54 protein-coding genes and 1 tRNA gene (2 of these 55 cut by a window edge) are annotated in these 54,195 nt (G+C 70.5%); 32 read left to right on the forward strand and 23 right to left on the reverse strand.

Annotation, left to right across the window (positions count from 1 at the left end; all coding sequences use genetic code 11):
• Positions 1-421 carry the end of a molybdopterin oxidoreductase family protein gene (locus B4V06_RS14545; protein ID WP_498170371.1) on the forward strand. It extends 1,754 nt beyond the left edge of the window, so the window shows 421 of its 2,175 coding nt (coding positions 1,755-2,175); its start codon lies off the left edge, out of view; it ends in the stop codon at positions 419-421.
• On the forward strand, positions 418-585 hold the full coding sequence (locus tag B4V06_RS14550) for a hypothetical protein (protein ID WP_176329408.1): 168 nt from the start codon (positions 418-420) through the stop codon (positions 583-585). Before B4V06_RS14545 ends, B4V06_RS14550 begins: the two co-directional genes overlap by 4 nt.
• A 23-nt stretch (positions 586-608) precedes the next feature.
• On the opposite strand, the gene B4V06_RS14555 is transcribed toward B4V06_RS14550, so the two are convergent.
• The 3 genes from B4V06_RS14555 to B4V06_RS14565 are packed head-to-tail and all read right to left on the reverse strand — an operon-like array spanning position 609 to position 3,228.
• Positions 609-1,412, reverse strand: coding sequence for an ABC transporter ATP-binding protein (locus tag B4V06_RS14555; RefSeq protein ID WP_123112708.1), 804 nt, complete (start codon positions 1,410-1,412; stop codon positions 609-611).
• Positions 1,400-2,203 (reverse strand): ABC transporter permease, encoded by an 804-nt coding sequence (locus B4V06_RS14560; RefSeq protein ID WP_498170372.1) that lies wholly within the window; start codon positions 2,201-2,203, stop codon positions 1,400-1,402. The genes B4V06_RS14555 and B4V06_RS14560 overlap by 13 nt, the downstream gene beginning before the upstream one ends.
• Positions 2,203-3,228: an ABC transporter substrate-binding protein gene (locus tag B4V06_RS14565; RefSeq protein WP_498170374.1), complete on the reverse strand. Its 1,026-nt coding sequence runs from the start codon at positions 3,226-3,228 to the stop codon at positions 2,203-2,205. Before B4V06_RS14565 ends, B4V06_RS14560 begins: the two co-directional genes overlap by 1 nt.
• 246 nt (positions 3,229-3,474) lie before the next feature.
• Here B4V06_RS14565 and B4V06_RS14570 point away from each other — a divergent pair, with 246 nt between their 5' ends.
• From B4V06_RS14570 to B4V06_RS14580, 3 genes are all read left to right on the forward strand, one after another.
• A complete protein-coding gene (locus B4V06_RS14570; protein ID WP_123112711.1) occupies positions 3,475-4,386 on the forward strand; it encodes a 1,4-dihydroxy-2-naphthoyl-CoA synthase in 912 nt (303 codons plus the stop codon).
• Between the two features lie 73 nt (positions 4,387-4,459).
• Positions 4,460-4,828 carry a cupin domain-containing protein gene (locus B4V06_RS14575; RefSeq protein WP_498170375.1) on the forward strand — a complete coding sequence of 123 codons (369 nt, stop codon included), beginning with the start codon at positions 4,460-4,462 and terminating at the stop codon, positions 4,826-4,828.
• Between the two features lie 318 nt (positions 4,829-5,146).
• Complete coding sequence (locus tag B4V06_RS14580; RefSeq protein WP_498170376.1) at positions 5,147-5,467, forward strand: DUF7344 domain-containing protein; 321 nt, start codon at positions 5,147-5,149, stop codon at positions 5,465-5,467.
• A 49-nt stretch (positions 5,468-5,516) separates the two neighbouring features.
• Here B4V06_RS14580 and B4V06_RS14585 read toward each other — a convergent pair whose 3' ends face one another.
• Together B4V06_RS14585 and B4V06_RS14590 are read right to left on the reverse strand one after the other, a co-directional pair.
• The gene (locus B4V06_RS14585) at positions 5,517-6,068 is read right to left on the reverse strand and encodes a hypothetical protein (protein WP_123112714.1); all 552 of its coding nucleotides are present in this window, start codon (positions 6,066-6,068) and stop codon (positions 5,517-5,519) included.
• Between the two features lie 55 nt (positions 6,069-6,123).
• Complete coding sequence (locus B4V06_RS14590; protein ID WP_123112715.1) at positions 6,124-6,468, reverse strand: hypothetical protein; 345 nt, start codon at positions 6,466-6,468, stop codon at positions 6,124-6,126.
• A gap of 94 nt (positions 6,469-6,562) precedes the next feature.
• Between B4V06_RS14590 and B4V06_RS14595 the strand changes: the two genes are divergently transcribed.
• Entirely contained in the window at positions 6,563-9,295 is a 2,733-nt protein-coding gene (locus B4V06_RS14595) for an AAA domain-containing protein (RefSeq protein WP_498170377.1), read from the forward strand.
• Positions 9,296-9,326: 31 nt separating this feature from the next.
• Here the strand turns inward: B4V06_RS14595 and B4V06_RS14600 are convergent, their stop codons facing one another.
• Together B4V06_RS14600 and B4V06_RS14605 are read right to left on the reverse strand one after the other, a co-directional pair.
• On the reverse strand, positions 9,327-10,043 hold the full coding sequence (locus tag B4V06_RS14600) for a DUF47 domain-containing protein (protein ID WP_123112716.1): 717 nt from the start codon (positions 10,041-10,043) through the stop codon (positions 9,327-9,329).
• A 168-nt stretch (positions 10,044-10,211) separates the two neighbouring features.
• Entirely contained in the window at positions 10,212-11,291 is a 1,080-nt protein-coding gene (locus tag B4V06_RS14605; protein ID WP_498170378.1) for a phosphoribosylaminoimidazolesuccinocarboxamide synthase, read from the reverse strand.
• Positions 11,292-11,450: 159 nt separating this feature from the next.
• Between B4V06_RS14605 and B4V06_RS14610 the strand changes: the two genes are divergently transcribed.
• The gene (locus B4V06_RS14610) at positions 11,451-12,038 is read left to right on the forward strand and encodes a tRNA (cytidine(56)-2'-O)-methyltransferase (RefSeq protein ID WP_498170379.1); all 588 of its coding nucleotides are present in this window, start codon (positions 11,451-11,453) and stop codon (positions 12,036-12,038) included.
• 43 nt (positions 12,039-12,081) lie between these two features.
• On the opposite strand, the gene B4V06_RS14615 is transcribed toward B4V06_RS14610, so the two are convergent.
• Positions 12,082-13,566 carry an ATPase domain-containing protein gene (locus tag B4V06_RS14615; RefSeq protein WP_498170380.1) on the reverse strand — a complete coding sequence of 495 codons (1,485 nt, stop codon included), beginning with the start codon at positions 13,564-13,566 and terminating at the stop codon, positions 12,082-12,084.
• A 72-nt stretch (positions 13,567-13,638) separates the two neighbouring features.
• Here B4V06_RS14615 and B4V06_RS14620 point away from each other — a divergent pair, with 72 nt between their 5' ends.
• Positions 13,639-15,210 (forward strand): PAS domain-containing protein, encoded by a 1,572-nt coding sequence (locus tag B4V06_RS14620; protein ID WP_498170381.1) that lies wholly within the window; start codon positions 13,639-13,641, stop codon positions 15,208-15,210.
• 51 nt (positions 15,211-15,261) lie between these two features.
• Here the strand turns inward: B4V06_RS14620 and B4V06_RS14625 are convergent, their stop codons facing one another.
• Positions 15,262-16,308, reverse strand: coding sequence for a hypothetical protein (locus B4V06_RS14625; protein ID WP_498170382.1), 1,047 nt, complete (start codon positions 16,306-16,308; stop codon positions 15,262-15,264).
• A 172-nt stretch (positions 16,309-16,480) separates the two neighbouring features.
• Between B4V06_RS14625 and B4V06_RS14630 the strand changes: the two genes are divergently transcribed.
• The 5 genes from B4V06_RS14630 to B4V06_RS14650 all read left to right on the forward strand — a co-directional run bounded on the left by B4V06_RS14630 (position 16,481) and on the right by B4V06_RS14650 (position 20,667).
• The gene (locus B4V06_RS14630; protein ID WP_498170384.1) at positions 16,481-17,005 is read left to right on the forward strand and encodes a transcription factor; all 525 of its coding nucleotides are present in this window, start codon (positions 16,481-16,483) and stop codon (positions 17,003-17,005) included.
• Positions 17,005-17,700, forward strand: coding sequence for a DUF2110 family protein (locus B4V06_RS14635; RefSeq protein WP_123112721.1), 696 nt, complete (start codon positions 17,005-17,007; stop codon positions 17,698-17,700). Before B4V06_RS14630 ends, B4V06_RS14635 begins: the two co-directional genes overlap by 1 nt.
• Before the next feature lie 3 nt (positions 17,701-17,703).
• Positions 17,704-18,468 carry a DUF5803 family protein gene (locus B4V06_RS14640; RefSeq protein WP_498170386.1) on the forward strand — a complete coding sequence of 255 codons (765 nt, stop codon included), beginning with the start codon at positions 17,704-17,706 and terminating at the stop codon, positions 18,466-18,468.
• A 97-nt stretch (positions 18,469-18,565) separates the two neighbouring features.
• The gene (locus B4V06_RS14645; protein ID WP_498170388.1) at positions 18,566-19,258 is read left to right on the forward strand and encodes a competence/damage-inducible protein A; all 693 of its coding nucleotides are present in this window, start codon (positions 18,566-18,568) and stop codon (positions 19,256-19,258) included.
• 278 nt (positions 19,259-19,536) lie between these two features.
• Positions 19,537-20,667, forward strand: coding sequence for an ATP-NAD kinase family protein (locus B4V06_RS14650; RefSeq protein WP_498170389.1), 1,131 nt, complete (start codon positions 19,537-19,539; stop codon positions 20,665-20,667).
• Between the two features lie 430 nt (positions 20,668-21,097).
• Here the strand turns inward: B4V06_RS14650 and B4V06_RS14655 are convergent, their stop codons facing one another.
• Positions 21,098-23,386 (reverse strand): nitric-oxide reductase large subunit, encoded by a 2,289-nt coding sequence (locus B4V06_RS14655; protein WP_498170390.1) that lies wholly within the window; start codon positions 23,384-23,386, stop codon positions 21,098-21,100.
• A 232-nt stretch (positions 23,387-23,618) separates the two neighbouring features.
• Between B4V06_RS14655 and B4V06_RS14660 the strand changes: the two genes are divergently transcribed.
• Positions 23,619-24,077 (forward strand): MoaD/ThiS family protein, encoded by a 459-nt coding sequence (locus tag B4V06_RS14660; protein ID WP_498170392.1) that lies wholly within the window; start codon positions 23,619-23,621, stop codon positions 24,075-24,077.
• 280 nt (positions 24,078-24,357) lie between these two features.
• Here the strand turns inward: B4V06_RS14660 and B4V06_RS14665 are convergent.
• From B4V06_RS14665 to B4V06_RS14680, 4 genes are all read right to left on the reverse strand, one after another.
• A tRNA-Leu gene (locus tag B4V06_RS14665) sits at positions 24,358-24,442 on the reverse strand.
• A 79-nt stretch (positions 24,443-24,521) separates the two neighbouring features.
• Entirely contained in the window at positions 24,522-24,872 is a 351-nt protein-coding gene (locus B4V06_RS14670) for a ferredoxin (protein ID WP_498170394.1), read from the reverse strand.
• Between the two features lie 102 nt (positions 24,873-24,974).
• Positions 24,975-25,214, reverse strand: a complete 240-nt coding sequence (locus tag B4V06_RS14675; RefSeq protein WP_498170396.1) for a DUF7508 domain-containing protein — start codon at positions 25,212-25,214, stop codon at positions 24,975-24,977.
• Positions 25,215-25,251: 37 nt separating this feature from the next.
• A complete protein-coding gene (locus tag B4V06_RS14680) occupies positions 25,252-25,710 on the reverse strand; it encodes a DUF5796 family protein (RefSeq protein WP_123112729.1) in 459 nt (152 codons plus the stop codon).
• 138 nt (positions 25,711-25,848) lie between these two features.
• Between B4V06_RS14680 and B4V06_RS14685 the strand changes: the two genes are divergently transcribed.
• The 5 genes from B4V06_RS14685 (at position 25,849) to B4V06_RS14705 (ending at position 29,693) form a co-directional block, all read left to right on the forward strand.
• Positions 25,849-27,183, forward strand: a complete 1,335-nt coding sequence (locus tag B4V06_RS14685) for a hypothetical protein (RefSeq protein ID WP_123112730.1) — start codon at positions 25,849-25,851, stop codon at positions 27,181-27,183.
• Positions 27,183-27,644 (forward strand): hypothetical protein, encoded by a 462-nt coding sequence (locus tag B4V06_RS14690; protein ID WP_123112731.1) that lies wholly within the window; start codon positions 27,183-27,185, stop codon positions 27,642-27,644. The genes B4V06_RS14685 and B4V06_RS14690 overlap by 1 nt, the downstream gene beginning before the upstream one ends.
• 52 nt (positions 27,645-27,696) lie before the next feature.
• On the forward strand, positions 27,697-28,320 hold the full coding sequence (locus tag B4V06_RS14695) for a hypothetical protein (RefSeq protein ID WP_498170397.1): 624 nt from the start codon (positions 27,697-27,699) through the stop codon (positions 28,318-28,320).
• Between the two features lie 143 nt (positions 28,321-28,463).
• Positions 28,464-29,384, forward strand: coding sequence for a shikimate kinase (locus B4V06_RS14700; protein WP_498170398.1), 921 nt, complete (start codon positions 28,464-28,466; stop codon positions 29,382-29,384).
• A gap of 15 nt (positions 29,385-29,399) precedes the next feature.
• The gene (locus B4V06_RS14705; protein ID WP_123112734.1) at positions 29,400-29,693 is read left to right on the forward strand and encodes a chorismate mutase; all 294 of its coding nucleotides are present in this window, start codon (positions 29,400-29,402) and stop codon (positions 29,691-29,693) included.
• An 11-nt stretch (positions 29,694-29,704) separates the two neighbouring features.
• Here the strand turns inward: B4V06_RS14705 and B4V06_RS14710 are convergent, their stop codons facing one another.
• The 3 genes from B4V06_RS14710 to B4V06_RS14720 all read right to left on the reverse strand — a co-directional run bounded on the left by B4V06_RS14710 (position 29,705) and on the right by B4V06_RS14720 (position 31,879).
• Positions 29,705-29,941 (reverse strand): hypothetical protein, encoded by a 237-nt coding sequence (locus B4V06_RS14710; protein WP_148041744.1) that lies wholly within the window; start codon positions 29,939-29,941, stop codon positions 29,705-29,707.
• Between the two features lie 184 nt (positions 29,942-30,125).
• Positions 30,126-30,422, reverse strand: a complete 297-nt coding sequence (locus B4V06_RS14715; protein ID WP_123112736.1) for a DUF3006 family protein — start codon at positions 30,420-30,422, stop codon at positions 30,126-30,128.
• Complete coding sequence (locus B4V06_RS14720) at positions 30,419-31,879, reverse strand: lamin tail domain-containing protein (RefSeq protein ID WP_498170400.1); 1,461 nt, start codon at positions 31,877-31,879, stop codon at positions 30,419-30,421. Before B4V06_RS14720 ends, B4V06_RS14715 begins: the two co-directional genes overlap by 4 nt.
• A 188-nt stretch (positions 31,880-32,067) precedes the next feature.
• On the opposite strand from B4V06_RS14720, the gene B4V06_RS14725 reads away from it, so the two are divergent.
• Entirely contained in the window at positions 32,068-33,030 is a 963-nt protein-coding gene (locus B4V06_RS14725) for an acetamidase/formamidase family protein (protein WP_498170402.1), read from the forward strand.
• A gap of 4 nt (positions 33,031-33,034) precedes the next feature.
• On the opposite strand, the gene B4V06_RS14730 is transcribed toward B4V06_RS14725, so the two are convergent.
• Entirely contained in the window at positions 33,035-34,990 is a 1,956-nt protein-coding gene (locus B4V06_RS14730) for an ATP-binding protein (protein ID WP_498170404.1), read from the reverse strand.
• Positions 34,991-35,135: 145 nt separating this feature from the next.
• Here B4V06_RS14730 and B4V06_RS14735 point away from each other — a divergent pair, with 145 nt between their 5' ends.
• Positions 35,136-35,498 (forward strand): DUF5518 domain-containing protein, encoded by a 363-nt coding sequence (locus B4V06_RS14735; RefSeq protein WP_123112740.1) that lies wholly within the window; start codon positions 35,136-35,138, stop codon positions 35,496-35,498.
• A gap of 543 nt (positions 35,499-36,041) precedes the next feature.
• Here B4V06_RS14735 and B4V06_RS14740 read toward each other — a convergent pair.
• Together B4V06_RS14740 and B4V06_RS14745 are read right to left on the reverse strand one after the other, a co-directional pair.
• Positions 36,042-37,742: a tryptophan--tRNA ligase gene (locus B4V06_RS14740; protein WP_498170407.1), complete on the reverse strand. Its 1,701-nt coding sequence runs from the start codon at positions 37,740-37,742 to the stop codon at positions 36,042-36,044.
• A 459-nt stretch (positions 37,743-38,201) separates the two neighbouring features.
• The gene (locus tag B4V06_RS14745; protein ID WP_123112742.1) at positions 38,202-38,588 is read right to left on the reverse strand and encodes a DUF5830 family protein; all 387 of its coding nucleotides are present in this window, start codon (positions 38,586-38,588) and stop codon (positions 38,202-38,204) included.
• Between the two features lie 138 nt (positions 38,589-38,726).
• Between B4V06_RS14745 and B4V06_RS14750 the strand changes: the two genes are divergently transcribed.
• The 3 genes from B4V06_RS14750 to B4V06_RS14760 all read left to right on the forward strand — a co-directional run bounded on the left by B4V06_RS14750 (position 38,727) and on the right by B4V06_RS14760 (position 41,262).
• A complete protein-coding gene (locus B4V06_RS14750) occupies positions 38,727-40,010 on the forward strand; it encodes a tRNA pseudouridine(54/55) synthase Pus10 (RefSeq protein ID WP_123112743.1) in 1,284 nt (427 codons plus the stop codon).
• A gap of 77 nt (positions 40,011-40,087) precedes the next feature.
• Positions 40,088-40,714: a universal stress protein gene (locus tag B4V06_RS14755; protein ID WP_123112744.1), complete on the forward strand. Its 627-nt coding sequence runs from the start codon at positions 40,088-40,090 to the stop codon at positions 40,712-40,714.
• A 74-nt stretch (positions 40,715-40,788) separates the two neighbouring features.
• The gene (locus B4V06_RS14760; RefSeq protein ID WP_123112745.1) at positions 40,789-41,262 is read left to right on the forward strand and encodes an Lrp/AsnC family transcriptional regulator; all 474 of its coding nucleotides are present in this window, start codon (positions 40,789-40,791) and stop codon (positions 41,260-41,262) included.
• Positions 41,263-41,286: 24 nt separating this feature from the next.
• Here B4V06_RS14760 and B4V06_RS14765 read toward each other — a convergent pair whose 3' ends face one another.
• Entirely contained in the window at positions 41,287-42,303 is a 1,017-nt protein-coding gene (locus tag B4V06_RS14765; protein ID WP_498170411.1) for an amidohydrolase family protein, read from the reverse strand.
• A 333-nt stretch (positions 42,304-42,636) separates the two neighbouring features.
• On the opposite strand from B4V06_RS14765, the gene B4V06_RS14770 reads away from it, so the two are divergent.
• The 8 genes from B4V06_RS14770 to trpG all read left to right on the forward strand — a co-directional run bounded on the left by B4V06_RS14770 (position 42,637) and on the right by trpG (position 52,984).
• The gene (locus tag B4V06_RS14770; RefSeq protein WP_123112747.1) at positions 42,637-44,136 is read left to right on the forward strand and encodes a proton-conducting transporter transmembrane domain-containing protein; all 1,500 of its coding nucleotides are present in this window, start codon (positions 42,637-42,639) and stop codon (positions 44,134-44,136) included.
• Positions 44,136-46,667 carry a DUF2309 domain-containing protein gene (locus B4V06_RS14775; protein ID WP_123112748.1) on the forward strand — a complete coding sequence of 844 codons (2,532 nt, stop codon included), beginning with the start codon at positions 44,136-44,138 and terminating at the stop codon, positions 46,665-46,667. Before B4V06_RS14770 ends, B4V06_RS14775 begins: the two co-directional genes overlap by 1 nt.
• Before the next feature lie 48 nt (positions 46,668-46,715).
• A complete protein-coding gene (locus B4V06_RS14780) occupies positions 46,716-46,976 on the forward strand; it encodes a hypothetical protein (protein ID WP_123112749.1) in 261 nt (86 codons plus the stop codon).
• 191 nt (positions 46,977-47,167) lie between these two features.
• Positions 47,168-48,880, forward strand: a complete 1,713-nt coding sequence (locus B4V06_RS14785) for an L-lactate permease (RefSeq protein WP_498170414.1) — start codon at positions 47,168-47,170, stop codon at positions 48,878-48,880.
• Between the two features lie 117 nt (positions 48,881-48,997).
• Positions 48,998-50,047 carry an anthranilate phosphoribosyltransferase gene (gene trpD, locus B4V06_RS14790; protein WP_123112751.1) on the forward strand — a complete coding sequence of 350 codons (1,050 nt, stop codon included), beginning with the start codon at positions 48,998-49,000 and terminating at the stop codon, positions 50,045-50,047.
• The gene (locus B4V06_RS14795; protein WP_123112752.1) at positions 50,047-50,691 is read left to right on the forward strand and encodes a phosphoribosylanthranilate isomerase; all 645 of its coding nucleotides are present in this window, start codon (positions 50,047-50,049) and stop codon (positions 50,689-50,691) included. The genes trpD and B4V06_RS14795 overlap by 1 nt, the downstream gene beginning before the upstream one ends.
• On the forward strand, positions 50,688-52,340 hold the full coding sequence (gene trpE, locus B4V06_RS14800) for an anthranilate synthase component I (RefSeq protein ID WP_498170416.1): 1,653 nt from the start codon (positions 50,688-50,690) through the stop codon (positions 52,338-52,340). The genes B4V06_RS14795 and trpE overlap by 4 nt, the downstream gene beginning before the upstream one ends.
• Positions 52,337-52,984: an anthranilate synthase component II gene (trpG, locus tag B4V06_RS14805; protein ID WP_123112754.1), complete on the forward strand. Its 648-nt coding sequence runs from the start codon at positions 52,337-52,339 to the stop codon at positions 52,982-52,984. The genes trpE and trpG overlap by 4 nt, the downstream gene beginning before the upstream one ends.
• 34 nt (positions 52,985-53,018) lie before the next feature.
• Here the strand turns inward: trpG and B4V06_RS14810 are convergent, their stop codons facing one another.
• Together B4V06_RS14810 and B4V06_RS14815 are read right to left on the reverse strand one after the other, a co-directional pair.
• A complete protein-coding gene (locus B4V06_RS14810) occupies positions 53,019-53,723 on the reverse strand; it encodes a MogA/MoaB family molybdenum cofactor biosynthesis protein (protein WP_123112755.1) in 705 nt (234 codons plus the stop codon).
• A gap of 77 nt (positions 53,724-53,800) precedes the next feature.
• Positions 53,801-54,195 carry the 3' portion of a DUF7124 domain-containing protein gene (locus B4V06_RS14815; protein ID WP_498170419.1) on the reverse strand. It continues 25 nt past the right edge of the window, so only the last 395 of its 420 coding nucleotides appear in the window; the start codon falls outside the window, past its right edge; the stop codon is at positions 53,801-53,803.

Raw genomic sequence — 54,195 nt, forward strand, 5'->3', positions numbered from 1 at the left:
GTATCCGCTCGTGCTCACCACCGTGCGTGAGCGGAACGCGTACAACACCGGCGTTCGGGGGTGGGGGAGTGCGAACGACTCGGGGGCGACAGACGGTCCAGAGACGCCGGACGGCTCCGGGACACCCGCCGACGGGCGGCTTCCCCTCGGGGTGAGCCCCGCCACGCGCCGGGCGTGGCGCTCAGTGACGAGCGGTGACGAGGTGACCGTCGCCTCCCGCCGCGGGCGCGTGGCGGGGCGGCTGGTCGAAGACGACCGCGTCCCGGACGGGGTCGTTCGCGCGCCGATCCACCACCCGTCGGTGAACCGGCTGACGCTCGACATCGTCGACCCCGAGTCGGACGAACCGGCGTACAAGGCGTGCGCGGTCCGCATCGAGTCCGGGGGTATAACCGACCGGAAGCCGAACGCGGAGCCATGACAGACGACGCGACAGCGGCGGCCGTCGAGCGGTTCCTCGAGGAGACCGAGTCCGCGCTGGACGACTACGACCAGGGGTACGCCGACGCCGACGCGACGCTCTCGGTGGTGCGAACCCGCATCGACGAGCTGGCCGCGGCGGTCGACGAGACGGCGGAAGAGTAAGCGACGGCGCGCGACGCGTCGCGCTACGGATGCGCGCCGATAAGCTCCCGCACGCGGGCGACGTGTTCCCCGAACGCCGGGTCGCCGCGCTCGCGGGGGCGGTCGACGTCGACGTCGACCACCTCGGCGACGCGGCCCGGCTCGGCGGCCATCACGACGATCCGGTCGGCGAGCGTCACCGCCTCCGCGACGTCGTGCGTGACGAACAGGACCGTCTTTCCCGTCGATCCCCACACGTCGAGCAGCTCCCGCTGGAGCATCTCCCGGGTCTGAGCGTCGACCGCGCCGAACGGCTCGTCCATCAGGAGGAGCTCGGGGTCCACGGCGAGCGCCCGGGCGATGGCGACGCGCTGTTTCATGCCGCCGGAGAGCGACTTCGGGTACGAGTCGCGGAACTCGGTCAGCCCGACGAGCTCCAGCATCTCGTCGACCCGCTGCTCGCGCTCGGCCTCGGAACGGTCGCTCCGTTCGAGCCCGAACCCGACGTTCTCCTCGACCGTGAGCCACGGGAACAGGTGGTACTCCTGGAAGACGACGCCCATGTTCGTCGTCGGCCCGGTGACCGGGGCGCCGGCGAGCCGGACCTCCCCGTCGGTGGCGTCGGTGAGCCCGGCGATGATCCGGAACAGCGTCGTCTTCCCGCAGCCGGACGGGCCGACGAGGCAGACGAACTCGCCGCCGTCGATCCCGAAGGAGACGTCGTCGAGCGCGCGGACCGGCTTCCCGTCGCCGTCGTACGTCTTCCCGACGCGGTCGACGGCGACGCCGGACTCGCCCCCGCTCCCGAATTCGTCCCGCGTCATCGGGTCGTCGTTCACGCCCGCCACACTAACACCCTCCGTTGGACCGCCCGGAACGCCACGTCGACGAGGAGGTACATCAGGCTCAACACGAGGATGTACGCGATCACCGTGTCGACGAGGAGGTTGTTGCTCGCGCGCAGGATCTCGCGCCCGACGCCCGGCACGCCGAAGATCTCCGAGGCGACCACGAGCATCCAGCAGCGCCCGAGGCCGGTCCGGACGCCCGTCAGGATCCCCGGCAGCGACGCCGGGAGGACGATCGACCGGACCATGTCGAACTCGCCGCGCACGCCGAGCGTGCGCCCCACGTCGAGTAAGTCCTCGGAGACGCCCTCGACGGCGCCGTACGACGCGTAGTAGTTGATCCAGAAGGCGCCGACGGCGATGATGAAGGCCGCACCGGCGTCGTTGATCCCGAACCACGCGATCGCGAACCCGATCAGCGCGAGCGGCGGGACCGGCCGGAGCGTCCGGACGAGGGGGGCGGTCACGTCGTCGAGGAGCCCGCTCCACGAGAACGCGACGCCGGCGGCGACGCCGAGCGTCGTCCCGGCGATCGTCCCGGGTATCCAGTGGCGGACGCTCGACCACAGGGCGGTCGTCATCGTCCCCGAGGCGAGCTCCTCGGCGAACGCGTCCGCGACCGCCACCGGCGGGGGCAGGACGTACGCCGGCTGCGTGAGCGAGACCAGGTGCCAGGCGACAACGAACCCGACGACCCCGGCGGCGCCGCGGAGGAGGCGCCGCGGGTCGTCCAACCCGAGCCCGGTCCGCAGTTCCGACCCGTCGAACCGGCCGCCGGTGTCCGTCGCCATCAGAGGGAGTCGTACGCCTCGAAGTCGAAGATCGCCTCGTTCGAGAGCCGTTCCTCGATCTGCCCGTTGTCAGCCGCGAACTCCGAGAACACCGGGGTCGCCTCGGCGATCTCGCGGGGGTCGGTGACGAAGTTCGACAGCGGCGAGTCGAGCGCCCGCCGGGCGCGGTCCGCGGGCATCCCGATCCCCGACTCGACGTGCCCGGCGGTCGCGTCCGGGTTCTCGCCGATGAACTCCGTGGCGCGAACGTGTTGCTCGACGAACTGCGCGGCGAGCGGGGAGTCGCGGACCGCGTCGCTCATCAGGGTGACCGCCGCCGGCTGGCCGGGGAGGATCTCCGCGGCCGTCCGCAGCATCGTGACCGGCGAGCCCTCCGCCCGCGCGATCGTCGGCACCGGCTCCATGATCGAGGTCCCGTCGATCTCGCCGTTGGCGATCGCCTGCCAGACCGCGCTGGCACCGTTGATCTCGATTATCTCGACGGCGTCGTTCGATTCGGGGTCGACGCCGACCTCCCCGAGCCAGTAGCGGAGCAGCACGTCGGGGACGCTCCCCTGCGGGAAGGTGCCGAAGCGGAACGGCCCGCCGTTCTCCTCGGCCCACGTCGCGAACGCGTCGCCGCCCTCCGCCTCGAACGTCTCGTGGAACGACTCCTCGGCCATGATCCCCATCGGTTCGCGGATGTTCGCCGCCGTCACCTGTGCGGGGATCTCGCGGTCGATAACGATCATCGCCGGCACGATGCCGAACATGGCGACGTCGATGTCGCCGCCGCCGAACGCCTGCACGATCGCCGGGCCGTCGGTGAACTCCTTCCCGTCGATCTCGGCGTCGATCTCGGCGAAGTACCCCTCGCCCTCCATCACGTACCACTGGAGGTCGGGGTAGATCGGCATGTGCGCAACCGTCAGCTCGTCGAGCCCGCCGCCGCCGCCACCGAGACAGCCGGCGAGCCCGAGCGTCGCGGAGCCGCCGGCGGCAGCGAGGAAGGACCGACGGGAGGTCGGCGCGTCTGCGTCGTACATATCCGATGAACGGCCTTCGAGGGCAACACCCTCGCGCCACCAGCAACGAGAGCGCGTTCCGATGACGACAGAGACACGCGGTATCGGTCGTCTCCATGCCGTTCGCCGTATAATCCGCGCTCTCGACGGTATCTAGCTAGTCACAGGTCGACGCAATATTTGCGGCCGCCGCGCGATCACGCGGTCGACGCGATCGCAGGCGACCGACCCGCCGTCGTTTATGAGGGCGCCCGCCAACACGCGCGTATGGTCTCGGAGATCTTCGACCCCGACGCGTGGGAGCAGGTCACGGACGAGTTCGACGACATCACCTATCACCGCGGCGCCGACGTCCCCGTCGTCCGGATCGCGTTCGACCGCCCCGAGGTCCGGAACGCGTTCCGGCCGGGCACCGTCGACGAGCTGTACGCCGCGCTCGACCACGCGCGCAAGCAGGCGGACGTCGGCTGCGTGCTCCTCACCGGCAACGGGCCATCGGAGGAGGACGGCGGCTGGGCGTTCTGCTCCGGCGGCGATCAGTCGGTGCGGGGCGGCTCCGGCTACGAGTACCGCGACGAGGACGAGGCCGGCGACGAGGACGATCCACTCGTCAAGGAGGCGCGCGCCGGACGACTCCACATCCTGGAGGTCCAGCGGCTGATCCGATTTATGCCCAAGCCGGTCGTCGCGGTCGTCCCCGGCTGGGCGGTCGGCGGCGGCCACTCGCTGCACGTCGTCTGCGACATGACGCTCGCCAGCGACGAGCACGCGAAGTTCCTCCAGACCGACCCCGACGTCGCCTCCTTCGACGGCGGGTTCGGCTCCGCGTATCTCGCGAAGCAGATCGGGCAGAAGAAGGCCCGCGAGGTGTTCTTCCGCGGGAAGACCTACTCGGCCGAGGAGGCCGCGGACATGGGGATGGTCAACGAGGCGGTCCCGCACGAGGAGCTGGAGGCGGTCGCGCTGGAGTGGGCCGACGAGATGACGAAGAAGTCGCCGACCGCGATGCGCATGCTGAAGTACGCGTTCAACATGACCGACGACGGCATGGTCGGCCAGCAGGTGTTCGCGGGCGAGGCGACCCGCCTGGCGTACATGACCGACGAGGCCCAGGAGGGCCGCGACGCCTTCTTAGAGAAGCGCGAGCCGGAGTTCCGAGAGTACCCGTGGCACTACTGAGGCCCCCGAGACACCGCGACCCACCGCCGCGATCCCGCGGCCGTTTATAAGCGTGAAGCGCCCACGGAGGCGCATGGAGAAGGTACGCCTCACGGACGCGTTCGCGTCGATCGACGAGCGCTGGGATCCGCACCTCGCCGGGGAGCTGAACGGGCAGGCCGTGAAGCTCGCGAAGGCGGAGGGCGGCTTCGTCTGGCACAGCCACGCCGACGCCGACGAGCTATTCTTAGTCACGGAGGGGCGGCTCCGGATCGAGTTCCGCGACCGCGACGACGTGACTCTCGAGGCGGGCGAACTGCTCGTCGTCCCCCGGGGGACCGAGCACCGCCCGGTCGCCGAGCCGGAGGCCCACATGCTGCTGTTCGAGCCGGCCGGTACGCGGAACACGGGCGACGTGGAGAACGAACTGACCAGAGAGGAGTTGGAGCACGTCGACGGTTGATCGAGTGCGGCTGGTCCTGTGAAGAGCCCCGATAGACCGTACAATCTGTTCGGCTCCGAACGATTCCGGGGGATGCGTCCCGAAAGATCCACTATATCACCCAGTAGCCGTCACGAACGTCGCGCGGGATACGGCGTTCGGAGTCGTCACGAGCGTGCTCCACGATTAGACGAAGAGGGAGTCCCCTCCCAATCGTTCAGACGCGAATCGCCGGCCGCCTCTAATGTCAATAAATTCTACTATTCTCTGAAAGTGAAACTTACAAAACATATTTATATAGACATGGTGGGTGGTTGTTCATAAGGGAGTGACACGGGGATGTACACCAACGAGGAGATCGATCGGAGATTGGAACTGTTAGCTCAGTCTGAGCGGCGAGCCATTATTCGTTTTCTGCAGAAGACCGAGGCGGATGACGTGCCGATCCACAGTATTCGGAACCACCTCAGGGAGTCGGATACGAGGCGAGACCGGTGTGACGACGTTACCATAGCGTTACACCACAACCATCTTCCCAGCCTCGCCACAACGGACGTGCTCGATTTCGATTCGTCTTCCGAGACGGTTCGGTACCGCGGTGACGAACTCGTCGAAACGCTCCTCGACTCCATCCCCGAGACGCGCACCACGAACGGGTAGCGGGAGCCGGCGTCCCTCGCGACGAGTCAGCGGTCCGGAAGCCAGCTCGTTACTGGAATCCGCGGTCGACGTCGTCCTCGTCGATCAGGTCCTCCAGCTCCGACGAGAGGAGCTCCTCGGCCTCGTCGAACGCCTCGGAGAGCTCGTCGAGCTCGTCGGGCCGCCCGTCGAACCGGTAGTCCATCGGACCGAACGCCGGCGAGTCGATCGCCTCCATCACGTCCTCGAACAGGTGGTCCGGGCTCGTCGGCGCCTCGGCGTGGACCTTCAGCGTCTCGCGCAGCCGCGTCGCGACGTCTTTCGCCTCGTCCTCGTCCTCGGGCGGCGACTGGACCGCGAACCGGCCGGCCGACTCCTCGCTCGGGAGGAGCGGGTCGAGCTCGTCGTCGACCTTCCGAGCCACCTGCGCGCCGACGCCGCGGAGGTCGCGTGGGTTCTTCGCGTACGTCTTGAGGTGGTAGACGCCGACGTTCGGGTGCCCGAAGTAGAGGTCCTCGCCGAGGCCCTCGCGCCGGGAGCCGGCGACGGCCCGCCAGCCGGCCGGGTCGGTCGAGTCGCTCGCGACATCCGCGAGGATGTCGTCCCAGTCTCGTACGCGCATGTCGGCGTAGCCTTATAAGCAGAGGCGCATGAGCGTGTCGGTCGCGGCGGGGGTATTAGTTTTGAGTCCGGCGGTACGCCATCCTCGCGAGCAGCGCCGTCCCGGCGACGAGGAAGACGACGGAGAAGGGGGTGACGGCACCGGCCGCGACGTCGACGACCCCCCAGAGCACGAGCCCGGCGTACAGCGCGGTCCGGAACCGGTCCGTGTCGAACCCCTCGACTGCGACGCCCCAGACGACGAGCAGCGCGATGTAGCCGTTGACGACGACATCGCCGAGGGCGGCGAGTCCCTGCGCCTCCAGCCGGGCGTAGCCGCTGACCGCGGACAGGACCGCCATCGAGAGGACGAAGACGACGATCGCCGGGCGCCCGTAGCGGTAGAGGGTCGAGTCGGTCATAGCGGACCATTCGCGTGTGCGATTATAAATGACCGCGGGGAGCGGTCGCACCTCTCACCGACAGCGTTTTTCGAGCCCGCTCCCGATGACGGCCGTGAACGTTCGGGGGCCGATCCTCTCCGTCGGAGCAACGCGGACGGTGTCGACGTCGTACGGGGACCGGGAGCTCCGCGAGCTCCGGATCCGGCCCGAGCGCGGCGCGGCCGACCCGGTCGACGTGACGCTGTGGGGGAAGTGGGCGGAGACGGCCGAGCACGCCGAGCCGGGCATGGAGCTGCTCGTCACCGATGCCGAGGAGGACGAGTTCGGCGGCGAGGTCGGGTACGCGACGACGGGCGACTCGTGGGTCGTGCTGGAGCCCGACTTCCTCGTCGACGTGACCGGGATCCGGTCGTGGGTGCAGTGCCCGCGGATGTACTATTTAAATAAGCTCTCGGGGATCCCGCTCAACTACCCGGTGGTCAAGGGGACCGTCGTCCACGAGGTGTTCGGCGACCTGCTCCGCGGGATGGACCTGGAGGAATCGGTCGCGGACCGCGTCGAGGAGGCCGGGCTCGAGCTCGGGCTGTTGGGCTACGAGCCCGAGGAGGTCGCCGACGAGGTGCGCCGCAACGCGGCCGCGATCGAGGGGTGGCTCGCGCAGGGGACCCTCTCCGACGAGGACACCTGGCGGTCGGAGTTCACCCTCATCTCGCCGACGTTCGGCTTGAAAGGGCGCGCCGACGCGCTCCGCCGCGGCACCCCCGTTGAGCTGAAGACGGGGAAGAACACCAAGCGCGAGCCGCGCTTCCACGACAAGATCCAGGCGGCCTGCTACGCCCTGATGCTGGACGAGCGCGGCGTCGACCCCGACATCGGGACGCTGCTGTACACGAAGAACACCGCCTTGGACCGCAACGAGGAGTCGGGGGACCTGGCGCCCGCCAAGGAGTTCTCGGTGGGCCGGGGGCTCTTGGAGTTCGTCGTCCGCGAGCGCAACGCCCTCGCGGCGATGGAGTGGCGCGCGCTCGACGACCCCGGCGAGCGCCCGACCGTCCCCACGGGGTACGAGGGCGACGCGAAGTGCCAGTACTGCTTCGAGCAGGACACCTGCATGGTGGTCTCCGGCCGCCTCGACCAGGAGTCGAAGGCGGGGTCGGTCGGAACACCCGTGCCCGACGAGGAGCGCGACTACTTCGACCGCTTCTACGTCGCCCTCGAAGAGGAGCGCCGCGAGACCCACGCCGAGTACCGGAAGCTGTGGGAGCAGAGCCCCCGGGAGCGCGCCGACGACGACCGCGCCCTCATCGACCTCGAACCGGTCTCGCGGACCGAGATCGACGACGCCCGGTGGGAGCTCCGCGCCCGCAAGCCCGGCGACGCCGTCTCCAAGCTCCGCGAGGGCGACGTGGCGCTCGCGAGCGACGGCGACCCGGTCGAGGGGCACGGCGAGCTCGGCCGCATCACGTCGCTCGGAAGGGACGAGATCGTCGTCGAGACGGACGAGCCGGTCGAGCTCCGGCGGCTCGACGTCTACCCCTCCGAGATCTCGGTCGACCGCTCGCTCACCGCGCTCCACGACGCGATCTTGAAGGGGAGCGATCGGCGGAAGGACGTGCTGTTCGGGCGGCGCGAGCCCGAGTTCCGGGATGCAAGCGAGCGGCCGGTCGACGCGCCTGGAGGCGACGACGCCGACACCGACGACGACCCCTCCAACGCCTACATCGACAACAACGCGTCCCAGAACGAGGCCGTCGAACTCGCCGTCGACGCCGAGGACTGCGCGCTGATCCACGGCCCGCCGGGCACCGGGAAGACGTACACCATCGCCCGGACGATCCGCGCGCTCGTCGCCGAGGGGAACCGGGTGCTGCTCTCGGCGTTCACCAACCGCGCGGTCGACAACGCCTTGGAGGCGCTTCGGGATCAGGGCTTCGACGACGTGCTACGCGTGGGGACCGAGACCGGCGTCCGCGGCGACATGCAGGACGTGCGCCTCGTCCGGCGCGGCGACCCGAACGCGAAGGCCGCCGAGCTCAGGGACGCGCCCGTCGTCGCCGCCACCACCGCGGCCTGCGGCTCCCGCGTGCTGCGCGAGTGCGAGTTCGACGTCGCCCTCGTCGACGAGGCCTCGCAGCTCACGGAGCCGGGCACCCACGCCGCGATCAACCTCGCCGACCGGTTCGTCCTCGTCGGCGACCACGAGCAGCTCCCGCCCGTCGTGCGCGCCGAGAACGACCTCCAAACGTCGCTCTTCCAGCGGCTCATCGAGGCGTACCCGGACGCGAGCGTCATGCTCGACCGCCAGTACCGGATGAGCCAGCGCATCCAGGCGTTCGCCTCCGCGGAGTTCTACGACGGCGCGCTCCGACCGGCGACCCCGGAGGTGGCGGGGCAGACCCTCCGCGACCTCGGCGTCGACCCCGCCGACCTCCCGGAGGGGCTCGCGGGGGGCGTCGACTTCGTCGAACCGGACGGGACCCGCGACGGCAACCGGAACGTCCGGGAGGCCGAGCGCGTCGCCGAGGTCGTCGACGCCTACCTCGCGGCCGGCGTCGATCCGGACGATATCGGCGTCATCGCGCCCTTCCGCGCGCAGGTCGCGGAGATCGGCCGGCGGACCGCGGTCACGGTCGACACCGTCGACCGGTTCCAGGGCTCCTCGAAGGAGGTGATCGTCGTCTCGCTGGTGGCCACCGGCGACCTCGACGGGCCCATCTTCGAGGACCACCGGCGGATGAACGTCGCGCTCACGCGGGCGAAAAAGCAGCTGACGCTCGTCGGCGACGCCGACGCGCTCGGCTCGGAGCCGTTCTACGAGCGGATGCTCGAATGGGCGCGGCGCTGAGCCGGTCGCCGACCCGTCCGCTTTTATAAAGCTACTCCTCGTCCGCGTCGGGGTCGGCCTCGGTGACGATCCCCGGCTCCTTGCTGGCGATGACGATAATGCGGTCGGTGAGGTCCTCGATCGTGTTCGCCAGCTCGTCTAGGAGGATCGCGAGCTCGCGGTAGACGAGCGGCTCGCCGATCGCGTCGTCGGCGAAGGCGGTCGCGATGGCGTCGTTGCGGAGCTCGTCGCACTCGCTCTCCAGCGCGCGGATCGACTCGATCCCCTCCGTGAGCGTCTCGGTCGCGTCGCTGCGCGCGAGCCCGTGGACGAACCGCGCGACGACGTCGCCGAGGACCGCGACCATCTCGACGATGCGGGCGGCCATCTCGCGCATGTCGCCGAACGGGTCGACGTCGGCGTCGGGCCGCATCATGATCACCTCTTGGACGATCCGCTCGGTGTGGTTCGCCACCACGTCGAGCTCCGTGTAGAAGTCGAGCAGCGCGGACTCGTTGAAGTTGATCCGCGTGTTCAGGAGGCCGATGTCGTCCGGGCCGGCGTTGGTGATGACGCCCCGGATCTCCCGGACTAAGCCGTCGCACTCGCTCTCGATGGCGGCGATCTCGTCGGCCGTCTCGCGGTACGGGCCGTCGCTCGCGTACTCGTCGAGCGCCCGCGGGAGGAGCGCGACGCAGTCGTTTATCCGGTCGAGGTACGTCTCGGTGTGTTCCTCCAACCGCTCTCCGAAGTCGGCGTCGGTGGACATGTCTCGTCCCACGCGCGTCGGGAGTAAAGAGGTTCGCTCGCGTCTCGTCGATCGTGAGGGTTCGGCGGGACGTTCTCCGGCGGCGACGGGCGCGTTCCCATTGCGGCGACAGTCGCGTTCTCCGGCGGTGGCGGTCGCGTTCCCTCCGGTATCACCGACCGCGGTCGTTTATAACTCGTCGGCCGCGTCGAGCGCCGCCTCGACGTCCGGAACGTCGAACCACTCGCGACCGGTGTACGCGTTCGTCCCGGCCGCGTACAGCTCGGAGACCGCGTCGACGACGGCCGAGGGGAGCGGTTCCGGGTCGCGCTCGCAGAGCTCGCGCCAGTCGTCGATCTCGCGCTCCGCGACCGCCGCCTTCGCCTCCGTGACGGCCTCGACCCACGCCGGGTCGTTCGCCTTGTACCACTGCCGGACGACCTCCTTCGAGATCCCGCGGCCGCCGTAGGAGAACCGGTTCTCGTCGAACGTGCCGACCACGTCGGCGACGCGGAGCTCGCCGTCGGCGTACAGGCACTCGATCTTCCCGTCCTCGTGGGCGAAGCCGGCGGCCTCGGCGCGCTCGGTGACGACGCGGTTCACGTCGAGCGCGAGCGACTCCAGGGCGTCGACATCGGCGGCGCCCGCGATCCGGTCGGCCTCGGCGCGGGTCAGGTACCGGTCCTGCTCCTCGTACTTCGTGGAGAACTCCACGACCGGCTCCGGGAGGTCGACGGGGTCGTCGGGCCACTCGTCGGCGGCGACGTCGGGGTCCGCGTCGAGGCCGAAGTCGGCGGGCTCGGCGCGCCGCCGGAGGCTGGAGCCGACGGGGACGCGGTTCCGGAAGACGACCTCCAGCGGCACGAGGTAGTTGGTCCCGCCCGCGGCGTGGAAGGCGTCGTAGTCGTAGCCGGCCTCGGGCCCCTCGTACGGGAGGTCGGGGACCTGCGTCAGGTCGATCGCCATCTCCGTCGGCGGGGCGCTCGCATCGGCGAGGGGGACCGGCTCCGGCTCTCCGTCGCCGTCCTCCCCCTCTGTCCCCTCGCCCGGATCGACGACCCCGCGGTAGTGGGTCGGGACGCCCTCGTCTTCCAGCAGCTCGAAGTTGAACGCGCCCATCGCGCAGAGGCTCGCGCCCTTCCGCGGGATCGCGTCGGGCATCTGCCCCCAGTCGAACACCGAGTACGCGTCCGTGAAGACGAAGCGACCGCGGCCGAGCGCGTCGGCGGTCGCGGGCTCGTCGACGCGGAACTCCTTGACGCTCGTCATACCTCACCCCGCGACCGCCTCCCCCATGAACCTTTCACTTACGTGGTCACCTCTCGGGTTCGGTTCCCCCAATGATCCATGAACGTGGAATAACCCGGGACGAACTGGCGACGCGGCCGCATCGAAAGGACCACACCCGTCGCGGGCGCATCGCCGTCCATGCACGAGGCGCGCGAGGTCGTCGTCCTCCGGTACGGCCACCGGCCCGGACGCGACGACCGCATGACGACGCACGTCGGGCTCACGGCCCGGGCGCTCGGGGCGGACCGCGTGATCCTCCCCGACAACGCCGGCCAGTCCGCGGAGACGGTGCGGGACATCACCGATCGGTTCGGCGGCCCCTTCGCGGTCGAACTCCGCGAGGACCAGAAGGCGATCGTCCGGGAGTTCGAGGGCGTCGTGGTCCACCTCACCATGTACGGCGAGCGCGTACAGGACGTCGAGGGGGAGATCCGCGAGGCGGTCGGGCTCCCCGATACGAGCGAGCATCCGGCTGCCCCCCGCGACCTCCTCGTCGTCGTCGGCGGCGAGAAGGTCCCGTGGGCGCTGTACGAGCGCGCCGACTTCAACGTGGGCGTGACGAACCAGCCGCACTCCGAGGTCGCCGGGCTCGCGGTGTTCCTCGACCGGCTGTTCGAGGGGGAGGAGTTAGAGCGAGAGTGGACCGACGCCGACCGCGAGGTGATGCCGGAGCCGACCGGGAAGACGGTCGTCGACGTCGATGCGGACGAAGACGAGTCGAACTAAGGCGGGCGGTTTCGTCGCCGACGGCCTCTCCGCTCGCCGGCGCTCACTCCTCCTCGTCGAGGCCCTCCAACTCCGCCGCGTCGTCGACGATCTCCGGCGTCCCGCTCAGGATACCGCGGAGCCCCGTCATCGGCTCACCGACCCGAACGCCGTCGGCGGTGATACGGAACTCCCGGATCGTCCGCTCGTAGTCGCTCGTCCGCTTTTTCAAGACGCCGATCGCCTTCCGCATCTCGCCTTGCACCTCCAGGTGTCGGAGGAAGACGATGTTGTCGGCGAGGTAGCTGATGTTCTCGACGGTCGCCTGGAACTCGCCGGTGATGTTCCACGTCTCGTCGATGAACACCGCGGTCACGCCCATGTTCTTGAGGTAGCGGCCCAGCGCGTGCATCTGCTCGAGCATCATCCCCTCCTCGCCGCGGAGCGTGAGCCGGTACCCCGCGATCCCGTCGACCATCACGATCTCCGCGCCGCGCTCCTCGACCTCCTCGCGGACCATCCGGGCGAACTCCTGCGGCGAGCGCTCCAACGCCTCCACCTCGTTCACCTGGAGCGTCCCCCGCTCCAGCATCTCGTCGACCGGGATGCCGACGGCGCGGGAGCGCGTGAGGAACGTGCCGCGGCTCTCCTCGAACAGGTAGATGACGGAGCGCTCGCCGCGCTCCGCGGCCTCCTTCATGAACTGCGTGCTCAGCGTCGTCTTGCCGACCCCGGTCGGCCCGCTGACGATGCTGACCGTGCCGCGTTCGATCCCGCCGTGGAGCAGGTCGTCGACCCCGTCGATCCCCGAGGAGATCTGCTCGAACGCGAACTCCCCGGTGTGTCTCCCGGGCTGGAGCGCCGGGTACACCTCGACGCCGTCGTCGGTCACCCGGTAGGCGTGGTCGCCGCTCAGCGTCGACGACCCGCGGAACTTCGGCACGTCGATCGTCTTGCCGTACTCCTCCGCGCCGAGGTGGATCGACCCGTCCGTGACGAACTCCAGGTCGTCGGTCGGCAGCGAGTCGGTGTTCTGGACGGTGAAGACCACGGTCGCGCTCTGGTCTTTTAAGAACCGCATGAATCCGACGACCTGCTTGCGGAACTGGTAGTCGTCGGACAGCAGGAACCGGAGCTGCGTCAGCGGGTCGACGACGACGCGGTCGGGGTCGACCTCGGTGACGCCCTCCACGATCCGGTCGGTGAGCGGCTCGCTCTCGACCTCCTCGGGCGCGAACACCTCGTACGACTGGTCCTCGGTGAACACGTCGGCGCTGGGGCTCAGGTCGAGGAACTCGATCCCCTCCGTGTCGAAGCCGAGCGCGGCCGCGTTCGCCTTGAGGTCGCGAGCGTCCTCCTCGAGGTTGATGAACAGCGACGTCTCCCCCTCCTCGACCCCTCGCTGGAGGAAGTGGAGGCTCAGGATCGTCTTCCCGCTGCCCGCTCGCCCGCGGACCATGTAGCTCCGTTCCGGGACGAGCCCCCCTGACAGTATCTCGTCGAGGCCCGCGATGCCGGTCGAAACGCGGTCGGGCAGTGATTCGGACATGAGACCCTCTCCGTGCGCGGGATACTAAAAATGGGTAACTCTTAGTGGTCGCCCGTACACGTTCCACGAGAGATGAATACGGGCCCCGAGGGGCTCGCCGACGATTCGCCCTCCGGAGGCGACGTCGACGACGCGTCGTCCGAAGCGACCGTCGGCGCCGGAGTCGGAGACCGGACCGAGGAGGAGACCTCCGCCGGAGGGCCGCCTGAACCCGACGAGGACGCCCGGGTGCTGCTGTTCATGCGCCCGGGACGCGACCGCGAGCTGGTGGCCGACGCCCTAGGCGACCGGTTCCGCGTCGAGACGACGACAGACGTGGAGACGCTCGAATCGAGGTTCGACTGCTGCGTCTTCGACGCCCGCGAGTTCAACCGGGTCGCGGGGTCGATCCGGCGGCGGCGGGAGCTGTCGGACCCGGTCTTCCTCCCGTTCGTCCTGCTCGTGAGCGAGGACGCGGGCAGGTCGACGACGGAGACCACGTGGGACTACGTCGACGACGTGATCAACATGCCGGTGCGGAAGCGGGCCCTCCGCACCCGGATCGCCAACCTCGTCGAGCGGCGGCGCACCTCCCTCCGGCTCGCGGCCCGCGAGCGGAAGCTCGCGGAGACCGTCGACGACCTCCGACTGAAGGAGCAGGCGATGGACGAGGCGCCCGTCGGGATCTCGATCGCGGAGGTCGACGAGGAGGGGACGGGGGACAACCCGCTCGTGTACACGAACGAGGAGTTCGAAGCCCTCACCGGCTACGGCTCCGAGATGTTCGGCGTCGACTGCCGGTTCCTGCAGGGGGACGACACCGACCCGGAAGCGATCGCGACGCTCCGGGAGGCGATCGACGAGGAGCGGCCGGTCGCGGTCGACATCCTGAACTACCGCCGCAACGGCCGGAAGTTCTGGAACCGGCTCACGATCGCTCCGGTCCGCGACGAGGAGGGCGAAGTCACCCACTACGTCGGGTTCCAGTCGGATATCACGGAACGGAAGATCCGGGAGCGGCGGCTGGAGGTGATGAACCGCGTGCTCAGCCACAACCTCCGGAACAAGATGAACCTCATCACGGGGTACACGGAGCTGCTGCGGCAGGACACCGACGACGAGGACGCGCACGACGCGCTCGCGGTGATCGACCGCACGGCGGACAACCTGATGGGGATCGCCTCCGCGGTCCAGAAGCTCGACCGCACGCTGTCCGTTCCCTCACCGGCGGGGACCCCCATCGAGCTCCGCGACCGGCTGATCGAGCTGCGGTCGCAGGTGGAGGACCGGTACCCCGAGGCGACGGTCTCCCTCTCGCTGCCGCCCGACGACTCGCTCGAAACGACGGTCGTCGGCCTGGTGACGGCGATCGAGGAGGGGATGGAGAACGCGGTGAAGCACAACGACGGGCCGAGCCCGTCGGTCGAGGTCAGCGTCGAGCGGGAGTCGCCGGAGTGGCTCGCGGTCGAGATCGCGGACGACGGTCCCGGCATCCCGGACCACGAGACGCGCGTGCTCGACCGTGGCGAGACGTCGCTGAAGCACGCGGACCGGCTGGGGATCTGGCTGATCTACTGGGTCGTGAGCAAGGCCGGCGGGGAGTTCTCGATCGACACGTCGAGCGAGGGGACCACGGTCCGACTGGTCGTGCCCGCGCACCCGTAGACGGGAATCCGGGCCGCGAGCGAGTCGACGTGGGTCGCGGCGCGACCGGCCTCAGAGCGACCGCTTCGAGCGCAGCAGCGCGAGGCGGAGCCGCGCCTCCTGCCGGCTCGTCCCGCGAACGCGGCCCGTCTCGGCGTCCGCCATCGAGGCGAGCGACAGCCGGTCGAGCAGGGGCGGCCAGTCGGCGGCGCCCGCGGCCTCGCCGGCGAACGCGACCGCGTTCCCGAGGCCGTCGCGCTCGTCGCGTCCCAGCCGCGCCACCGCGGCGTCGGCGTCCCGGCGACCGCCGCCGACGTAGAGCCGCTCGCCGACGGCCGCGGGGACCCACGCCGGCACCAGGAGCAGCCACAGGAGGACGCCGGCGACCGTGTACGCCCGCGGCGGGACCCGGTTCCCCTCGGGCTCGTACCCGTGGATCCGGTTGACGCGGCGGTCGGCCGCCGTCCGATCGGCGCGGCGCCCGACGAGCAGCGTCGCCAGTAGGGCGACCGTCTCGACGATCGCTAGCGCCGGCAGCAGGGCCGTGGTGACCGCCGCCTCTCGGGTCCGGAGCCGGACGAGGGCGTGGCGGAGCGCGGCGTCGCGGTCGGCCGCCGGCAGGGAGAGCAGCCGCGTCGAGACGACGAGCCGCGCGCCCCGGTGGCCGTCGGCGACGGCGACGTTGGCCGCGTCGGCGCGGACGACCGTCACCGCGGGGGCGTCGACGCCGACCTCCTCCGCGAGGGTCGCGACCCGGTCGGCGACGAAGTCGGCCGGGCGGTCGTCGAGCTCGGCCTCGGGGAGCCGCGCGATCCGCCGGTCGACGAGGACCGGCCCGACCAGCGCGGACCCCCCGAGACCGAGGGCGACCGCGGCGAGCGCGGCGGCGGCGGCCGGTGGGACACCGCCGAGCGCGGCCGAGTCGACGACGCCGAGCCCGGCTGGGCCGAGGAGAACGGCAGCGGGGATCAGCGGCGCCGCGGCGAGCAGCACCGGGACCGTCGCGAGCGCGAGTGCGCCGACCGCCCGCCGGAAGCGAATCCGGCCGTTCTGGGCGCCGGACTCGCGGGGAGGCTGACCGCCGGACTCGCGGGGAGGCTGACCGCCGGACTCGCTCATACGCACGGACGGTGCGAGGGCCGGCGTAAAGTTTTGCCGGAGCCGCCGCCGGGGTCGGGCTCGCAGCGGCGGTCGTCCGAGCCGCCGGCGGGCGGATCTCCGGCCGGACCGGTGCCGGACGACGGTGGCCCTTTCGGAGCTTTTAACCCGGTTCCACCACCAATTTCATGTAATGGCTTTTGAGGATCTACTGAACGACCCCGTCATCCAAAAGTACCTCCACGAGCTGGTGGGGCCGACGGGGATGCCGGTCGCGGCCGCGCCGCCCGACGGCGAGGTCACCGACGAGGAGCTGGCGGAGGAGCTCGGACTGGAGCTCAACGACGTCCGACGCGCGCTGTTCATCCTGTACGAGAACGACCTCGCCACGTACCGCCGAGTGCGCGACGAGGATTCGGGGTGGCTCACGTACCTCTGGACGTTCCACTACGACAACATCCCGGAGAACCTCGAAGAGGAGATGTACCGCCTGCTCGAGGCGTTAGAGGAGCGCGAGGAGTACGAGCGCACCCACGAGTTCTACCTCTGTGAGGTGTGTTCCATCCGCTTCGAGTTCGGCGAGGCGATGGACTTCGGCTTCGAGTGCCCCGAGTGCGGCTCCCCGGTCGAGGCGATGGACAACGACCGTCTCCGCGAGGCGATGGGAGAGCGCGTCGAGGAGCTCCGCGACGAACTCAACGTGGACGTGACGGGCTAATGGTCGTCCTCGCAACCAAGTGCTACGTCGAGGGCGACGCCCGCGACCGCGCGCTGGACGGCATGGGGTCGCTCGTCGCCAACGACGTCGGCGAACTGAGCGTGGAGTGGCAGGTCGGCGTCCGCGACGACGACTTCGTGCAGGTGGACGTGACGGGCGAGGACGCCGAGGTCGCCCGGAACGTCCTCGCCGAGACGTGGGGGGAGATCGTCGCCCACGACGGCGGGCTGGCGGCGGGCGAGGAGTACGTCGGGACCCTCGAATCGTGGGACGACGACGGGTTCGTCCTCGACGCCGGCGTCGAGGTCCGGATCCCGGCCGACGAGATCGGACTCGGGCGGGGGTCGCCGGCGCAGGTGGTCGAGCGCTTCGGACTGGTCCAACACCTCTCGCTGCGGTTCGTCTACGGCGGCGACGTCGGCGACCCGGACGCCGAGCCGAGCCGCCTCGCGGACGCCGAGCGCGACCGCCTCTACGACTGGCAACGCGGGGACGGCCGAGTCAACGTCAACTCGGCGACCCGCGGCGAGGTGCGCGCGACGGTGAACCGCGCGGGCCACGCGCAGGACATCGTGACCGTGGAGCGGCTCGGGCTCTTGGAACAGAGCATCGTCTGCACTGAGAACACCGACCCGCCGGGGCTGCTCGCCGCGATCGGCTCGTACCTCCCGGCGGAGATGCGCTGCGTCGTCTGATCTGTGAACCGACGTTTCGCCCTCGCGGTCGCCGTCGTCGCGCTGCTGGCCGTCAGCGCCGGCTGTCTCACCTACGTCAACGACGGCGGCGAGGTCGCGAACGAGACCCTCGACGCGGAGCCGCCGAACGAGTACGACTTCGACACGGACCGCGACGCCGATTTTAACCTCTCGACCGGCACCCAGTACACGGCGGTGTACGACGTCTCAGACGTCGAGGAGCTGCGGCTGTACAGGCAGACGCCGTACGCCGGCGACCAGCCGCTGGAGTTCGAGGCGTTCCGGTACCGGACCGCCGACGGCGAGGTGCTCAACGGCACCGAGTTCCGCGCCCGCGGCGGCGAGGTCGACCGCACGCCCGACGAGACGTGGGTCCGCTTCCCCGAGGGGACCGGCGAGGGACAGGTCGCCTTCTCCGCCGCCGGCTCGCCCCGGCGGTTCACCACGCTGGCGTACGTCGACGGGTCCTACGCGGTGACGCTCCCGCCCGGGTTCAGCACCGACTTCCCGGTCGTGGGGCACGTCGCGCCGCGCGACCACGAGGTCGAGACGGTCGACGGGCGCGACCGGATCACCTGGGAGTCGGTCGAGGGCGGGTCGGTCGTGGTCCAGTCGTACCGCGAGACCGACCTGCTCGTCTTCGGCGTGATCCTCGCCGTCGCGCTCGTCGCGGCGGTGGTCGGTGTCGCCTACTTCCGGCGACAGCTGGAGGAGCTCCGGGAGAAGCGCCGGGAGCTGGGGCTCGGCGTGTACGACGACGAGGAGTAGTCGGAGGGGGATTTTCCGGATCCGGCGGCCGGGCGTCCGGCCGGTAGCCGCGGCCCGAACTCGGGTGCTTTTGAGTGCGCGCCGCCTTATCAGAGGTATGAACGCCGCCGTCGTCACCGTCGGGGACGAGCTCCTCGTCGGCGACACCGAGAACACGAACGCGACGTGGCTCTGCGACCGGCTCGACGAACGGGGCGTCGTCGTCCGCCGCGTGACCGTCCTCCCCGACGAGGTCGGCGAGATCGCGCGGGTCGTCAACGAGTACCACGCCGAGTACGACACGGTGATCGTCACCGGCGGGCTCGGCCCGACGCACGACGACGTGACGATGGAGGGGGTCGCGGCCGCCTTCGGTCGGGGGCTCGAGCGGAACGAGGAGGCCGCGGCGTGGCTCGCGGATCGGGGGTACAGCGCCGACGACCTCGCCGCGGAGACGACGCACCTGCCGGCCGACTGCCGACCGCTCGCCAACGAGGCCGGGGTCGCGCCGGGCGCCGTCGTCGAGTCGGTGTACGTCCTCCCGGGCGTCCCGACGGAGATGAAGGCGATGTTCGAGTCGATCGCCGACGAGTTCGAGGGGACGCCGACCCACACCGTCACGGTCGACGTCGACGAGCCGGAGAGCGCCCTGTTAGAGCGGTTCACCGCCCTGCAGGAGGAGTTCGACGTCAGCGTCGGCTCCTACCCCGGCGAGAGCGTCCGCGTGAAGATCACGGCGACGAGCGCGGCGGAGGCGGAGCGCGCCGCCGAGTGGGTGCGAGAGCGGTCGACACTCGTCGAGTCGCGGTGAGCGGATCGACCGGCGACTGGGCGGGAGCGGCGTCGAAGAGAACGGAGACAGGGAGCGGCGCGGCCTACCGGTAGAGGTACGCGAGCCACACGGCGGTGACGACGAGGCTCGCGATGAGCACGGCGGTCGCGGTCGCGTCGATCGGGAGCGGCTCGGTCACGGCGGCTTCCAGGAGCATACCCGGCGGTTTCTCCGGGGGCGTCTTAAGTATTGAACTTCGGGACCGCCGCGCCGACCGAGACGCGCCCGCTTAAGTTTCCGCCGCCGTAGGTCGGACCATGCACGTCGGATTCGTGATGAACCCGGTGGCCGGGATGGGCGGCCGCGTCGGCCTCAAGGGCACCGACGGGAAGGTCGCCGAGGCGGTCGCCCGCGGCGCTGAGCCGCGGGCCCCGGACCGCGCGCGGCGGGCGCTGGAGCGGCTCGCGGCGGTCGCGCCGGAGGCGACCGTCTCGACCGCCGCCGACCCGATGGGCGATCGGCTGGTCAGGGACGCCGGTTTCGACCCGGTCCGGGTCGTCGACCCGTTCGGCGACGGGGGCGGGGACGGCGACCCGCCGGGGCCCACCGAGACGACCGCCGAGCACACCGCGCGCGTGGTCCGGGCGTTCAGCGAGGGCGGCGGCGCCGACGCCCTCGACCCGGTCGATCTGGTCCTGTTCGTCGGCGGCGACGGCACCGCGACGGACGTGGCGGCGGCGCTGGAGGCGGCCGGCAGCGAGGTCCCGATGCTCGGCGTCCCCGCCGGGGTGAAGGTGTACTCCTCGGTGTTCGCCGTCTCGCCGGAGGACGCGGCGGAGGTCGCGGCGGCGTTCGCGCGCACCGAGCGCCGCGAGGTGATGGACATCGACGAGGACGCCTACCGGGAGGGCGAGGTCCACCCGGAACTCCGGGCGGTCGCGCGCGTCCCCGTCGCCGACGATCTCCAGTCGTCGAAACAGACCGCGAGCGGAACTGTGGAGTCGCTCGCGGAGGGCGTCGCCGACGACATCCGGGAGCGCGAGGGGAAGGGCGTCACGTTCGTGCTCGGCCCGGGGTCGACCGTCGGCGCGATCAAGGCCGAACTGGGGTTCGAGCCCTCACCGATCGGCGTCGACGTGTGGCGGGACGGCGAGGTGGTGCTGCGGGACGGGACGGAGCGGGAGATCCTCGACGCGCTCGGCGAGGAGAACGTCATCGTCGTCTCGCCGATCGGCGGGCAGGGGTTCGTCTTCGGCCGCGGGAACCCGCAGCTGTCGCCGGCCGTGATCCGGCAGTGCGACCTCCAGATCGTCGCCTCGCGGGCGAAGCTCGACGACGTGCGCGCGCTGCGCGTCGACACCGACGACCCCGAGCTCGACGACGAACTCGCGGGGTGGGTCCGGGTCCGGGTCGGGAAGTTCGAGACGCGGATGATGAAGATCGCGTGAGGGGAGAGCGCGACGCCGACCGTTGACCGGGGTTCTGATGACCTGTCGGGCATACAGAGCCGCGTCGGCGCGCGCCTCCGAGCGCTCGCTTATAAGCGAGCGCGAGGAGCACGCGCGAGGGAGGAGCGAGCGCAGCGAGCGACGAGGCTGGGGAGGCGTGAGGTGCTGTGCGGTGCGGTTGGGTGGGACTCAAAGGGGCAGCCGCGAGGCGGGCGGAGGCGAAGCAAGCACCGCAGGCGCGAGTGAAACGAGCGACGAGGAGCGCAGCGAGCGTGCGCCCGCCTCGCGGCTGGGGCTTTGGAGGTGGTCGCCGCGTCAGTAGCAGCAACGATGTACAGCCGCGCGGCCGGGAGTTTTGAAGCGGTTGGCCGCGTCATCAGCGGCAGCGATTTATAAATAACCGATAGCGAACGGAGGACCGTTTTATAAGTCAGTCGTCGTCGCTCACGATCCCCTCCGCGACGGCCATGTCGTCGACGGTCGGGTCGTCCTCGGAGCGCCGGAGGACGAACCGCTTCCGGACCACGTCGGCGGCGTAGACGACGGTCCCCAGGATGAGCAGCGTGTCACCGGGGAGCCGCGCCCAGAACAGCGTCTGGACGAGCGACCCCTCGTAGAACGCGAGGCTCCGGGCCGCCGCGTAGCTCCCGGTGAACGCGGCGTCGAGTTGGAGGAATCCGACCGGGAGCACGGAGACGAACACCATCAGCGCGAGCCCGACGTTCCAGAGCCAGAACGACGCGCGGAGCCACGAGCCGTCCCAGCGCTCGGGGTCGATCGACAGCTGGAGCATGTACGCGACCATCCCCAGCGCGAGGAACCCGAACGCGCCGAACATCGCGGCGTGGGCGTGGCCGACGGTGAGGTAGGTGCCGTGCTCGTAGTAGTTGACGAGCGGGAGGTTGATGAAGAAGCCGAGCACGCCGGCGCCGACGAAGTTCCACACCCCGCTGGCGACGATGAACATGAAGGGGAGCTTGTAAGGGAACCCGCCGGAGCTCGTCATCGCCCGGTACTGGCCGATCGCCTCGTAGAGGATGAAGATCAGCGGGAGCAGCTCCAGCGTCGAGAAGACGCTCCCGATCGGCACCCAGTAGTCCGGCATCCCGATCCACCAGTAGTGGTGGGAGACGCCGATGACGCCGGTCCCCATCACCAGGAGCGCCTGCAGCATGACGGCCTTCTCGGCGCTGCGCCGCGTGAGGAGGTTCATCGAGACGAGGGTGAGCCCGATGATCGCGACGATGAAGAACTCGAAGGCGCCCTCGACCCACATGTGGACGACCCACCACCGCCAGAACTCCGTGACGGCGATGTTCGTCGACGGGGTAAAGAAGAAGCCGGCGACGAACAGCAGGGTGATCGAGCCGCCCGCGTAGAGGATCATGTGCGCGAGTCCGTAGATCGGCTCGCGGTCGAGCAGGGGCTTGAGCCCCCGGACCGCGAGGACCGCCCAGAGGATGAACCCGGCGAGCAGGCCGCCCTGCCACACCTTCCCGACCTCGAGGTACTCAAGCCCCTCGTTGCCGAGGAGCCACCAGAGCTCGCCGGGGAGGTAGCCGTTCGCGCCGAGCCAGATGCCGCCCATCCCGCCGACGACCACGACGACGAGCGCGCCGAGCAGGACGTTGACGTACCGCGCCTGGTTCCGCGGCTCGTGGCCGGTCAGGAGCGGCGGAAGGAACAGCCCGGCGCCGAGCCACGTCGACGCGATCCACAGGATTCCGAGGTCGATGTGCCACGTCTTCGCGATGGCGAAGGGGAGCAGCTGGAGGATGTGGACGCCGAACACCTCCTCGATCCCGAAGAAGCCGGCGCGTTCGATGTAGAAGTGCGCCAGTAACCCGCCCAGCAACACCTGCGCGAGGAACAGCCCGGCGGCGACTGGGATGAACCGGAGCGCCGCGCGCTGGCTCGGGAAGACGCTCACGTCGCCCGGCTCCGGGACGGTGATCCCCTCTGCCGACGGCTCCGGGAGCGTCACCGACTTGTAGAGGAGGATGGCGCCCCCGGCCGCGCCGACGAGCAGCACCATCGAGATCACGCTCCAGATCATCGCGGCGCCGGTGGCGTCGTTGCCGGCGGCCGGCGAGTAGGGCCACTCGTTGGTGTAGGAGTTGTCGGAGCCGGGCCGATCGGTGTGCGAGAACCACGCGGTCCACAGCGCGAAGTCGGCGAAGTCCTCGGCCTCGCCGGAGGACTCGATCATCCCCTCGGGCACGCCCCGGTCGTGGTCACCCCCGTGGTAGCGCTCGACGTACGTCTCGGTCACCCGCTCGTGGGCGTAGGCCTCGGCGGCGGAGTACTCGATCGCCCCGCCGTCGTGGGGGCTATCGAGGTCCTCGCGGACAGTCGCCGCGACCGCGGCCTGCTCCGGCCCGGAGAGCGAGTCGTAGCTCGCCCCGTGCTCCTGTTGCGCGTAGTACTCGCGCATGTGCTCGGCCTTTAAATCGAGCGTGTCGGCGGTGTAGTCCTCGCCGTAGTACGCCCCGTTGCCGAGGATCGACCCGTGGTTCATCAGTCCGTACTGCTGGAACGCCGCCTTTCCGTCCTGGATCGAGTCGCCGGTCGCGATCGTCTCGCCGTCGGGCCCGACGACCTCGTCCGGAATGGGCGGCGCTTCCTGATACGCGAACCACGCCCCGGCGCCCATCACGACTAGGTTGAGCAGGAACGCCGCGACGATGACCTTCGCGATCGTCTTGCGTGTGAGTTCCATCGGTGGGGGCTTGTCCCCGGTCATCCTATCCGTTTAGCGGCAACATGTTCGGGCGCCGTTCCCACGTTTCGGTACACCCTCCGCGGTCGCCTTCGGGACACTCGCCGCGGGCCCGAGCGGCACCCTCCGCGGTCGCCGCGACAGCGACGCTCGCCGCGCCTGCCGGTCTCGAAGGCGACACGCGAATATGTTCGTGAAGTCGCTTACGCCCCGGAGAACCGTACGATCGGGCATGCCACCGAGTCAGCCGGCGGCGGAGGGCGCCGTCGAGGACGCGTCGGACTCCGAGAGCGACGCCGACGCGGCGAGGCCGACCGATCCCGAGGCGGAGACGACCGTCACCGTGCGCTGTACCGGACACGTCCGCACGGAGCTCGGCGAGTACGAGTTCGAGTATACGTTCGCGGGCGACACCCTCCGCGAGTTCCTCGACGAGCTGTTCGAGGAGTACCCGGAGCTCCAAGAGATGCTCATCGCCGAGAAGGAGGCGGACGCGACGCACAGCGGTTGGGCGCCGACGCCGGAGGAGCTTCCCGGCACGTGGACGAAGAACCCGGTCGGCGAGCAGACCATCGCGTACGCCCGGATCCTCGTGAACGGCCACTTCAACGAGAACGAGAACGGCTTCGACACGAAGCTGGAGGAGGGCGACCGCGTCGCCCTCGTCTATCCGTTCATGTTCTGCTGTTAGTGGGTCTTATAAACCGAACCGGCCCCTGTCGCTCGCGGAGTGCTCGCGACAGCATGCGGAGGAAGGGATTCGAACCTCACTCACTCCGCTCGCTGCGCGCGACCTCTCTGGTCCGAATCCTTCCTTATCGAAATCCTGCGGCTCGCGAACTGCTCGCCGCAGGAGTGCGGGGGAAGGGATTCGAACCTCACTCACTCCGCTCGCTGCGCTCGCTCCGTTCCCTGCTTCGAATCCCTTCGATCCGAGCCGCGGCGCTCACGATGTGTGAGCGCCGCAGGAGTGCGGGGGAAGGGATTCGAACCCTCGAACCTCTACAGGAGCGGATCTTAAGTCCGCCGCTTTTGGCCAGGCTCAGCCACCCCCGCCCGGATTTCGGTTCCGGCGGCGGGGTGAAACGCCTTTCGGATGTGCGCCGCCGCCGGGCGTCGACCGAACACCCCCGGGCTACCAGTCGACGGAGAGCGTCCCGTCCCCGTGCGGGTCGGGCGCGATCTCCTTATCGGTGCGCCGGTCGACGACGTGAATGACCCCCTGGTCCTTCTTCGCGGGACAGACCTCGGCGGCCCGCACGTTCTCCGGCAGTTCGTCCTCGCCGATGTAGTACGACCGCGGCTTCGCCATCCCGCTCTGGATGTCCATCTCCCAGTTGTCGCCGACCTCGGCGCACTTCCCGGCCCCGAAGCACTTGTTCGCCTCGAAGACGATCTTGTACGGCTTCTCCTCGACCGGCGGCCCCTCGCCGCCGATGTCGCTCGCGCGCAACACCTCGTCGTCGGCGTCCGCCTCCTCGCTCATGTCTTACCCTCGGCGACCGCGGGACTTTCGTCTGTCGGTCCCGACGAGTGCGGGCCGTCCCGCCGGCCCGGGCCGGTCGGCGGCTCGGAACGCCTCGCCGACTCACTCCTCGACGTGCTCCGCGAGCAGTCGCTCCGCGTGCTCGGCCGAGTCCGCGAGCTCCCACCGCACCCGCTCCGCGTCGCCGTACGCCAGCGCTTCCTTCAGCTCGTCCCGGAGGACCCCCGTGCCGAACCCGACCGTGTCGCCGTCGGCGTCGCCCAGCTCGTACAGCCCGTACCGACTCGGCGCGCTCCCGACCGTCGAGCGATCGAGGTCGCGCCAGGGCTTCGCGAGGCTCATCGGGTCAGAGCCGAAGACGTCGCAATCGGGGCCGTACTCATCGGTGCGCGTCGAGGCCGTCCTCGGGGCCCTCGACGATCTCGAAGCTCCCCTCGGTCCAGCCGTCCTCGACGAAGACGAACACGCGGCCGCCGGCGATCTCGGGGTCCGCGACCACCTCGTTGCGCTGATCGGTCCGGCCGACGATCACGCCGGGGAACACCTCCTCCCGCTCTCCCTCCTCGACCATGACGCGACCGACGCCGGAGTCCTCCAGGATCTCGTCGTCGGTGTTGTAGTCGTTGACGTACGTCATCACGCCCTCGGTCTCCGTCGGGTCGGTGACGAGCACGTGGGTCTCCTTGCCGGGACCGGCGGTCACCGACCCCTCGACCGCGTCCGGGGCGCCGCGGTAGAGGGTCGTCCGGCCGTCGAGGTACTCGACGACGACTCCCTCCTCGCGGAGGTCGATCCCGATCGACGTCGGCGGGACGTCGCTGCGTGAAGGCGCTGACATACGCGTCGCTCGGGCCGCCCGCCTCAAAAGGGGCGCGCTCGGCGGCGGCCGGACGGTCCGCGGCGACGCGCGGCGCCGCCCTCAGTCGCGAGAATCGGGCATGGCACATTTAAGTCCCCGCCGACGGGAGGGTATCCCATGCAACGGACGCGACGGGGGCTGTTGGGCGCCGGCGTCGGGCTCGCCGCCGGGGCGGCGGGGTGTCTCGGCGTGCAGGGCGTCGAGTATCCCGACGCGGCCCCGGACGAGGGCCCTCCGGACGCGGGCGGCGACGGGAGCGACGGGGACGACGGCGACGAGAACGGAGACGAGCTCGATGACCCCGATCCGGTCCTGAACGAGCCGCTCGCGACCGCGACCCGGAACGTCGTCGACGACGCCGTCTGGTTCGCGACCGAGTACCCCGACGCGGTCGCGACCTACCGGGACGCGATCGCCGACGTGGTCGCCGAGATCGACGCCGTCAGGGCGGAGGCCGACGAGAGCGGCGCGGTGACCCTCGCGATGGCCGACCGGCTGGACGCCGCCGGACGCGACGCCGCAGAGCGCGCCGGCGACGCGCTGGAGCCGCACTTCTACCCGGAGGCACTGATCCGCGGGCGGGCGCGGCGCCACGTCGAGGAGCTCCGGACGGTCGCCCCCCGGAACGACGTGGACCGGTTCCTAGAGGAGCTCGACCGCATGCGCCGCGGGTTCGCCGGGATCGGCACCGCGACCTACGTCGCGGAGGCGTTCTCCCGGGACCCGATCCACAACCGCCTGCTCGACCGGCTGCTGTACCCCCTGCCGGAGGGCGACGACCGCCGGCGGAGGGTCCGAGGGGGGGCGTTCGTCGAGGTCGCGCTCGCGAGCCGCGGGTTCGCGGCGTTCGCGCACGAGCCGTACGACGACGACCGGTTCGACCGCTCCCGAATCCCGCAGATCTACGGGGGCGCCTTCGGTCCGGACCGCCGCGAGGAGCTCCGCGCCCGGTTGGGGCCGGTCCCCCGTCCCGCGGACCGGACCGAGGAGCTGTTCGTCGCGTTCGCGACCCGCCCGCCAGCGGGCAACCGCCCGAGCGAGACGTTCGAGGGATGGGCCCACGAGCTCGACGGGACGCCGCTGTACGTGCAGCGCTACCCGGACGGCGAGACGGCGAGCGATCGGCTGGCGTCGGTCCTCGACGACGCGTCGACGGAGGGGCGCGCGCCGATCGACCCCGACGCGACCGCCGCGGGGTCGGACTTCTCCGGGAACGAGTCGAGCGATGGCGACGCCGACGGCTCGACCGACGACGGCCCCGCTCGCTGGTACCGGCTCTACCACGACGAGGCCGAGGGCGAGCGCTACGGCTTCGACGAGCACGCCGGGATCCAGTACGGCTACGTCGTGCGGGCCGGCGAGTTCCTTCTCGCGACCGGGTTCTCCGGGGACGCGTGGGAGGAACGCACCGGGTGGCAGGGCCGACTGGCCGACGGATGGGTGGTGGCCTGATGAACGCGAACGGCGTCGGTCTCACGGCGGCGGTGTTCGCGGTGGTCGGCGTCGGCGTCGGCCTCGTCGCCGCAGTGGGAACGGGCTGGGCCGAGACCGCGCTCGCGACCGCCGCGACCGGCGAGACCGCGCGGTTCGGCCCGGTGTTCGTCGCGCAGTCGTACCTCGCAGTCACGGCCACTGCCCTGGTCGGCGCGCCGCTCCTCGCGGGCGTGCTCGGCGTGCTCTTCGGGTCGCGGGCGTACGACGTGCAGGAGGCGGCCGCCACCTCCGGGATCGGCGGCGGGATCGGCGCGCTCGTCTACGGAATCGTCGTTGTCGTGCTCGTCGTCGCCTCGCAGGGCGAGGCCGCGACGCAGGCGCACGGGATCGCCGACGCGTTCGGACCGCTCCTCACGACCGCGGTCGTCGCCGCCGTCGTCGGCGCGGCGACCGGCGCGCTCGGGTCGGTGACGGGGTGACCGACGTGAGCCGGAGCCCACCTTTAGGTCGCGCGGCGCCGAGGAGGAGTCCATGAGGCGCTCGCTCTCCCGGCGGCGGCTGCTCGCCGCGGCCGCCCCCGGCCTGCTCGCCGGCTGTCTCGTGGAGTCCGACGAGAGCGCGGCCGGAAGCGGGGCCGGCGGTGAGAGCGAGGACGTCGACGGTCCCGAAGCCGAGGAGTCCGCGGGGGGCGAGGCGCCCGCAGAGAGCGAGGAGTCTGCGGGAGGCGAGGCGTCGGGAGACGACTCGACGACCGACGAGGCGACCGCCGAACAGACCGACGACGAGCCGGCCCCCGACGAGGTCGGGCCGGACGGCGCCGGGCTCGTCGTCACGAGCGTCGACGTGCGCGACGTGACCGACGACGGGTACGAGACGACCGTCGACGCGCGGCTCGCCGTCGAGAACAGGGGACGGTTCACCTACGGGACGGTCGAGCTCCGCGTCGACGCGTACCCGGCGCCTCCGAACTCAACGAAGGGCGACTCGGTCGGCTTCTCCTACGTCACCAGGCGGTTCACGTCCGGGAACCGGTTCGACGACGGGACGCGTCGCTTCGACGTCTCGATCACGTTCCGGAGCCGAGAGACAAACGTCCCGGCCGACGTGGACTGGTACGAGGTCGACGCCGCGGTTCGAACGGCCGATCCGGTTTAAATATCGGTCCCTCGGCCGGTCGCCGCGCGCGGGCCGTGGCGCCGAGGGTCTCGCCGTGATCGCCCCGAGGGTCTCACCGTGATCGCTCCGAGAGTCTCGCCGTGATCGCTACCTCTTTGTCCGCGCTCGCGAGCCGTGAGTGCATGGAGGGACGGGCGGCCGCGCTCGGCGCCGGCACCGTGTTGAACGCGCTCGCGACGGGCACCGGCGCGGCCTTCGGCATCGACGTCGAGACGCGCGCGAGCGTCTCTCTCGACCCGGCCGCCGAGGGCGTGGACGGGACCATCGCCGAGGACCCCGACGCCGACACCACCCTGATCGAGCGCTGCGTCGCGCTCGCGACCGACCGGTGGGGCGACGGCGAGGGCGGCACCGTCCGGACCGACAGCGACGTGCCGCTCGCGGCGGGGCTCAAGAGCTCCAGCGCGGCCGCCAACGCGACCGTGCTGGCGACCTGCGACGCGCTGGGACTGACGGTGGGCGACGAGGCGGGCGGCGCCGACGACACCGCCCACGCCGCGGGCTCGTCCGTCGACGTCACGCGACTGGAGGCCTGCCGGCTCGGCGTGCGGGCGGCCCGCGAGGCGGGCGTGACGGTCACGGGCGCGTTCGACGACGCCACCGCCTCGATGCTCGGCGGGGTGACCGTCACCGACAACGCGAGCGACGAGCTGCGGTCGCGCGAGGCCGTCGACTGGGACGTTCTCGTCTGGACGCCGCCCGAGCGCGCCTACAGCGCGGACGCGGACGTGGCCCGCTGCGAGGCCGTCGCGCCGATGGCGGACCTGGTCGCCGACCTCGCGCTGGACGGCCGGTACGCCGAGGCGATGACCGTCAACGGGCTCGCCTTCTCGGCCGCGCTCGGCTTCGACGCCGACCCCGCGGTCGAGGCGATGCCGCGCGCGACCGGGGTGTCGCTGTCGGGCACCGGCCCGAGCGTCGTCGCGGTCGCGGACCCGACCGACCCCGAGACCGACCTCGACGCGGTCGCCGACGCGTGGGGCGACCGGCCCGGAACGCTGCGACGAACGACCACCCGAAACGACGGCGCGACCGTCGAATGAGCACACTACCGACCTATGAGTGACACACCGAACACGGAGGACCGGAGCCTCGACGAACTGCGACGCGAGATCGAGGACATCGACCGAGAGATCGTCGAGTTGATCGCCCGCCGGACGTACGTCGCCGACACCGTGGCGGCCGTGAAAGAGGAGCGCGACCTCCCGACGACCGACGAGGGCCAGGAGGAGCGCGTCATGGAGCGCGCCGGCGAGAACGCCGAGCGCTTCGACGTCGACGCCAACCTCGTGAAGGCGATCTTCCGGCTGCTGATCGAGCTGAACAAGGTGGAGCAGCGGGAGAATCGCTGAACTGCGACGGCCTAGTTCACGCTCCTCGAGAGCTCGGCTCCGGCCTTGAACTTCACCTCGTTCGACGCGCTCTCCGCACTCACCAGGTGAAGCGCCGGCGCATCTAACGGGCAGTGCGTCACCACGACTTCGCCGCCAGCCTCACCGGTCTCTCCGCAGGAATCGCCGTCTCCCCGAGAGGAACCGTCGTCGCCCCAACAGTACACTTCCCCGCCGGCAGCCTCCGAAAGCGTCCCGGCCTCGACCATCTCGTCGACGGTCCCCGACGCTATCCGCGCCCGCCGCCGGGCCCGTTCACCCGATAGCGACCGCGACACCAGATCCTCGTACCCGTCGCCACCGGTGTCGGCGGCATCCGACCAGCAGAAATACAGCGGGAATCGGTATCGGGATTCGTGGCGGCAACCCGTTCGGAAACGGGTCCCAGTCGTCTCATTCCCGACCGTCTTTCGGCGGCCGCTCGGACAGCCGGTCGAACCGGTCTTGGGCGGCCTCGGAACGGGACTCGGTGAGGTCGGGGTCGTACGTCGCGGTCGCGATCGACCCGTCCTCGATCCGCACGTCCAAGATCGCGTCCGCGTGCCGGCCCTCGTCAGGCAGCCGGTCGGCGTCGAGGACGGCGTCGCCCACGTCGTCGCCGTCGCGCTCGAAGAAGACGGTCGCGAGCCCGTCTTCGATCGCGTCGACGACCGCCGTGTACGTCCCGTCGGCGAGATCGATCCGGCTCATTCGTACGACTCCGTTAGCACGCGGTCCCCGGTAGCGTTTTCGACGATCACCGTGTCGCCGCCGTTGTTCCAGACCGGCGAGCCGGCGCCCCAGTAGAGCTCGTCTCCGGTGTCGGTGCCGCTCCCCGTCCTGAGCGTCAGCGTCTCGTCGGGGGCGAGCGTCACGCCGTCCGGGACCGTGTACCGCTTCCCGGCCTCGTCCTCGACGGCCCACCCCGACAGGTCGAGCGTCTCCGTCCCCGCGTTCTCGAAGACGACGTACTCGTCGTTGAGGTTCTCCCGGTCGTCGCCCTCGGCGTCGGCGTGGATCGTCGCGACCGCGAGCGTGCCGTTCGATTCCCCCGCCGTCTCGTCGTCGCCGTCCGAGCCGTCACCGTCCGAGCCGTCGCTGCCCGAGTCATCTGTGCCGTCGCCGCCGTCGGTGACGGCGACGGCTCCGTCACCGGTTACCTGTGCCCGTTCCACCGCGTCGCCGCTCGTCCCGGGGTCGACCGGGTCGCCGTCGCGGAGCGACTGCGGCTCCGTCGGCGCCTCCCGCTGCGTTCGTATCGAGACGTTCGTCCCGTCGCTGACGAAGACGACGTCGCCGTGCGTCGCCGTCCAGTACGTCGGCACCGACCGGTCGCCGAGGCGCCGGAGGACCTCCTCGTGCGGGTGCCCGTACTGGGAGTCGTAGGCGCTCGAGACGACCGCGACCTCCGGGTCGACCGCGTCGAGGAACGCCTCGCTCGAGGAGCTGCTCGACCCGTGGTGTCCCGCCTTCATAACCGTCGCCCGGAGCTCCTCGCCGTACGTCTCGACGAGGTACGTCTCCTGGTCGTCCTCGGCGTCGCCGGACAGCATGAAGCTCGTCTCGCCGTGCGTGAGTTTGAGGACGATGCTGTTCTCGTTGCGGGCCTCGTTCTCGAGGTACGGCTCGGGGGGACCGAGCACGTCGACGGTGACCTCGCCGAAGTCGATCGCGTCGCCCTCCCGCGTCTCGTACAGCGTCACGTCGTGCTCCTCGACCGCGTCGAGGTACTCGCCGTACGTCTGGGTGCTCGCCGCGATCCCCGGGTCGTAGACGGCGCCGACCCCGTCGGCCTCGGTCTCGTAGTAGTCGATGATCGCCGCGTTCCCGCCGATGTGGTCCGCGTCGTTGTGCGAGGTCACGAGGCGGTCGATCCGCTCGACGCCGTGGGTCCGGAGGTACTCGAGGACGTGTTCCCCGTCGTCGTTGTAGTGGCCCGTGTCGACGAGCATCGTCTCGCCGTCCGGCCCGACGACGAGCGTGCTCACGGACTGCCCGACGTTGATGTAGTGGACTTCGAGGGAGCCGTTCGCCGTCGCGACGTCCGACCCGTCGCCAGACGCCGGATCGGTGGCCGTCGGATCGCCGAACGACGCGCCCGCACACCCGGCGAGAGCGACGACGAGCACCACGAGGAGGACGCGGGAGAGCGCCCGAGAACGTGTCATTACGCCCCATGCGTGACGTCGGCTTGTAAAGCTGATCGAAGGTGAAACGAATCCGTTACGTCGCCCGGTGAGACCGACGGGCCGAGACCGACGGCCGAACGCCGTCTCTCCCCGCGGCTCGAACCGGGCGTCCGCGAGGGGCGTCCGCGTGGGGATTTTTGTCCGCGCGCTCCCGAGTCTGAGACGACATGCCACGAGAGCTGGTCTCCCATCGCGACGGTCACGTCTACGAGTTCGCACCGGAGATGGAGCCCGTCTACGAGGCCGCGGACGGCGAGTCGCTCACGATCGAGACGATCGACAGCCTGAACGGGGCGATCCAGACCGACGACGACCTCCTCGACGCCATCCCCGAGGAGGTGAACGCGGCGACCGGTCCGATCGCCGTCGAGGGGGCCAGCCCCGGCGACGTGCTCGCGGTCGAGATCGAGGCGGTCCGCGTCACCGAGGACGTCGGGCGAGTTCTCACGGCGCCCGGATTCGGGCTCCTGCAGGACGACCCGGAGATCGAACACCCGGCGACGCGGGTCACCGAGGTCGACGCCGAGGGCACCGGAAGTGAAGGCGGCGCAGGCGAGAGCGGCGGGGGCGGCGCGAGCGGCGGGTCGGTCGAGTTCGAGGGGATCGACGTTCCGATCGACCCCGTGATCGGGACGATCGGCGTCGCCACCGCGGAGGAGTCGGTGTCGACGCTCACGCCCGACGACCACGGCGGCAACCTCGACACGACCGACATGACTGCCGGGACGACCGCGTACTTCCCCGTGTTTCAGGAGGGCGCGATGCTCGCGATGGGCGACTCGAAGGCCGCGATGGCCGACGGCGAGATGTGCGGGACCGGCGCCGAGATCGGCACCGAGATCGACGTGACGGTCTCGGTGGTCGAAGACCCCGCGGTCGGGCTCGACCGCCCGCTCGTCGACACCGGCGACGCGGTCAAGACCGTCGCGAGCGCCGGGACGATGGAGGAGGCCGTCGAGCTCGCGAACCGCGACGTCGTGCGGCTGCTGGCGCACGACCACGGCTTCTCTAGGACCGAGGCGTACCTGTTCTCCAGTCTCGTCGGCGGGCTGGAGATCAGTCAGGTTGTCGACCCACAGGTGACCGCGCGGAACGCGGTCCCGAGCGAGTACCTCGCCCTCCCGTTCTGACCGGTCACTCGTCGCCGGTGCGACCGCGCTCCGCGAGGCGCCGCGCGGCGTCGCTCAGTGCGCTCGTCGGTCGATCTGCGCCCTCTTCGGCCTCGGGGGGCTCGCCGTCGCCGTCCGTGTCGACGATAGCGCCGTCGCCGTCCGTGTCGTCGACAGCACCGTCGCCGTCCGCGTTGTCGATAGCGCCGTCGCCGGATGCGACGCCGACCTCGGTCGGGTCAGCGTCGGGCGGGTAGCTCCTTTCTGCCGGGGGGACGAAGGCGGTCTCGACGGCGCGGACTATCTCCCGGACGCTCTCCTCGTCGAGCCGGTCGGCGTACGCCTCGCGGATCAGGTCTGGGACGGCGTAGGCGTAGTGTCCGCGTCCGGCGTGTCGGATGAGTCCCGCCCGTCGAATCGGTCGATGACGGCTGTAGGCGTGCCCCGAGTCGCCGTCGCCGCCGGCGTCGATGTGGGCGGCGACGGGGTCGCTGACGCCCTCGCGGCGGTAGTGGCGGAGCATCCCCCGCGACAGCTCCGGGAGGGCCTCGATCCGGCCGCGGAGCTCCTCGATCACCGCCTCGCGGGTGCCGAGTTCGACGGCGTCGTCGAAGCGGAGCGCGCTCTCGGCGACGTCAGCGCGCGTCACGGGCTCGACGTCGTCCTCGGGCGGCGCCTCGGCGTCCTCGGGGTCGCCGTCGGCGGTGTCGGCCTCACCGGTGTCGTCGGTGACGTCTTCGGCGCCGACGGCGGCGTCAACGGGGGCGGCGTCGGCGTCCGATTCCCCGCCGCCGTCTCTGGTCGCGGCGACCGCCTCGTCGTACGACTTGAGCACGGACTGGTCGTCGTCCTCGCCGTTTCCGCGGTCGCCGGCCACGGACCGCCCACCGTCGACCGGGGAGTGCCCGCTCCCGCCGCGGTAGGGCGCCTCGGCCTTCCCGAGGAGCGCCTGCGCGAACTGGTCGGCCATGTTGCTCAGGTCGCGGGCCTCCTCCAGCTCGCGCTCGAGGTCGGCGATCCGCTGGTCCTTCTTGTCGAGCTTCTGTCTGAGGTCGGCGATCTCGGACTCGCGGCGCTCCGTCTCGTCGGAGATGGACTGGAGCTCGCCGACGAGGTCGCTGGAGACCGACTTGAGCTCCGGGCGCTCGAAGTCGTCGAGGCCGGGGGTCGCGCCCGCGTCGAACGTCTCCTTGCGGTGGAACTGGATGCGGCGGATCGACTCGTCCCAGTCGGTCATCAGGAACGCCTCGCCGTCGCCCAGATCCTCGACCGCGCTCGAGTATTTGGAGCCGAGTATCCGCCCGACCACCTTCGTGTCGTTGTCCCAAGTGAGCCGGTGCCAGCAGAGCCAGTCGCACTGTGTGATGAAGTCCTTCTTGACGTCGGCCGGGCGCTGGCTGATCCCGACGATGCCGAGGCCGTGCTTCCGCCCGCGCTTGCCGACCTTGATCAGCATCTTCCCCGTCTCGTCCATCCCGCCGCCCTCGGGGATGTACTCGTGGCACTCCTCGACGACGAGGAGGAAGGGCTTCTTCATGCGCTTCTCCTTCGCGAACAGCTGCTTGACGACTTCGAGGAGGAGCTCGTTGGCGGTCTCCTCCTCCAAGTAGCCGGAGACGTCGAGGATGATCGGGACGTTCTGTTCTAAGGCGAGGTTCGCGAGCTTCTCGGCGTGCTCCGGGGAGACGACGATGTCGCACTCGTCGTCGGCGCCGGCGTGGAGAATTTCATACTCTTCCTTAAGTCCGTAATATTCCCCGTCAGTGTCCACGATCATGACAGGAAATCCGTTAGATAGCAGATTTTCAATCACGACGGACGCGGTGTTACTCTTGCCGGACCCGCTTTTGCCCGTTATAAAAGACCGGCCGGTGAGCACGTCGACCACCGGGAGTTCGACCGGAGCGCCGGGTTCCGCCGTCGCGTCGCCGCCGATCCCCTCGCTGACGTCCGCGACGTGGATCGTCTCCTCCTCGCTCATACCCGTGAGAGGTGGCGCCCGCCTCATAAACCATCGCCTCGGTCGTCGGCCGGTCGCCTCGTCCCTCGACCGGTCGCGTCGGTCGTGGATGGCTCGTACTTCGAGGTCCGCAAAACGTATGCCGCCGCCGGGAGTCGGACAGCGCATGGACACCGAAAACACCCTCCTCAACGCGGTGGTCGGCGCTATCGCGTCGGCCCTCCTCTCGTTCACCGGTATCTCACCCCTCCTCGGCGGCGCGGTCGCCGGGTATTTAAACGGCGACGACGGGCTGCGGGTCGGCGCGCTCTCCGGCGCGATCGCGTCGATCCCGATCGTCGGGCTGCTGTTGCTCGTGCTGGTCGTTTTCCCGCTTTTGGGGTTCTTCGCGTTCCCGGCCGAGATCGGGATCGCAGCCGGGGGGATCTTCCTCCTCGGGGCGATCGCCGTGCTGGGCGGCGTCGCCTACACCGTCGTGTTGAGCGCGCTCGGCGGAGTACTGGGCGTGTACGTAAAAGACGAACTGTAAGTCGGTCGCTGTTATGAGTGGTCGAGCTCGGATCCGCTGAGAACACCTCCGAAGCCCCAGCCGCTTACTTATAAATAGTCGCTAGCGAACCGGCGACAAACACCTCCGAAGCCCCAGCCGCGAGGACAGCGCACGCTCGCTGTCGTTCGAAAGGCGCTCTGCGCCTTTCGTGATGACGAGACGCCAAAGGCGTCTCGAACCACGCTCCTCACTCGGTCGCTCACTCCGTTCGCTCCCTCGTTCCGGTGCTTACGTCGTCATCAGAACGCGAAGCGTTCTGATTGGCTCACGAGAGCAAAGCTCTCGTGAACGCTTGCGCTGTCCTCGCGGCTGCCCCTTCGAGTCCCGCCCCGCACCGCCCAGCACAGCACCTCACGCCTCCCCAGCCTCGTCGGCGGTCCTCCGCTTCGCTCCGGACCGCCGACTCCCTCGCGCGAGCTGACTCGCGGCCGCCGGTGGCGGCCGCTCGCAGGCACGCGCCACCGCACTGTCTATTATAAAGAAGGTGTGCGAGAATCACCCGCTACGCCGAGAGTGGACGACTTAGTGCTCGCCGCCGGTCCCGCGCCGGTCGGAGTCGAGGTCGATGTCGAGGTCGTCGAGCAGTTCCTCGGCCTCCGCGCGCTTCTCCTGGTGGTCCTCGAGGAACTCCCGCATCAGCTCGGCGGCCTGCTCCTTGCAGCCGCCGCAGAGGCGCTCGCCGTTGACGCACTCGGAGTAGACGGTCCTCGTCAGCTCGTCGTCGTCGCCCGCGAGCAGGTAGGCGTACAGCTCGTAGACGGGGCACTCGTCGGCCTCGCCGCCGAGCTCGCGCTGCTTCTCGGCGGTGTCGCGGCCGCCCGTGGTCGCCGCCTTCACCTTGTCGTAGCCGTCCGCGGGGTCGTCGAGCAGCGAGATGTGGCTCGCCGGGATCGACGAGGACATCTTCCCGCCGGTGAGCCCGGTCATGAACCGGTGGTAGATCGAGGAGGGCTGCCGGAAGCCGAACCCGTCGTGGTCGATCTCGACCTCGCGGGCGACCGACTCGGCCTCGCCGCGGGTGAGGTCGAAGGCGTCGACGTGCCCCTCGAACACGCGCTTCTCGCCGTCGACCGCCTCGATCAGGGCCTCGAACGCCTCGTCGGTGGCGTTGCGGTCGAAGAACCGCACGCGGGGGCGGAGCGGCTCCTTCCCGCCCGCCCGGAGCTTCTCGAGGGCGGTCGACTTGGCGGCCGCGAGGTCGGGGGCGTCGTCGGTGTCCTCCTCGGCGTCGTCCGCCCCCGACTCCGGCGGCTCGTAGTCGGCGAGCCACTCGGCGGCGTCTTCACAGCGCACGTCGGTGTCGGCGTCGTCGACCTCGCCGCCGTCGTCCCCCGCGCTCCCGGCCGCGAGCGCGTCGTAGGCGGCCCGAACGAGCTTTCGCTCGTCGTCGTCGAGCTCGAAGCTCGCGAACGCCTCGGTCACCTTGAAGTAGCGCACGCGGGTCGCCAGGTCGCGGGTCAGCCGGACGTGCGGGTCCTGGTCCGGACCGACCGGGATGACGGTCGGCTTCGGCTCGTCGACGAGCTGCGGGTAGAGGATGTCCGCGGTCTGGGTCACGACGCTCTGCATGTGCGAGATGTTGGTCTCGCCGTCGAAGCCGTAGATCGCCTCGAACTCCGAGAAGTTCGCCTTCGAGCCCAGCTCGAAGCCGAGGTCCTGCACCGCCCGGTTGTCGGACTGCCGGTACAGCTCGCCGTCCTCGGCGTCGAAGCCGAGCGCGAGCAGGCTGAGGAGGTAGTTGCGCGCGTGCTCGTCGATCTCGTCCCACGACATCCCCCGGGCGGAGTGGGCCTCGAGGTCGGCGATCAGCCCGAAGGCGTCGCCGCCCTGCTGTTGGTGCCAGATGATCTCGTCGAAGACGAGCTTGTGGCCGATGTGGGGGTCGCCGGTGGGCATGAACCCGGAGAGCGCGGCGAACGGCTCGTCGTTCGCCATCGCCTCGGCGACGGCGTCGTACTCGCGGTGCCCGAAGATGACACCGCGGCGCATCAGGTAGTGCGGGTCGGCAACGTCGTCGGCCACGTCGTCGAACGCCTCGATGCCGAACTCCTCGAAGAGGTCCGCGTAGTCGCCGACCGACGCCGACCCCCACGGGTCGAGCGCGACGTCCTCTGTCGGTCCGTCCGCGCGCTCCGTCCCGCCGTCGGTGCGGGACGATCCCGGGGTCTCGTCGCGGGGACCGCCCGCCGCCGACCCCGTCTCCTCGGGGGTGTCCTCGTCCATACGTCTCCTCCCGTCGGTCGACGCAAAAACCGTTCGCTTGCGCGTCAGGACGTGGCATACGAAGGTGGAGACGCGGATGGTGGTGAGACCGGCGTCGCAGATGTGGTCGCACTCAGTTCGGTCGTTTGTTTGTAAACGGTTGACTCCGTATTGTCGGTGGACACCGCCGAAGCCCCAGCCGCGACGGCTCGCGCGGCTCGCTACGGTCCTCGGTCACTCGCTTCGCTCGTTCCCTGCGGTCCTTGCGTCGCCGTGCGTCGCCCTCGCGGCTGCCCCTTCGAGTCCCGCCCCGCACAGCGACCGCATCCTCACGCCTCCCCAGCCTCGTCGGTCGCCCTCCGCGTCGCTCCGGGCGACCGACTCCCTCGCACGCGCTCCTCACGGCCGTTTATAAACGGCCGCTCGGAGGCGCGCGCCGCCGCGGTATGGATTTATAAATACGTGTCGCGGTCGCGACGCTCACTCGTCGTCGGAATCGCGCCCGGTCACCTTCCGGATGCAGGAGGAGCCGAACGGACCGAGCTCGCCGGCGTCGAGTTTCACGAAGTGGCCGGTCGTGATGCCGGTCCCGCACCGGCGACACTCGAACTCGCCCTCCCGCTGGACGACTTGGCTGTCGTAGTTGACGTAGGTGCCGCCGCGCTGGACTCTGAGACGTGCGTCCTCGCGTTCGATGACGCCGCGCTTCTCGGCGGCGTCGAGGATCTCCCGGGTGAGCGCGGGGCTCGTCGTCACCGTCTCGATCCGGTCGATCGCGTCCGGCAGCGGGAGCTCCTCGTGCTCGAGGTGCGCGAGCAGCTCGACGCCGAGCTCCAGCTTCTCCTCCCGGGACGCCGGCTCGTTCACGCCCGGCGAAACGACTCGGACCCTCTTAAGTCGGCCGGGAGACGGCGGGGCGAGTGCGGAGCGGGGGGCGCCGGCCGCCCTGCCGCCGTTGGCCCGCGATGTAGTAAGACAGTTACCACGCGGGGCGCTGGAGGGCGTATGGACGTACTGGAGGTCGCGGCGCGGGCGACCGAGACGGGGCCGGTGTGCGACGCCTGTCTCGGCCGGCTCGTCGCCGACCGGAGCTTCGGGCTGTCGAACGCCGAGCGCGGCTCGGCGCTGCGCGTCTCGATCGCGCTGCGCGACGACGAGGACCACGAGCCGGTCGAGACCGCGGACTGCTGGGTCTGTGAGGGACGCTGCACCGAGTTCGACGAGTGGGCCGAGCGCGCCGCCGAGGCGATCGAGGGGATCGAGTTTTCCACCTACAACGTCGGCACCCGCCCCCCGCCGCTGATCGAGGAGAACGAGGCGCTGCTCCGCGCTGACGCCGGCCTCGACGAGGACGCGGGCGAGCCGTTCAAGTCGGAGTTCAACCGCGAGGTCGGCAAGCGGTTCGGTCGGCTCACGGGCGCGGAGGTCTCCTTCGACCGGCCCGACGTGCAGTTCACGATCGACCTCGCGGAGGACGCGCTCGACGCGAAGGTGAACTCGGCGTTCGTCTACGGGCGCTACCGGAAGCTGGAGCGCGACATCCCCCAAACCGAGTGGCCCTGCCGCGAGTGCAAGGGCTCCGGCCGGCAGGGCGCGGACCCCTGCGACCACTGCGGCGGCTCCGGCTACCTCTACGACGACAGCGTCGAGGAGTACACCGCGCCGATCGTCGAGGACGTGATGGACGGCACGGAGGCGACGTTCCACGGCGCGGGCCGCGAGGACGTCGACGCGCTGATGCTCGGCACCGGCCGCCCCTTCGTGGTCGAGGTCGAGGAGCCGCGGCGGCGCCGGGTCGACGTCGAGCGCCTCCAGAGCGACATCAACGCCTTCGCCGACGGCGCCGTCGAGGTCGAGGGGCTCCGACTCGCGACGTACGACATGGTCGAGCGCGTGAAGGAGCTCGACGCCGCCAAGCGCTACCGCGCGCAGGTGACCTTCGACGCCGACGTCGACGCCGACGCGCTGGCCGCCGCGGTCGACGAGCTGGAGGGGACGACCGTCGAGCAGTACACCCCGAACCGGGTAGACCACCGGCGCGCGAGCATCACCCGCGAGCGCGACGTGTACGAGGCGACCGCTGAGCTCGACGACGCGCGCCACGCGACCGTCGAGATCCACGGCGCCGGCGGGCTCTACATCAAGGAGCTGATCTCCGGGGACGAGGGCCGGACCGAGCCGAGCCTGGCCGGGCTCCTCGGGGTCGGCGCCGCGGTGACCGCGCTCGATGTCGTCGCCGTCGAGGGCGAAGAGGAGCCGTTCGAGCACGCCGAGTTCTTCCGGGACTGACGCCGCTCGCGGCGACCGGGGCGGCTGAGCGGCGCGGACCAACGGGATTTATCGGACGCGCGTCAGACAGTAGGGGTATGCACGGGAGCGACGCGGACGAGGCGAGCGCCGAGTCGCCGGTGGCCGACGACCGGATCGGGAACCGGATCGGCGAGCCCGTCGTCGAGCCGGCCGTCAGGGAGGCGGCCGAGTCGACCGAGACGGCGGCACACGCCCGTCTGAAGGGAGTCGACCGGGCGACGCGCCCGGATCGGGTGTCTTCGATCCTGGTTGCGGTGGGCGCCGGTCCCCACACCGGGGCGACCGTCGACGTGGCCCGCGAGATCGCCGACGCGACCGGCTCGTGGCTCGAACTGTTCCACGTCGTCCCCTCCGACGAGGCGCTCGTGGACGGGGACGCGACGGCGGTCGACGACGCCGACAGCGACGAGTACGCCGCCGCCGGCGACCGCCTCCTCTCGGCCGCCCGCGACCGCCTCGGCGGCTTCGACCGGGTTGACCGCTGGCTCGTCGAGGACCGCACCGCGGCGGGGGCGATCGTCGAGCAGTCCCCGTACTACGACCTCGTGGTCGTCGGCGCCCCCACGACCGGCACCGTCGGGCGGTTCGTGTTCGGCTCCACGACCGACACCGTGATCGACGACGCCGAGGTCCCGGTGGTCGTCGTCGAGGCGGACGGGGCGACCGCGCTCGACGTCGCGTAGGCCGGGGCGGATTCGCGCTTCCGGTTTAAAAATAATATATAAAAGTAAAGTGGCCATGCCACGGAGCCACCGGTATGGCCGACGAAGCGATCGACGACGTGGACAGGGCGATCCTGTACGCGTTACAGGAAGACGCGCGGAACACCTCGTCCGGTGACATCGCCGAGCGGGCCGGGACCTCGGACAGCACCGTCCGCAAGCGCATCCAGCGCCTCGAGTCCGACGGGGTGATCAAGGGGTACAGCGCCGAGGTCGACTACCAGCGGTCGGGGTACCCGCTCCGGATGCTGCTCTACTGCACCGCGTCGATACCCGAGCGCGGCGAGCTGCTGCCGGAGATTCTCGAGGTCGACGGCGTCGTCTCGGTCCAGGAGCTGGTCACCGGCGAGCAGAACCTCCTCGTGACGGTCGTCGGCGAGTCGGACGACGACATCACGCCCGTGGCACAGGAGCTACTCGACATGGGGCTCACCGTCGCCGACGAGGTCCTCGTGCGGAGCCACGAGACGACGCCGTTCGGGACGTTCGACGCCGAGACCGACTCCTAATCCGCGATCAGTTTAAAATCCGGGTTAAATAACGACGCGGTCGACGTCGAGCGCGCTCGCGCGACGGACGACGGCTCGCACCGGGTCCTCGGTGTCGACCAGGTTGTCCGAGCCGCCGTCGATGACGACGAGCGCCGCCCGGCGACCGGGCTCGATGACGCCGCAGTCGAGCCCCGCGATCTCGGCGCCGGCGGCGGTCGCCATCCGGAGGACTTCCCGGTCGGTCACGTCGAACCGCTTCGCCGCGTTCGCCATCTCGCGGAACATCGACGGGGAGTTCAGCATGACGTTGTCCGTGCCGAGCGCGACCGTCGCGTGATCGAGCAGCTCTCGGATCGGCGGGTCGCCGACGCCGAGAACGGTGTTCGCACGGGGGCAGACGGCGATCGGCACCGACTGCTCAGCGACGCGGTCGAGGTGCTCTCGCTCCGCGTGCACCATGTGGACGAGCAGGTCCGGCTCCAGGTCGAGCGCCGGGTGGATGTCGGTCGCGTCCGGCTCGCCGGCGTGGATGGCGAAGGGGACGCCCCGCTCCGCGCAGGCGGCGCGCTCCGCGTCGAACGCGTCGTCGTTCGCGCCGGACGCGCCGTATCCGTCGGCGACATCGAGGACGGCGGGGTCACCGCTCCCGAAGACGAACGGGTCGACGTCGAGGGGCGCCGCCGCCTCGCGGAGCGCCCGCGCCCCGGGCACCCCGTTCTCGCGGAAGTCCAGACAGGAGACCGTCCCCGTCCGCCGCATGTATCGGAGCGTCCGGCGCATCGCCGACACGAGCTCGGCGCGGTCGGCGGCCGCGAGCCGCCGGTGTTTCAGGCTCTCCGGCGGGGCCACCGCCTCGTCGAGCGACAGCCCGACGGCCGCCTCCTTCGCGACGGAGTCACCCAGGTGCGTGTGCGCGTTGACGAACGCGGGCGCGATGATGTCGGTCGACCCCGTTTCGACCTCCTCGACGGCCTCGATCCGGCCGTCCTCGACAACGACGCGGCCGCGAGTCGGCTCGAACGACTCCCCGGCGAGGACGGTCCCCGTTATCTCCTCCATACCGACAGTGCGGATCGGAGAACGATATGGTTTTCTGAACGCGGATCGCGAACGAACCGTGAACGAGGTCGACGAACGGGAGCGGATCAGTCGCGGCGGCGAGACTGCGACGGCCGGTCCGAGCCGGCCCGCGGACCCGTCACCACCCTTCTCCTTGCCTAGTCCCCTCTGCCGCCGCCAATAACTATAATGTTCTATAATGTAGTTATATCGAACGAATTGTGAAGATAAATAGATTTAATACACAATCTGTTCTCAAAGCGGAGTGAAGACGACCAGAATCGGCCCGGCGGAGTCACGTCGGCTGCCGAGAACGGTCGCACGGACTGAACGATGTCAGGGTCTACCTCGAAACCGGCGGTCGGAGCGCTCCCGGACACGACGGCCGAGAGGCCGGTCGTGCCCGTCGCACTCACGTGGCTCGCGTGGTCGCTGTTCGCCGCGAGCGTCGCCGCGCTCGTCGGCCGAGTTCGGTTCGGGTTCGCTCCGGAGATCCCCGGGGTCGTCGCCGTCGACGGGCTGACCGTCCTGATGTGGGTCGTCGTCGCCTTCTTCGGCGGCGTCGTCCACAGCTACTCGCGCCGCTACATGGCGGGGAGCGCCCACGAGACGGAGTTCTTCCTCACCGTGTTCGGGTTCGTAACGGTCGTGATGACGCTCGTCGCGGCCGACCACCTCGCCCTGTTCGGACTGCTGTGGCTGGCGATGGGGCTGGCGATGGCGAGGCTGATCGGCATCGTCGACGGCTGGGAGCAGGCGCGGGCGGCCGCGGCGGTCGCCCGGCGGTACTTCGTCGCCAGCAGCGCGCTCCTCGGCGTCGCGCTGGCGGCGCTCTGGTGGGCGACCGGCGCGACGACGGTATCGGGCGTCGCCGCGGCCGCCGACGCGCTCGGCGGGCCGATATGGCTCGTCGCCGCCGGCTCGCTCGTCCTCGCGGCGATGATCCAGTCCGCCCTCGTGCCGTTCCACGGCTGGCTCCTCTCCTCGATGACCGCGCCCACGCCGGCGTCGGCGCTGATGCACGCCGGCTTCGTCAACGCCGGCGGCGTCCTCCTGTTACGCTTCGCGCCGGTCGTCACCGGCGACGCGACCCTCATGCTCGCGATCGTCGCGGTCGGCGCGGCCAGCGCGCTGCTTGGGAAGCTCCTCAAGTCCGTCCGCCCGGACGTTAAGAGCAAGTTGGCCTGCTCCACGGTGGGGCAGATGGGATTCATGATCATGCAGGCCGGCCTCGGCTTCTTCGGGGCCGCGATCACCCATCTGATTCTGCACGGGTTTTATAAGGCGTACCAGTTCCTCGGCGCGGGCGGCGGGATCGAGCGGACGAGCCCGGCCGAGAAGGCGAAGGACGCGACCGGCGGATTCCGCGTCCTCGATCTCGCCGTGACGCTGGCGACCGGACTGGCGGGGGGCGCGGTCTTCGTGCTGCTGACGGGGAAAGGGACGAGCGTCGACAGCGGTCTCCTGCTCGTCCTGTTCGTGGTTTTCACTACCCTCCACGCGGCGCGCGGCGCGGTCGGGCACGCCGAGCTCCCGGCGGGGGTCCGCTACGGCGCGGTCCCGCTGGCCTTCCTTCCGGCAATCACCGTGTACGCGCTGGTGTACAGGGCCGTTTCGACGCTCTTGGCCGGGCTCCCGGTCGTCACCGCGCCGACCGAGCTGACCGCGGTCCACGGTCTCGTGGCCGTCGCCTTCCTCGCGGCGTACCTCGCGATGGAGGCCGGCGTCCACGAGCGCAGCCGGCGCCTCTACGTCGCGCTGCTGAACGCGGGGCACCCGTCCCCCGGTACCGTCCTGACGAACACCGGAGAGTACGACGACGGAGGCGCCTAATGAGCACCGAATCAACCATCGACGACAGCGTCATCCACGACAGCATCGACGAGGCGGCGGCGACGGTCGGGTCGGTCTGGCCGATCCACTCGTTCGTGACCGCCAACCCCCTTTCGGGGTTCGAGAACGTGCCGTTCGACGAGGCGGTGACGCAGGCGGCCGACCTGCTGGGCGGCCGCGGCTACCCGAGCCGGGAGGCGTTCCGGGCCGCGCTCGACGACGGGCGGATCGACCGGGAGACGCTCGAGTCGGAGCTCGCTGACCGCGGCTACGAGGCCGACCCGGAGACGCTGCTGGAGCGCGTGGACGCCGCGGTCGAGTCGGCGCCGTCTGACGAGGACGCGGCCCCGTCTGACGAGGGGGCCGAGCGGGTCGACCACGTGCTGACGAAGTGGCTCTCGGCCTTCCTCGACGAGGGACACGCCGCGTGGTCGATGCCGGACCGCGACGACGGGTTCTACGCCGCCTTCCGCGAGGTGGCGGCACACGACGCCGCGGTCCCCGACGAGGGGATCCTCGCGTCGCTCCCCGAGACCCCGACCGAAGCGATCGAGGCCGTCCTCGACCCGTACCCGGAGAGCCAGTGGGTACCGATCTTCGAGGCGCAGCTGGCCGCGCTCCCGGGGTGGACCGGCTTCATCAAGCGGCGCGCGGACGACGACGGCGCGTGGCAGTCGGCGTGCCCGATCACGCTGGCGGAGTACCTCGCGGTGCGTCTCGCGCTGCTCGACGGGTTCGGCGTCGAACTCGACGCCGCCACCGGCCCCGACGCCGCTGACGCCGACCCGGCCGACGAGCTCGCCGAGGCGTTCCTGAGCGCGTGGGAGGCGAGCTACCGCACCGAGGTCGTCGACCGCGTCGCCGCCGAGAGCCGGGCGTTGGCCGAGAGCGAGCCGGCAGCCGAGGGCGAGTCGCCGGCCGCGGGAGGCGGACCGTCGGACCGCCCCGACGCGCAGCTGGTGTTCTGCATCGACACCCGCTCGGAGGTGATCCGGCGTCACGTCGAGGCCGAGGGCGACTACGAGACCCACGGCTACGCCGGCTTCTTCGGCGTCCCGATGGAGTATCAGGGGTACGACGCCGAGACGTCGGTCGACGCCTGTCCGCCGATCTTGGAACCGCAACACCGGATCAGCGAGATCCCGACCGAGCGGGAGGCGCGGGCGCGTCGCGACCGCCGGTCGAGCGTCCGCGAGGTCGCGGGCGAGGTCGTCAAGAAGCTGAAAACGAACCCCGCCAGCGCCTTCGGCTTCGTCGAGAACGCCGGGAGCGGCTACGGGCTCGCGCTCGCGGCCCGCACGCTCCTCCCGGGTCGCGTCCGCGACCTGCTGGGGGCCGCCGACGACGCGGTGCCCGACGACCGCGAGTTCTGCGAGCAGACCGTCCACCACCAGCACACTCACGCGGGCGACCTGCCCGTGGGGCTGACCGATGAAGAGAAGGTCGAGTACGCCGCGACCGCCTTCGAGCTGATGGGGTGGGAGGAGTTCGGCCGGCTCGTCGCCTTCGTCGGGCACGCGAGCGAGACGACGAACAACCCGTACGACTCGAGCCTGGACTGCGGCGCGTGCGCCGGCAACCCCGGCGGGCCGAACGCCCGCGTCCTCGCGTCGATCTGCAACGACGCCGGTGTGAAGGCGGCGCTGCGCGAGCGCGGCTTCGACGTCCCCGACGACACCGTCTTCCTCGCCGGCGAGCACAACACGACGACCGACGAGGTCGAGCTGTACGGCGACGTGCCGGAGAGCCACGCGGACGACCTCGCGCGGTTGCGCGCGGACCTCGACGCCGCCCGCGAGGGCGCGGCCGCCGAGCGCGCCGCGTCGATGGGTGCCGACGCCGTGGCGGGCGTCGAGGAGACCGAGCGCCGCGCCGGCGACTGGGCCGAGACGCGTCCCGAGTGGGGGCTGGCCGGCAACGCCGGCTTCGTCGTCGGGCCCCGCGAGCTGACGAGCGACCTCGACCTCGACGGCCGCGCGTTCCTCCACTCGTACGACTGGTCGACCGACCCCGACGGCGACGCGCTCGAGTCGATCCTCGCGGGGCCGATGGTCGTCACCCAGTGGATCAACGCCCAGTACTACTTCTCGACCGTCGACAACGCGGCCTACGGGAGCGGGTCGAAGGCGACGCAGAACCCCGTCGGCAACGTCGGCGTCTACCAGGGCAACGGCGGCGATCTGATGACCGGCCTCCCCCGCCAGTCGCTGATGGCCGACCACGAGACGCCGTACCATCAGCCGCTCCGGCTCTCCGCGGTCCTCCACGCGCCGGTCGAGCGCGTCACCGACGCCCTGGCCGACCACGACGAGGTGACCGAGCTGCTCGACAACGAGTGGCTCTCGCTGACGGTCGTCGACCCCACCCGGGACCACCGCGCGTTCCGGTACGAGCGCGGCATGGAGTGGGAGCCGATGTCCGAGCCGTCGGCGGCGGAACCGGAGGCACCGGCCGGGCCGGAAGCGACGAGTGACCCGGAGGCGCCGACCGAGCCGGAGGATCCGGTCGCCCCCGCGGCCGCCGACGACTGACGCGGGCGCGCTGCTCCATTTATAAGTGTGTGCGCAGACGGTACGACCATGTCGTCACCGCCGTTCATCGATCAGGCGTCGGGAGAGTTGGACCTCGGTCAGATCCTGTCGGAGGCGTTGCCGCTCGCCGGGCTCGTCATCCTGTTCGGAGGAGCGGCGCTGCTCCTGTTCCTTATCACGCTGCTTGTCGGCCCCGGAGGGCTGCTCGCGGGCCTCCTGACCGTCGCGTCGCAGTTCGTGCTGGCCGTCGGCGCGGGCGTCGTGCTGATGTACGTGATTGCGCGGGGGATCCAGCTCGCCGACGGGTGACGGGCGGCCGCGAGAGAGCGGGCGAGGCTTTCTCGCGGGGGCCTCGCGACCGCGCCCTCGATCGAGATATATCATTTATAATAATGTTAAAAATCGGGGGCAGCAGTCGGCATCTCGGATTGATGTCACGGGAAAAGAAAATTACATATGGGCGGTCGCGCGACGGTGACGCATGGTCGTAGTCACCAACCATGACTAACGTGCTCTCACTCGCACTCGTCGGTGCCGTGCCGATCGGCGTCGCGTTCGTGCTGCTCGCGGGGCTCCGTTGGTCCGCGGCGCGAGCGATGGGGGTCGGCTGGCTCCTCGCGACCGGTATCGGGCTCACCTACTGGGGCATGGAGCCAAACTGGCTTGTCGCGTCGGCGGTGTACGGGGTGCTCCAGGCCGTGGACATCATCCTCATCGTGTTCGGTGCCATCCTGCTGATGAACTACCTCGAAGGCAGCGGCGCCATCGCCACGATCCGGTGGTACTTCGGACAGATCGAGGAGGACCGTCGCATCCAAGTGCTCCTCGTCGGTCTCGGGTTCATGACGATCATCGAGGGGGCGGCCGGCTTCGGGACGCCGGGCGCGCTCGCCGCGCCGCTGCTCATCGGCCTCGGGTTTCCGCCGCTGGCCGCCGCGGTGTTCGGCCTCTTCTTCAACGCGCCGAACCCGCCGTTCGGGGCGGCCGGCACCCCCGTCATCGGGGGCACCGGCGCGGTCATCGAACCGGCGCTGTCGGGCTCGATGGGCGTCGGCGAGTTCCTCTCGATGGTCTCCGCCTGGAGCGGCGTGGTCACCGGAGTGACGTACGTCTTCTGGGGGCTGCTCGGCGTGTTCTTCCTGACCTACTGGTTCGGCGACGCCGACGGCGGACGGAGCGTTTCGCGCGCCGTGCGGAGCACCCTCCCCATCGCGCCGTTCGCGCTGCTCCTCGGCGCCGTCACCGGCGGGACGCAGCTCCTGATCGCGTGGTTCGTCGGCCCCGCGCTCCCCGACATCGCGGCCGGGTTCGTGGTGCTCGCGGTCGGCCTCCTGCTCGCGAACAACGACGTCCTCGTCCCGGAGCGCGAGTGGGACTTCCCCGACGAGTCGACGTGGACCGACACGTGGCTCGGCGGGCTGGAATTCGACGAGATCGCTCGGGACCGGCCGAGAAAAGAGATGCCCGTGCTGCTCGCGTGGACGCCGTACCTGCTCGTCGCGCTCGCGCTGCTCGTCACGCGCTGGCCGGACCTCACGGTCGGCGGCGTCGCCGTGCTCGGCTGGATCCAGAGCTTCACGGTCAGCCTCGACTCGATCCTAGGCACCGAGCTCGGCTACACCCTCCAGTACCTCTACCTCCCGGGGACGATGCCGTTCATCCCCATCGCGATCCTCACCGGTCTCCTCCACGGGATGGACGCCGACGAGATGGGGGCGGCCTGGCGACGCTCGGTGACGCAGGTCGCGCCCGCGGCGCTCACGCTGATCATCGCCGTCTCGATGACGCAGATCATGATCCAGTCGCAGACGAACACCGCCGACCTGCTCGGGATGATGGAGGCGCTGAGCCGCGCGCTCGCCATGGGCGCCGGCGGCCTGCTGCCGGTCGTTTCGCCGTGGGTCGGCGCCATCGGGTCGTTCATGACCGGCAGCAACACGTCGTCGAACATCCTCTTCAGCGTGCTCCAGTACAACGCCGCCGAGACGGTCGGGCTCTCCCGGACGATCGTCGTCAGCCTCCAGAACGTCGGCGGCGGCCTCGGTAACATGGTGTCGGTGCTGAACGTCGCCGCCATCTGCGGCGTCGTCGGGATCACCGGACGCGAGGGCGACCTGCTGCGGAAGGCCATCGTCCCGATGGCGCTGTTCGCGCTGTTCGCCGGGCTGTTCGGAATGCTGCTGACGTACGTCCTAGTCCCCGGCCTGTTCTGAGCCGGGGCCGGCCGTCGCTCGCTTCTCGTCGTGTGAACGCGTCCCGTCGCGGCGACAGGGTTAAATTAGTGTACAGACTTGTACATCACAACGCGAAGTAATACATCGGTGAACACTATGGATATCAACGACACGGTCGAACGCGTGACGGACGGGGCGGATCTGACTGTCGAGGAGTCGCGCGAGGCCGCGCGGCTGGTCTTCGAGGAGGCCACCGAGGCGCAGATCGGCGCGCTCCTCGCCGCCCTCCGGGCGAAGGGCGAGACGGAGGCCGAGATCGCCGGCTTCGCGCAGGGGATGCGCGACGCCGCCCGGACGATCGAGCCGGACCGCGAGCCCCTCGTCGACACCTGCGGGACCGGCGGCGACGACCACGACACGATCAACGTGTCGACGACCGCCGCCATCGTCGCCGCGGGCGCGGGCGTCCCGGTCGCCAAGCACGGCAACTACTCCGTCTCCTCCTCCTCGGGGAGCGCCGACGTGCTGGAGGTCGCGGGCGCCGACGTCGAGGCCGAGCCGCCGGCCGTCGAGGACGCCATCGAGGCCGACGGGATCGGGTTCATGCTCGCGCCCGTCTTCCACCCGGCGATGAAGGCCGTCATCGGCCCGCGCAAGGAGCTCGGGATGCGGACGATCTTCAACGTGCTCGGCCCGCTCACCAACCCCGCCGGCGCCGACGCGCAGGTGCTCGGCGTCTACGACCCCGAACTGGTCGGGACGATCGCCCGGGCGCTCGCGCACATGCCCGTCGAGCACGCGCTGGTCGTCCACGGCGCGGGGATGGACGAGATCGGGATCCACGACGAGACGGTCGTCGCGGAGGTCGAGGGCGAGGACGTCACCGAGTTCACGCTCGCCCCCGAGGACCTCGGGCTCGACCGCGCCCCGATCGAGGCCGTCTCCGGGGGGACCCCCGAGGAGAACGCGGCCGACCTGCGCGGGATCGTCGACGGCTCCGTCACGGGCCCGAAACGGGACCTGATCCTCGCGAACGCCGGCGCGGCGATCTACGTCGCCGGCGAGGCCGACTCCCTCGAGGCGGGCGTCGAGCGCGCCGCCGAGGCGATCGACTCCGGCGCGGCCGCCGAGAAGTTCGCGGCGCTGTGCGGCGACGGAGGAGCCCGGAAAACGGGGGCGACAGCGGGGCCGGAGGACGACGACTGATGGCCCGGGTGAAGATCTGCGGGCTCACGCGCGGCGCGGACCTCCGGGCCGCGATCGACGCCGGCGCCGACGCGGTCGGCGTGATCTCGGAGGTGCCGGTCGACTCGGGGCGCGAGATCGACCCCGCGACGGCGGCGCAACTGCTCGCGGACGTGCCGCCGTTCGTCACCGCGACGCTCGTCACGATGCCGGATTCCGCCGAGCGCGCGGTCGAACTGGTCCGGACGATCGGGCCCGACGCGCTCCAGCTCCACGGCGAGTGGACCGCCGACGAGATCCGGTACATCCGCGCGGAGACCGAGCGGAAGGTGCTGCTCGCGGTCGACGCCGACGACCCGGCCCGCGCCGAGGAGTTCGACGCCGTCACCGACGCGCTCGTGATCGACTCCACCGACGACGCCGGCGCCGGCGGCACCGGCGAGACCCACGACTGGGCGAAGACGGGCGACCTGGCGGCCCGGCTCACGTCGCCGGTCGTGCTCGCCGGCGGGCTCACGGCCGACAACGTCGCCGAAGCGGTCCGCGTCGCCGACCCGTTCGCCGTCGACGTCGCCTCCGGCGTCGAGCTCGCGGACGGCCGGAAGGACCACAACGCAGTGGCCCGCTTCGTCGCGAACGCGGGCCGGGAGATGGAGCTCGCATGAGCGACGACGGCTCCCCGCTGAACCGCTCGAAAGCCGCGTTCGTCGAGCTCGCCGCCGACGCCGAGCGCCCGGTCGTCGTCCGCGCGTCAGCGACGCTCGACGCCGACGTGACCCCGCTCGCGACGTACGCCACCCTCGTGGGCGAGGGGCCGTACGGGTTCCTCTTGGAGTCCGGCGAGAAGGTCGCCTCCAGCGACCCGGACGGCGCGTTCACGTCGGGCGGGAAGGCCGACCGGCACGCCCGCTACTCGTTCGTCGGCTACGACCCCGAGGCGATCGTCTCCGTCCACCCCGACCGCACCGACGTGACTCGGCTCGGCCCCGCGGCCGAGTTCGTCGGGGACGGATCTGAGAAAGAGATCGGCCCCGCCGCCGGCGACGCGGTCGACCGGATCCGCGCGGCGTTCCCGGACGTGAGCCTGCGCGGGTTCCCCGACACCGACCGCCAGATCCTCTCCGGCGGGTTCGTCGGCTTCCTCGCGTACGAGGCCGTCTACGACCTCTGGTTAGAGGAGGTCGGCGTCGAGCGGCCGGAGACCGAGTTCCCCGACGCCGAGTTCGCGTTAACGACCCGCACGGTCGTCTTCGACGAGAAGGAGGGGAGCGCCGAGCTCGTCTTCACGCCCGTGATCGGCGTCGACGACGACCCCGCGGCCGTCTACGACGACCTCGTCGCCGAGGCGGAGCGCGTGGGGGCGGAGCTGCGCGAGGCCGCGCCGCCGGAGCCCGACGGGATCCGCGTGGCGTCGGAGTCGGCCGACCCCCGCGAGGAGTACGAGGAGGCGGTCCGGACCGCCAAACGGCACGTCCTCGACGGCGACATCTACCAGGGCGTGATCTCGCGGAGCCGCGAGCTCCGCGGCGAGGTGGACTCGCTCGGGCTGTACGCGGCGCTCCGCGAGGTGAACCCCTCGCCGTACATGTACGTGCTGCGCCACGACGACCGGAGCATCGTCGGCGCGAGCCCGGAGACGCTGGTGTCGGTGCAGGGCGACCGGATCGTCTCGAACCCGATCGCGGGCACCTGCCCCCGCGGGACGAGTCCGGTCGAGGACCGCCGGCTCGCCGGCGAGATGCTCGCCGACCCGAAGGAGCGCGCCGAGCACACGATGCTCGTCGACCTCGCGCGCAACGACGTCCGGCGCGTCTCGGAGGCGGGCTCCGTCCGCGTCGAGGAGTTCATGAACGTGCTGAAGTACAGCCACGTCCAGCACATCGAGTCGACGGTCACGGGGACGATGGCGGCCGACGCCGACGCGTTCGACGCGACGCGCGCGACGTTCCCCGCCGGCACCCTCACGGGCGCGCCGAAGGTGCGCGCGATGGAGATCATCGAGGAGTTGGAGACCACCCCGCGGGAGGCGTACGGGGGCGGCGTCGGCTACTACGCGTGGACCGGCGACGCCGACTTCGCCATCGTGATCCGGACCGCGACGCTCGACGAGTCGCCGGCGGGCGCGAGCGACCCGGCCGAGACCGCGGTGACCGTCCGGGCCGGCGCCGGGCTCGTCGCCGACTCCGACCCGGCCGCCGAGTACGAGGAGACCGAACAGAAGATGGACGGCGTGTTGACCGCGATCGACCGGATCCGGGACGAGGAGTCGCCCGAGGACGACCCCCTCCCGGCCGGCGCGGAGGTCGACGAATGAACGTCGTCGTCGTCGACAACTTCGACTCGTTCACGTACAACCTCGTCGAGTACGTCTCGGACCAGACGCTCGGCGACGAGGGCGCGGCGGGCGACGGGGACGACGCCGGAGCCGAAGCGAGCGGCGAACCGGAGCCGATCGACGTGACGGTGTTTAAAAACACCGCGTCGCTCGCGGAGATCCGGGACGCCGAGCCGGACGCGATCCTCATCAGCCCCGGTCCCGGTCACCCGAAGAACGAGCGCGACGTGGGCGTGACGACCGACGTGCTCCGCGACCTCTCGCCCGAGGTCCCGACGCTCGGCGTCTGCCTCGGCCTCGAGGCCGCCGTGTACGAGTACGGCGGCACCGTCGGTCACGCCCCGGAGCCGATCCACGGGAAGGCGTTCCCGGTCGACCACGACGGGAAGGGGGTGTTCGCCGGGCTCGATCAGGGGTTCCGCGCCGGGCGGTACCACTCGCTGGCCGCCACCGAGGTCCCCGACGCCTTCGCGGTGACGGCGACGACGGACCACGAGGGCGACGAGATCGTGATGGGGATCCGCCACCGCGACCACCCGATCGAGGCGGTGCAGTTCCATCCGGAGAGCGTGTTGACCGCTGCGGGCCACGACCTGATCCGGAACTTCCTCGCGTCTATTTAAAAGGGACCCCTCGCGCTTCAGCGCGGGGAGGGCGTCAATCCGAGCCGTCGTCGGCCGAGCCGCCGGCGTCCGCTTCTTCGCCCGCGTCGTGGTCGTCTTCTTCCTCGCCCGCGTCTTCCGCCTTCACCTCCTCGCCGGTCTCGTCGACGCCCCGCCCGGCGAGCCCGACGAGGTGGCCGACCTCGGAGAGGATGATCTCGTCGACGCCGAGCCGCACCGCGTTCTCGGAGCCGGGCAGACAGAAGACGGGCGTGGCGGAGGCGATCCCGGCGGTCGCCCGCGAGCCGATCGTCCGCGTCCCGATCTCCTCCTGCGAGAGCCGGCGGAACAGCTCGCCGAAGCCGGGAAGCTTCTTCGCGAAGAGGCCGGCGACCGCCTCCGGCGTCACGTCGTCGGGCGTCACGCCGGTCCCGCCCGTGGTCACGACGACGTCCGTGTCCTCGCGGCGGGCCAGCCGGTCTACCGTCCCCTGGACGCTGTCGTACTCGTCGGGGACCAGCTCGCGGACGGCGACCTCGTGGCCGGCCTCCTCGAAGGCGGCGGCCACGTAGTCGCCGGAGGGGTCCTCGTCGAGCGAGCGCGAGGACGACACCGTCATGACCGCGACCGCGATCGAATCGGCGTCGTGGTGGTGGTGGTCGTGGTCGTGCCCCTCGTCGTGATGGCGGTCGCTCTCGCCGTGGCCCTCTCCCTCGCCGTGACCATCTCCCTCCTCGTCGTGGTCGTGCGCGTCGCTCATGGCTCCACGTATCCCGTCGACGGTGAAAACACCTCCCCGACGCGGCGGTCGCTCGCGCCGTCACCGGCGACGCCGACTTAGGGCCAGTCGTCGCGCGACGGCTCCTCGGGCGCCTCGTCCTCGTCCGGCTCCTCGGTCGCGAGTACCCAGCCGGCGGCCTCGGCCGCGTCCTCGACCTGCAGGAACTCCCAGCCGGTGGCCTCGGCGACGGCCTCGTCCTCGTCGTCGACGCCGACGAACACGTGCCGGTCCGTGTCGAACTGGCCGGCGATGTTCTCTAAGCTCTCCTCGACGCCGCGCGGGCCCGAGAAGAAGTCCTGACGCACGCGGTGTTTCCGGGTGAAGTTGGTCACGACGTACGTCGGCTTCTCGCTGACGACGCCGACGTACTCCGTCCACTGCCGGGCGTTGTTGAACACGTCGTTGGGGTCAGCGAGCGCCTTCAGCGCCTCCAGCTCGAACGCGAGCGTCA

It is taken from the genome of Halorubrum sp. B53 (genome assembly GCF_059752395.1).

What these genes read in the sequence shown, in the direction of transcription:
- B4V06_RS14705 (WP_123112734.1), top strand. Translation starts at nt 29,400, where the DNA reads ATGAGTGACACACCGAACACGGAGGACCGGAGCCTCGACGAACTGCGA.
- B4V06_RS14750 (WP_123112743.1), top strand. Translation starts at nt 38,727, where the DNA reads ATGGACGTACTGGAGGTCGCGGCGCGGGCGACCGAGACGGGGCCGGTG.
- B4V06_RS14765 (WP_498170411.1), bottom strand. Translation starts at nt 42,303, where the DNA reads ATGGAGGAGATAACGGGGACCGTCCTCGCCGGGGAGTCGTTCGAGCCG.
- B4V06_RS14570 (WP_123112711.1), top strand. Translation starts at nt 3,475, where the DNA reads ATGGTCTCGGAGATCTTCGACCCCGACGCGTGGGAGCAGGTCACGGAC.
- B4V06_RS14620 (WP_498170381.1), top strand. Translation starts at nt 13,639, where the DNA reads ATGAATACGGGCCCCGAGGGGCTCGCCGACGATTCGCCCTCCGGAGGC.
- B4V06_RS14695 (WP_498170397.1), top strand. Translation starts at nt 27,697, where the DNA reads ATGAGGCGCTCGCTCTCCCGGCGGCGGCTGCTCGCCGCGGCCGCCCCC.
- B4V06_RS14760 (WP_123112745.1), top strand. Translation starts at nt 40,789, where the DNA reads ATGGCCGACGAAGCGATCGACGACGTGGACAGGGCGATCCTGTACGCG.
- B4V06_RS14610 (WP_498170379.1), top strand. Translation starts at nt 11,451, where the DNA reads ATGCACGAGGCGCGCGAGGTCGTCGTCCTCCGGTACGGCCACCGGCCC.
- B4V06_RS14795 (WP_123112752.1), top strand. Translation starts at nt 50,047, where the DNA reads ATGGCCCGGGTGAAGATCTGCGGGCTCACGCGCGGCGCGGACCTCCGG.
- B4V06_RS14740 (WP_498170407.1), bottom strand. Translation starts at nt 37,742, where the DNA reads ATGGACGAGGACACCCCCGAGGAGACGGGGTCGGCGGCGGGCGGTCCC.
- B4V06_RS14675 (WP_498170396.1), bottom strand. Translation starts at nt 25,214, where the DNA reads ATGAGCCTCGCGAAGCCCTGGCGCGACCTCGATCGCTCGACGGTCGGG.
- B4V06_RS14560 (WP_498170372.1), bottom strand. Translation starts at nt 2,203, where the DNA reads ATGGCGACGGACACCGGCGGCCGGTTCGACGGGTCGGAACTGCGGACC.
- B4V06_RS14550 (WP_176329408.1), top strand. Translation starts at nt 418, where the DNA reads ATGACAGACGACGCGACAGCGGCGGCCGTCGAGCGGTTCCTCGAGGAG.
- B4V06_RS14670 (WP_498170394.1), bottom strand. Translation starts at nt 24,872, where the DNA reads ATGAGCGAGGAGGCGGACGCCGACGACGAGGTGTTGCGCGCGAGCGAC.
- B4V06_RS14685 (WP_123112730.1), top strand. Translation starts at nt 25,849, where the DNA reads ATGCAACGGACGCGACGGGGGCTGTTGGGCGCCGGCGTCGGGCTCGCC.
- B4V06_RS14715 (WP_123112736.1), bottom strand. Translation starts at nt 30,422, where the DNA reads ATGAGCCGGATCGATCTCGCCGACGGGACGTACACGGCGGTCGTCGAC.
- B4V06_RS14615 (WP_498170380.1), bottom strand. Translation starts at nt 13,566, where the DNA reads ATGTCCGAATCACTGCCCGACCGCGTTTCGACCGGCATCGCGGGCCTC.
- B4V06_RS14600 (WP_123112716.1), bottom strand. Translation starts at nt 10,043, where the DNA reads ATGTCCACCGACGCCGACTTCGGAGAGCGGTTGGAGGAACACACCGAG.
- B4V06_RS14635 (WP_123112721.1), top strand. Translation starts at nt 17,005, where the DNA reads ATGGTCGTCCTCGCAACCAAGTGCTACGTCGAGGGCGACGCCCGCGAC.
- B4V06_RS14720 (WP_498170400.1), bottom strand. Translation starts at nt 31,879, where the DNA reads ATGACACGTTCTCGGGCGCTCTCCCGCGTCCTCCTCGTGGTGCTCGTC.
- B4V06_RS14655 (WP_498170390.1), bottom strand. Translation starts at nt 23,386, where the DNA reads ATGGAACTCACACGCAAGACGATCGCGAAGGTCATCGTCGCGGCGTTC.
- B4V06_RS14565 (WP_498170374.1), bottom strand. Translation starts at nt 3,228, where the DNA reads ATGTACGACGCAGACGCGCCGACCTCCCGTCGGTCCTTCCTCGCTGCC.
- B4V06_RS14770 (WP_123112747.1), top strand. Translation starts at nt 42,637, where the DNA reads ATGTCAGGGTCTACCTCGAAACCGGCGGTCGGAGCGCTCCCGGACACG.
- B4V06_RS14575 (WP_498170375.1), top strand. Translation starts at nt 4,460, where the DNA reads ATGGAGAAGGTACGCCTCACGGACGCGTTCGCGTCGATCGACGAGCGC.
- B4V06_RS14630 (WP_498170384.1), top strand. Translation starts at nt 16,481, where the DNA reads ATGGCTTTTGAGGATCTACTGAACGACCCCGTCATCCAAAAGTACCTC.
- B4V06_RS14785 (WP_498170414.1), top strand. Translation starts at nt 47,168, where the DNA reads ATGACTAACGTGCTCTCACTCGCACTCGTCGGTGCCGTGCCGATCGGC.
- B4V06_RS14605 (WP_498170378.1), bottom strand. Translation starts at nt 11,291, where the DNA reads ATGACGAGCGTCAAGGAGTTCCGCGTCGACGAGCCCGCGACCGCCGAC.
- B4V06_RS14580 (WP_498170376.1), top strand. Translation starts at nt 5,147, where the DNA reads ATGTACACCAACGAGGAGATCGATCGGAGATTGGAACTGTTAGCTCAG.
- B4V06_RS14780 (WP_123112749.1), top strand. Translation starts at nt 46,716, where the DNA reads ATGTCGTCACCGCCGTTCATCGATCAGGCGTCGGGAGAGTTGGACCTC.
- trpE (WP_498170416.1), top strand. Translation starts at nt 50,688, where the DNA reads ATGAGCGACGACGGCTCCCCGCTGAACCGCTCGAAAGCCGCGTTCGTC.
- B4V06_RS14730 (WP_498170404.1), bottom strand. Translation starts at nt 34,990, where the DNA reads ATGAGCGAGGAGGAGACGATCCACGTCGCGGACGTCAGCGAGGGGATC.
- B4V06_RS14690 (WP_123112731.1), top strand. Translation starts at nt 27,183, where the DNA reads ATGAACGCGAACGGCGTCGGTCTCACGGCGGCGGTGTTCGCGGTGGTC.
- B4V06_RS14680 (WP_123112729.1), bottom strand. Translation starts at nt 25,710, where the DNA reads ATGTCAGCGCCTTCACGCAGCGACGTCCCGCCGACGTCGATCGGGATC.
- B4V06_RS14755 (WP_123112744.1), top strand. Translation starts at nt 40,088, where the DNA reads ATGCACGGGAGCGACGCGGACGAGGCGAGCGCCGAGTCGCCGGTGGCC.
- B4V06_RS14650 (WP_498170389.1), top strand. Translation starts at nt 19,537, where the DNA reads ATGCACGTCGGATTCGTGATGAACCCGGTGGCCGGGATGGGCGGCCGC.
- trpG (WP_123112754.1), top strand. Translation starts at nt 52,337, where the DNA reads ATGAACGTCGTCGTCGTCGACAACTTCGACTCGTTCACGTACAACCTC.
- B4V06_RS14660 (WP_498170392.1), top strand. Translation starts at nt 23,619, where the DNA reads ATGCCACCGAGTCAGCCGGCGGCGGAGGGCGCCGTCGAGGACGCGTCG.
- B4V06_RS14590 (WP_123112715.1), bottom strand. Translation starts at nt 6,468, where the DNA reads ATGACCGACTCGACCCTCTACCGCTACGGGCGCCCGGCGATCGTCGTC.
- B4V06_RS14585 (WP_123112714.1), bottom strand. Translation starts at nt 6,068, where the DNA reads ATGCGCGTACGAGACTGGGACGACATCCTCGCGGATGTCGCGAGCGAC.
- B4V06_RS14625 (WP_498170382.1), bottom strand. Translation starts at nt 16,308, where the DNA reads ATGAGCGAGTCCGGCGGTCAGCCTCCCCGCGAGTCCGGCGGTCAGCCT.
- B4V06_RS14775 (WP_123112748.1), top strand. Translation starts at nt 44,136, where the DNA reads ATGAGCACCGAATCAACCATCGACGACAGCGTCATCCACGACAGCATC.
- B4V06_RS14725 (WP_498170402.1), top strand. Translation starts at nt 32,068, where the DNA reads ATGCCACGAGAGCTGGTCTCCCATCGCGACGGTCACGTCTACGAGTTC.
- B4V06_RS14810 (WP_123112755.1), bottom strand. Translation starts at nt 53,723, where the DNA reads ATGAGCGACGCGCACGACCACGACGAGGAGGGAGATGGTCACGGCGAG.
- B4V06_RS14645 (WP_498170388.1), top strand. Translation starts at nt 18,566, where the DNA reads ATGAACGCCGCCGTCGTCACCGTCGGGGACGAGCTCCTCGTCGGCGAC.
- B4V06_RS14735 (WP_123112740.1), top strand. Translation starts at nt 35,136, where the DNA reads ATGGACACCGAAAACACCCTCCTCAACGCGGTGGTCGGCGCTATCGCG.
- B4V06_RS14700 (WP_498170398.1), top strand. Translation starts at nt 28,464, where the DNA reads ATGGAGGGACGGGCGGCCGCGCTCGGCGCCGGCACCGTGTTGAACGCG.
- B4V06_RS14710 (WP_148041744.1), bottom strand. Translation starts at nt 29,941, where the DNA reads ATGGTCGAGGCCGGGACGCTTTCGGAGGCTGCCGGCGGGGAAGTGTAC.
- trpD (WP_123112751.1), top strand. Translation starts at nt 48,998, where the DNA reads ATGGATATCAACGACACGGTCGAACGCGTGACGGACGGGGCGGATCTG.